The 57671-nt window shown below is 35.7% G+C and carries 57 protein-coding genes and 2 pseudogenes (1 of these 59 running past the window's edge); 36 read left to right on the top strand and 23 right to left on the bottom strand.

Annotated features, from left to right (window positions below):
* Positions 1–1634, bottom strand: the start of a protein-coding gene (locus tag ACP5P5_RS06740) for a PAS domain S-box protein (RefSeq protein WP_428285341.1). The gene continues 2539 nt to the left of window position 1, outside the view; the window shows 1634 of its 4173 coding nt (coding positions 1–1634); the start codon lies at positions 1632–1634; the stop codon falls past the left edge of the window.
* A gap of 325 nt (positions 1635–1959) precedes the next feature.
* Here ACP5P5_RS06740 and ACP5P5_RS06735 point away from each other — a divergent pair, with 325 nt between their 5' ends.
* The 3 genes from ACP5P5_RS06735 to ACP5P5_RS06725 are packed head-to-tail and all read left to right on the top strand — an operon-like array spanning position 1960 to position 3808.
* A complete protein-coding gene (locus tag ACP5P5_RS06735; RefSeq protein ID WP_428285340.1) occupies positions 1960–2436 on the top strand; it encodes a flavin reductase family protein in 477 nt (158 codons plus the stop codon).
* On the top strand, positions 2433–2702 hold the full coding sequence (locus tag ACP5P5_RS06730) for a TIGR03643 family protein (RefSeq protein ID WP_428285339.1): 270 nt from the start codon (positions 2433–2435) through the stop codon (positions 2700–2702). Before ACP5P5_RS06735 ends, ACP5P5_RS06730 begins: the two co-directional genes overlap by 4 nt.
* Positions 2702–3808 carry an FAD-binding domain-containing protein gene (locus ACP5P5_RS06725; RefSeq protein WP_428285338.1) on the top strand — a complete coding sequence of 369 codons (1107 nt, stop codon included), beginning with the start codon at positions 2702–2704 and terminating at the stop codon, positions 3806–3808. The genes ACP5P5_RS06730 and ACP5P5_RS06725 overlap by 1 nt, the downstream gene beginning before the upstream one ends.
* Positions 3809–3812: 4 nt before the next feature.
* Here the strand turns inward: ACP5P5_RS06725 and ACP5P5_RS06720 are convergent, their stop codons facing one another.
* From ACP5P5_RS06720 to ACP5P5_RS06685, 8 genes are all read right to left on the bottom strand, one after another.
* Positions 3813–4778 (bottom strand): L-threonylcarbamoyladenylate synthase, encoded by a 966-nt coding sequence (locus ACP5P5_RS06720; protein ID WP_428285337.1) that lies wholly within the window; start codon positions 4776–4778, stop codon positions 3813–3815.
* Positions 4779–4787: 9 nt separating this feature from the next.
* Positions 4788–5642, bottom strand: a complete 855-nt coding sequence (locus tag ACP5P5_RS06715) for a DUF6671 family protein (RefSeq protein ID WP_428285336.1) — start codon at positions 5640–5642, stop codon at positions 4788–4790.
* Positions 5626–5907, bottom strand: a complete 282-nt coding sequence (locus ACP5P5_RS06710) for a hypothetical protein (protein ID WP_428285335.1) — start codon at positions 5905–5907, stop codon at positions 5626–5628. The genes ACP5P5_RS06715 and ACP5P5_RS06710 overlap by 17 nt, the downstream gene beginning before the upstream one ends.
* Positions 5891–6076 carry a hypothetical protein gene (locus tag ACP5P5_RS06705; RefSeq protein WP_428285334.1) on the bottom strand — a complete coding sequence of 62 codons (186 nt, stop codon included), beginning with the start codon at positions 6074–6076 and terminating at the stop codon, positions 5891–5893. Before ACP5P5_RS06705 ends, ACP5P5_RS06710 begins: the two co-directional genes overlap by 17 nt.
* Positions 6076–6318: a hypothetical protein gene (locus tag ACP5P5_RS06700; RefSeq protein WP_428285333.1), complete on the bottom strand. Its 243-nt coding sequence runs from the start codon at positions 6316–6318 to the stop codon at positions 6076–6078. Before ACP5P5_RS06700 ends, ACP5P5_RS06705 begins: the two co-directional genes overlap by 1 nt.
* A gap of 26 nt (positions 6319–6344) precedes the next feature.
* Positions 6345–7781, bottom strand: a complete 1437-nt coding sequence (locus tag ACP5P5_RS06695; protein ID WP_428285332.1) for an NADP-dependent isocitrate dehydrogenase — start codon at positions 7779–7781, stop codon at positions 6345–6347.
* Between the two features lie 327 nt (positions 7782–8108).
* On the bottom strand, positions 8109–8525 hold the full coding sequence (locus tag ACP5P5_RS06690; RefSeq protein WP_428285331.1) for a hypothetical protein: 417 nt from the start codon (positions 8523–8525) through the stop codon (positions 8109–8111).
* 325 nt (positions 8526–8850) lie between these two features.
* Positions 8851–9279, bottom strand: coding sequence for a PepSY-like domain-containing protein (locus tag ACP5P5_RS06685; protein WP_428285330.1), 429 nt, complete (start codon positions 9277–9279; stop codon positions 8851–8853).
* 273 nt (positions 9280–9552) lie between these two features.
* On the opposite strand from ACP5P5_RS06685, the gene ACP5P5_RS06680 reads away from it, so the two are divergent.
* The 13 genes from ACP5P5_RS06680 (at position 9553) to ACP5P5_RS06620 (ending at position 26124) form a co-directional block, all read left to right on the top strand.
* Positions 9553–12372: an outer membrane beta-barrel protein gene (locus ACP5P5_RS06680; protein ID WP_428285329.1), complete on the top strand. Its 2820-nt coding sequence runs from the start codon at positions 9553–9555 to the stop codon at positions 12370–12372.
* A 424-nt stretch (positions 12373–12796) separates the two neighbouring features.
* Complete coding sequence (locus ACP5P5_RS06675; protein WP_428285328.1) at positions 12797–13507, top strand: GNAT family N-acetyltransferase; 711 nt, start codon at positions 12797–12799, stop codon at positions 13505–13507.
* Positions 13508–13527: 20 nt separating this feature from the next.
* On the top strand, positions 13528–14721 hold the full coding sequence (locus ACP5P5_RS06670) for an argininosuccinate synthase (RefSeq protein ID WP_428285327.1): 1194 nt from the start codon (positions 13528–13530) through the stop codon (positions 14719–14721).
* Between the two features lies 1 nt (position 14722).
* Complete coding sequence (gene argC / locus ACP5P5_RS06665) at positions 14723–15706, top strand: N-acetyl-gamma-glutamyl-phosphate reductase (protein ID WP_428285326.1); 984 nt, start codon at positions 14723–14725, stop codon at positions 15704–15706.
* Between the two features lie 31 nt (positions 15707–15737).
* Complete coding sequence (locus ACP5P5_RS06660) at positions 15738–16910, top strand: aspartate aminotransferase family protein (RefSeq protein ID WP_428285325.1); 1173 nt, start codon at positions 15738–15740, stop codon at positions 16908–16910.
* Between the two features lie 29 nt (positions 16911–16939).
* Positions 16940–17944, top strand: a complete 1005-nt coding sequence (locus tag ACP5P5_RS06655) for an acetylornithine carbamoyltransferase (protein ID WP_428285324.1) — start codon at positions 16940–16942, stop codon at positions 17942–17944.
* Positions 17944–18732, top strand: coding sequence for an acetylglutamate kinase (gene argB / locus ACP5P5_RS06650; RefSeq protein WP_428285323.1), 789 nt, complete (start codon positions 17944–17946; stop codon positions 18730–18732). The genes ACP5P5_RS06655 and argB overlap by 1 nt, the downstream gene beginning before the upstream one ends.
* 11 nt (positions 18733–18743) lie before the next feature.
* Positions 18744–19844: a M20 family metallo-hydrolase gene (locus ACP5P5_RS06645; RefSeq protein WP_428285322.1), complete on the top strand. Its 1101-nt coding sequence runs from the start codon at positions 18744–18746 to the stop codon at positions 19842–19844.
* Positions 19845–19876: 32 nt separating this feature from the next.
* Complete coding sequence (argH, locus tag ACP5P5_RS06640) at positions 19877–21223, top strand: argininosuccinate lyase (RefSeq protein WP_428285321.1); 1347 nt, start codon at positions 19877–19879, stop codon at positions 21221–21223.
* Between the two features lie 132 nt (positions 21224–21355).
* Positions 21356–22081, top strand: coding sequence for an FKBP-type peptidyl-prolyl cis-trans isomerase (locus ACP5P5_RS06635; protein ID WP_428285320.1), 726 nt, complete (start codon positions 21356–21358; stop codon positions 22079–22081).
* Between the two features lie 95 nt (positions 22082–22176).
* Positions 22177–23448 carry a hemolysin family protein gene (locus ACP5P5_RS06630; RefSeq protein ID WP_428285319.1) on the top strand — a complete coding sequence of 424 codons (1272 nt, stop codon included), beginning with the start codon at positions 22177–22179 and terminating at the stop codon, positions 23446–23448.
* A gap of 114 nt (positions 23449–23562) precedes the next feature.
* A complete protein-coding gene (gene tatC, locus ACP5P5_RS06625) occupies positions 23563–24420 on the top strand; it encodes a twin-arginine translocase subunit TatC (RefSeq protein WP_428285318.1) in 858 nt (285 codons plus the stop codon).
* A gap of 153 nt (positions 24421–24573) precedes the next feature.
* On the top strand, positions 24574–26124 hold the full coding sequence (locus ACP5P5_RS06620) for a M28 family peptidase (protein ID WP_428285317.1): 1551 nt from the start codon (positions 24574–24576) through the stop codon (positions 26122–26124).
* A 282-nt stretch (positions 26125–26406) separates the two neighbouring features.
* Here ACP5P5_RS06620 and ACP5P5_RS06615 read toward each other — a convergent pair whose 3' ends face one another.
* The gene (locus ACP5P5_RS06615) at positions 26407–27381 is read right to left on the bottom strand and encodes a deoxyhypusine synthase family protein (RefSeq protein ID WP_428285316.1); all 975 of its coding nucleotides are present in this window, start codon (positions 27379–27381) and stop codon (positions 26407–26409) included.
* A 100-nt stretch (positions 27382–27481) separates the two neighbouring features.
* Here ACP5P5_RS06615 and ACP5P5_RS06610 point away from each other — a divergent pair, with 100 nt between their 5' ends.
* From ACP5P5_RS06610 to ACP5P5_RS06600, 3 genes are read left to right on the top strand one after another with little or no spacing between them, the layout of a single operon-like run.
* The gene (locus ACP5P5_RS06610; protein WP_428285315.1) at positions 27482–28426 is read left to right on the top strand and encodes a glycosyltransferase family 2 protein; all 945 of its coding nucleotides are present in this window, start codon (positions 27482–27484) and stop codon (positions 28424–28426) included.
* A 2-nt stretch (positions 28427–28428) separates the two neighbouring features.
* The gene (locus ACP5P5_RS06605) at positions 28429–29658 is read left to right on the top strand and encodes a glycosyltransferase family 87 protein (RefSeq protein WP_428285314.1); all 1230 of its coding nucleotides are present in this window, start codon (positions 28429–28431) and stop codon (positions 29656–29658) included.
* Entirely contained in the window at positions 29655–30443 is a 789-nt protein-coding gene (locus tag ACP5P5_RS06600; RefSeq protein WP_428285313.1) for a polysaccharide deacetylase family protein, read from the top strand. The genes ACP5P5_RS06605 and ACP5P5_RS06600 overlap by 4 nt, the downstream gene beginning before the upstream one ends.
* A 33-nt stretch (positions 30444–30476) precedes the next feature.
* On the opposite strand, the gene ACP5P5_RS06595 is transcribed toward ACP5P5_RS06600, so the two are convergent.
* Positions 30477–30926, bottom strand: a complete 450-nt coding sequence (locus ACP5P5_RS06595) for a hypothetical protein (protein WP_428285312.1) — start codon at positions 30924–30926, stop codon at positions 30477–30479.
* A 368-nt stretch (positions 30927–31294) separates the two neighbouring features.
* Positions 31295–32878, bottom strand: a complete 1584-nt coding sequence (locus tag ACP5P5_RS06590; protein WP_428285311.1) for an NAD(P)/FAD-dependent oxidoreductase — start codon at positions 32876–32878, stop codon at positions 31295–31297.
* A gap of 162 nt (positions 32879–33040) precedes the next feature.
* Here ACP5P5_RS06590 and ACP5P5_RS06585 point away from each other — a divergent pair, with 162 nt between their 5' ends.
* From ACP5P5_RS06585 to ACP5P5_RS06565, 5 genes are all read left to right on the top strand, one after another.
* A complete protein-coding gene (locus ACP5P5_RS06585; RefSeq protein WP_428285310.1) occupies positions 33041–34408 on the top strand; it encodes a hypothetical protein in 1368 nt (455 codons plus the stop codon).
* Positions 34409–34465: 57 nt separating this feature from the next.
* Positions 34466–35068, top strand: a complete 603-nt coding sequence (locus ACP5P5_RS06580) for an ACP phosphodiesterase (protein ID WP_428285309.1) — start codon at positions 34466–34468, stop codon at positions 35066–35068.
* 124 nt (positions 35069–35192) lie between these two features.
* A complete protein-coding gene (locus tag ACP5P5_RS06575; RefSeq protein ID WP_428285308.1) occupies positions 35193–35762 on the top strand; it encodes a DUF2911 domain-containing protein in 570 nt (189 codons plus the stop codon).
* Between the two features lie 151 nt (positions 35763–35913).
* The gene (locus tag ACP5P5_RS06570; protein ID WP_428285307.1) at positions 35914–37053 is read left to right on the top strand and encodes a cystathionine gamma-synthase; all 1140 of its coding nucleotides are present in this window, start codon (positions 35914–35916) and stop codon (positions 37051–37053) included.
* A 24-nt stretch (positions 37054–37077) separates the two neighbouring features.
* Positions 37078–37338, top strand: a complete 261-nt coding sequence (locus ACP5P5_RS06565) for a CBU_0592 family membrane protein (protein ID WP_111297242.1) — start codon at positions 37078–37080, stop codon at positions 37336–37338.
* Positions 37339–37368: 30 nt separating this feature from the next.
* Here the strand turns inward: ACP5P5_RS06565 and bglX are convergent, their stop codons facing one another.
* Complete coding sequence (gene bglX, locus ACP5P5_RS06560) at positions 37369–39612, bottom strand: beta-glucosidase BglX (RefSeq protein ID WP_428285306.1); 2244 nt, start codon at positions 39610–39612, stop codon at positions 37369–37371.
* Positions 39613–39770: 158 nt separating this feature from the next.
* On the opposite strand from bglX, the gene ACP5P5_RS06555 reads away from it, so the two are divergent.
* From ACP5P5_RS06555 to ACP5P5_RS06540, 4 genes are read left to right on the top strand one after another with little or no spacing between them, the layout of a single operon-like run.
* Positions 39771–40541 carry a TIGR02757 family protein gene (locus ACP5P5_RS06555; protein ID WP_428285305.1) on the top strand — a complete coding sequence of 257 codons (771 nt, stop codon included), beginning with the start codon at positions 39771–39773 and terminating at the stop codon, positions 40539–40541.
* Positions 40542–40563: 22 nt separating this feature from the next.
* Complete coding sequence (locus tag ACP5P5_RS06550) at positions 40564–40881, top strand: hypothetical protein (RefSeq protein WP_428285304.1); 318 nt, start codon at positions 40564–40566, stop codon at positions 40879–40881.
* Positions 40882–40925: 44 nt separating this feature from the next.
* Positions 40926–41948, top strand: coding sequence for a fumarylacetoacetate hydrolase family protein (locus ACP5P5_RS06545; RefSeq protein WP_428285303.1), 1023 nt, complete (start codon positions 40926–40928; stop codon positions 41946–41948).
* A 21-nt stretch (positions 41949–41969) separates the two neighbouring features.
* The gene (locus ACP5P5_RS06540; RefSeq protein ID WP_428285302.1) at positions 41970–42863 is read left to right on the top strand and encodes a flavin reductase family protein; all 894 of its coding nucleotides are present in this window, start codon (positions 41970–41972) and stop codon (positions 42861–42863) included.
* Positions 42864–42898: 35 nt separating this feature from the next.
* On the opposite strand, the gene ACP5P5_RS06535 is transcribed toward ACP5P5_RS06540, so the two are convergent.
* Positions 42899–43954, bottom strand: a complete 1056-nt coding sequence (locus tag ACP5P5_RS06535) for a glycosyltransferase family protein (RefSeq protein WP_428285301.1) — start codon at positions 43952–43954, stop codon at positions 42899–42901.
* A gap of 11 nt (positions 43955–43965) precedes the next feature.
* A complete protein-coding gene (locus ACP5P5_RS06530; protein WP_428285300.1) occupies positions 43966–44856 on the bottom strand; it encodes a UDP-2,3-diacylglucosamine diphosphatase in 891 nt (296 codons plus the stop codon).
* A gap of 197 nt (positions 44857–45053) precedes the next feature.
* Between ACP5P5_RS06530 and ACP5P5_RS06525 the strand changes: the two genes are divergently transcribed.
* Positions 45054–45311, top strand: a complete 258-nt coding sequence (locus ACP5P5_RS06525; protein ID WP_111297249.1) for a hypothetical protein — start codon at positions 45054–45056, stop codon at positions 45309–45311.
* A gap of 8 nt (positions 45312–45319) precedes the next feature.
* On the opposite strand, the gene ACP5P5_RS06520 is transcribed toward ACP5P5_RS06525, so the two are convergent.
* On the bottom strand, positions 45320–45574 hold the full coding sequence (locus ACP5P5_RS06520) for a CDGSH iron-sulfur domain-containing protein (protein WP_428285299.1): 255 nt from the start codon (positions 45572–45574) through the stop codon (positions 45320–45322).
* A gap of 132 nt (positions 45575–45706) precedes the next feature.
* Between ACP5P5_RS06520 and ACP5P5_RS06515 the strand changes: the two genes are divergently transcribed.
* Positions 45707–46612 (top strand): glycosyltransferase family 2 protein, encoded by a 906-nt coding sequence (locus ACP5P5_RS06515; RefSeq protein ID WP_428285298.1) that lies wholly within the window; start codon positions 45707–45709, stop codon positions 46610–46612.
* On the opposite strand, the pseudogene ACP5P5_RS06510 reads toward ACP5P5_RS06515, so the two are convergent.
* Together ACP5P5_RS06510 and ACP5P5_RS06505 are read right to left on the bottom strand one after the other, a co-directional pair.
* A pseudogene (locus ACP5P5_RS06510) lies at positions 46609–47049 on the bottom strand (class I SAM-dependent methyltransferase); the annotation flags it as partial. The gene ACP5P5_RS06515 and the pseudogene ACP5P5_RS06510 overlap by 4 nt on opposite strands.
* Positions 47050–47461: 412 nt before the next feature.
* Positions 47462–48159: pseudogene (locus ACP5P5_RS06505) on the bottom strand (ArgK/MeaB family GTPase).
* Positions 48160–48312: 153 nt separating this feature from the next.
* On the opposite strand from ACP5P5_RS06505, the gene ACP5P5_RS06500 reads away from it, so the two are divergent.
* The gene (locus ACP5P5_RS06500; RefSeq protein ID WP_428285297.1) at positions 48313–49518 is read left to right on the top strand and encodes an O-antigen ligase family protein; all 1206 of its coding nucleotides are present in this window, start codon (positions 48313–48315) and stop codon (positions 49516–49518) included.
* Here ACP5P5_RS06500 and ACP5P5_RS06495 read toward each other — a convergent pair.
* Complete coding sequence (locus ACP5P5_RS06495) at positions 49500–50372, bottom strand: glycosyltransferase family 2 protein (protein ID WP_428285296.1); 873 nt, start codon at positions 50370–50372, stop codon at positions 49500–49502. The genes ACP5P5_RS06500 and ACP5P5_RS06495 overlap by 19 nt on opposite strands.
* Before the next feature lie 145 nt (positions 50373–50517).
* Here ACP5P5_RS06495 and ACP5P5_RS06490 point away from each other — a divergent pair, with 145 nt between their 5' ends.
* From ACP5P5_RS06490 to ACP5P5_RS06475, 4 genes are read left to right on the top strand one after another with little or no spacing between them, the layout of a single operon-like run.
* Positions 50518–51153, top strand: a complete 636-nt coding sequence (locus tag ACP5P5_RS06490) for an LON peptidase substrate-binding domain-containing protein (RefSeq protein WP_428285295.1) — start codon at positions 50518–50520, stop codon at positions 51151–51153.
* A 16-nt stretch (positions 51154–51169) separates the two neighbouring features.
* On the top strand, positions 51170–51898 hold the full coding sequence (locus ACP5P5_RS06485) for a type III pantothenate kinase (protein ID WP_428285294.1): 729 nt from the start codon (positions 51170–51172) through the stop codon (positions 51896–51898).
* A gap of 50 nt (positions 51899–51948) precedes the next feature.
* A complete protein-coding gene (lptC, locus tag ACP5P5_RS06480) occupies positions 51949–52527 on the top strand; it encodes an LPS export ABC transporter periplasmic protein LptC (protein WP_428285293.1) in 579 nt (192 codons plus the stop codon).
* Between the two features lie 30 nt (positions 52528–52557).
* Entirely contained in the window at positions 52558–53547 is a 990-nt protein-coding gene (locus ACP5P5_RS06475) for a potassium channel beta subunit family protein (protein WP_428285292.1), read from the top strand.
* Positions 53548–53644: 97 nt separating this feature from the next.
* Here the strand turns inward: ACP5P5_RS06475 and ACP5P5_RS06470 are convergent, their stop codons facing one another.
* On the bottom strand, positions 53645–53950 hold the full coding sequence (locus tag ACP5P5_RS06470) for a YtxH domain-containing protein (protein ID WP_428285291.1): 306 nt from the start codon (positions 53948–53950) through the stop codon (positions 53645–53647).
* Between the two features lie 227 nt (positions 53951–54177).
* On the opposite strand from ACP5P5_RS06470, the gene ACP5P5_RS06465 reads away from it, so the two are divergent.
* Positions 54178–54765 carry an archaeosortase/exosortase family protein gene (locus ACP5P5_RS06465; protein WP_428285290.1) on the top strand — a complete coding sequence of 196 codons (588 nt, stop codon included), beginning with the start codon at positions 54178–54180 and terminating at the stop codon, positions 54763–54765.
* Between the two features lie 69 nt (positions 54766–54834).
* On the opposite strand, the gene ACP5P5_RS06460 is transcribed toward ACP5P5_RS06465, so the two are convergent.
* The 3 genes from ACP5P5_RS06460 to ACP5P5_RS06450 form a co-directional block, all read right to left on the bottom strand.
* Positions 54835–55722 (bottom strand): sugar phosphate isomerase/epimerase family protein, encoded by an 888-nt coding sequence (locus ACP5P5_RS06460; RefSeq protein ID WP_428285289.1) that lies wholly within the window; start codon positions 55720–55722, stop codon positions 54835–54837.
* Positions 55723–55782: 60 nt separating this feature from the next.
* Positions 55783–56400 carry a gluconate 2-dehydrogenase subunit 3 family protein gene (locus tag ACP5P5_RS06455; protein ID WP_428285288.1) on the bottom strand — a complete coding sequence of 206 codons (618 nt, stop codon included), beginning with the start codon at positions 56398–56400 and terminating at the stop codon, positions 55783–55785.
* Between the two features lie 18 nt (positions 56401–56418).
* On the bottom strand, positions 56419–57671 hold a 1253-nt coding region (locus tag ACP5P5_RS06450; protein WP_428285287.1), incomplete at its 5' end, for a GMC oxidoreductase.

Raw genomic sequence — 57671 nt, 5'->3', positions numbered from 1 at the left:
TTATCTAATGCATATCCAAACAATTCATTGTAACCATTACCCCAGTACATATTACCTGAAAGAATATCCCAATCCCAAATAGCATTGAATGATACTTCAGATACATATTCAAACCGTTGGTTACTTTGCTCCAATAATTTTCTGGCTCTTATGCGTTCGGTTATATCATTAATTAATATTAATGAGGCTGGCTTTTGATTATAAGTAATTTTATGGGCAGTAATTTCAACATCAATTATATTCCCCGATTTTGTTACATGTTGCCATTGGCCAAAATAAACATCTAAGTTCCCTGTGTGTTGCCACTCTTGCTGTAATTTTTCAGCCTCAGCCTGAGTACCCAAATCGTACACCGTCATATTCATGAACTCATCTCTGCTATACCCATATTTTTGAATGGCGGTTTCATTCACTTCCAAAAAGCGCTTGGTTTCAAAATCAATAATCCACATGGGCTGTGGGTTATACTGAAACAGGTGTTTATATGTTTTTTCAGAATTTTCAACCGCTTGCCTGTTTTTTACATCTTGTGTAATGCTTCTGAAAAAAATGGTAATCTCACCCACGTTAGGATATATGCGGTAACGCATCCACTCATTCCAACTGGCATGGTACAATTCTAAAACATTCGATTGCTGTAGGTCAATAGCATTTTGTACCACTTGTGCAAACAAAGCCCGTTCCGTTTCCGGAATTGCAGCAATGACATTGGGATGTTGTGTATTTTCTGAAATATGCAGTAAGCGTTTGGCATTCGAATTAATAAAAGTGGCTTTTCCACTTGCGTTAATGGTAGCAAATCCATCTAATAACTGTTCTAAACTATTTACAAAGTAGTTTCTTTCTTTTTCAAATGTGTTTTTCAGTTGTTCTGCATTACTTAATAATTCCTGTAACTGATTTTCAATGTTTTTTTGCAAGGTTATGTCAACTATATTAATCATAATATGTTTAACCTCACCTGCATCGTTTTTAATGGGTTTATAAGTTATTTGATAATATACATTTTGACCATTATAGGGGATTGCTAAAATTGTTTTATGCGAATGCCCGGCCAAAACATCGGCATACAATTGCTTTAAGGCAGGCAATCTTTCCGGAGAAGCATAATTTAAAATGGAAGTACCTACTTCCAAGTTCCTTCCTAAGATTTCTTCACTACGAATAGAAGCAGAAGCATTAACAGCAACGATATGCAATTGATCATCAATGATTATAAAAGATTCATCTGTATTCGACAAAATCAATTGCATTTCTTCCATTAATTGCCGGTTCTTTTCAGCCTGATTTTCACTTGCAGAAATATCAGCAATGATAGCGGATGCTCTCCTTTCACCCGCGTTGGTAATAAACAGCTGCGAAGACATTTGTACGGGAAAACGTTCCCCATTTTTTTTTATGCCAATAAATTTTCCATGCACAGCTACAGTGCGGGCTCTTTCTACATACATTTCATCAAAGCCAGGCATAGTTTGGTCAATAAAACTACTCCGATGCATGCCTTTTAATTCCTCTAAATTGTAGCCAAATAATTTAGCAGCGGCATAGTTCGCTTCTATCACCGTACCTTCTTCTGTAGATAAAAAAACGGCTAATGGGGCATTTAATATGGTTTGATGATATAGTTCCTGCATATTCTTTTCTTATAGGATTGGATAGCACCCTATTGGTGCATGTTTCACCTAACAATAAACGTTACAGCCCCAATTTAGCAAAAAACAAATAAGCAGTAAAAAAAATATATGCACTTTAGGCCGTAGGTCTGTACTATTTAATTTAATCACGAAAAATTGCCCTCAATATATATTTTTCAACTTAAAAATAAAACATGCAACCATTGTATTAATAATTCAAAACAAGGCGTTTTTACAAATTAAATTTTCAAAATATGAACTTTTCAATGGATTTTGGGTTAATACAGCATATTTCTTTTCCTAAATACAACCAATTCATTAGCTAATGCAACGGCCTTGGAATTTACCCAATTTGCCGGTTTATAGTTTGGCAACCTATTGGGACGGTACTGTTAACCTAAATATTTGCACGTATGTTTCGGCTGTTAGCATGCAGCCAAAATTGTATATGATTGCTATATATAACCATACGGAAACCTTGCAAAGAATGCAGCAAACCAATGAAGCAGTTTTACAACTACTCAATGCCCAGCAACATTACTTAGTTCGGCCATTAGGGAAAAAAAGTGGTAGCACTTTTAGTAAGCAACAATGGTTAGAAAAAAAATACTTGCTAACAGCATGGAATAATTTAACCGTACTAAAAGAAGCTGCCGCTTATGTTCACTTACAAAAAATAAATACCATTACCACTTCGGGCGACCATGTTTTGTTTTTATTTAAAGTGTTACATGCCAAATCATGTTCGCGCAATATTTTAACTACTGAAATATTAGCACAAAAGAAAATTATTACAATATGAATGCAGCAAGCATTGATAGAATTATTGAAATGGCTTGGGAAGACCGCACACCCTTTGAAGCCATAAAATATCAATTTGGCTTAGATGAAAAAGCAGTAATACAATTAATGCGGAAGGAATTGAAAAGAAGCAGTTTTAACTTATGGCGTAAAAGAGTGAATAGCGGCATTAGTCACAAACACACCAAGAAAAGAACCGATGGCATGCTACGATTTAAAAGCAATTTACAACGCCAAATTACCTTGAATAAAATCAGTAAACGATAATGTTATTCAGTACTCAATTTGAAGCAATTGAAAAAAAAGTAACAGCCATCAACCCCATAGCCTATGCGTCTACGCGAAATTATCTAAATGGCAATGTAACCTATTTATCACCCTATATTTCCAGAGGAGTTATTAGCACACAATTTATTTTACAACAACTTATAAAAAGCAACTACAGCTTTCAACAATGTAAAGTATTGTTACAAGAACTGGCCTGGCGCGATTATTATCAGCAAGTTTGGTTAGCGAAAGGCGAAAGTATTAATGAAAATATATACACCCCCATACATGCATTTATTCATGTTGATATTCCTAAGGCCATTGTAAATGCCCAAACCGGCATAGCTGCCATTGATGATGGTATTCAACAATTATACAACACAGGCTACATGCATAACCATTGCCGCATGTACACGGCAGCATTAGCCTGTAATATTGCACAAACACATTGGTTAAAACCTGCACAATGGATGTATTATTATTTACTAGATGGCGATTGGGCAAGCAATGCCTTAAGCTGGCAATGGATAGCCGGTACATTTAGTAAAAAACAATATGTTGCCAATCAGGAAAACATCAATAAATATACGGGCACCCATCAAACCAATACATATTTAGATGTTACCTATGATGCGTTACCATTAAAAGTAATTCCCGATATTTTACGCCAACATGAAGCATTACAACTAAACACACCTTTACCCAATAACTTGCCTCCGCTGCAAATCAATACTGAAGTACCTACCCTTGTATATAACTACTACAACATTGATCCCTTGTGGCTGAAAGGAACAAAAGCCAATCGTGTTTTTATATTGGAACCTGAAATTTTTAAACAATATCCTGTTAGTGAACAATGTTTACGGTTTGCATTGCAGCTAACACAAAATATTCCGAACCTTCAAATTTTTGTAGGCAGTTTTAATGAACTATATGCGCAATGTAACAATCATCAAATTATTTATAAACAACACCCACTGAACAAGCATTATAAAGGTATAAGTGAAGCTGCCGATTTTATGATACCCGAAATCAATGGATTTTATCCATCATTTTTTAGTTATTGGAATAAAATAGCACCAAGATTAGAAAAGCTATTTCAATAATGCATTATTCAGCTTGCCGGGTAGCGCGTTGTAATCTATCATTAATCGTTCTGCCCAACCCTTCATTGGGTAAACGCTCGGCAATAATTACATCTAATTGCTGTTTATCTAAATCGTGTAATAAAGCATATAAATTACTGGCTGCTTCTCCCATATTTTGGTTAGCCGATAAATAATGAATACGGTAATGGCTATTGGGACTAATTTTTTCTTGCCATAGTAACAACCCAATTTTTTTACCCTGAAATTGTTGCAGTAGTTCTTCAACATGATCAGTTAAATAAGTAACAGTATGCGGCGCATAATGACGGCCTAGCATACCCGGCGCATCGGGGCGTTTATGTTGGGCATTGTTCCTAATTCGCAAAGGCATTTGCGTTACTGCCTCAATGTCTTCCACCGCTAAAGCACCCAAACGGTAAAGAATAGGTCCTTTTTCATCAAATCCTACAATAGTTGATTCTACCCCTTTACTGCAAGCACCACCATCTAATATAACGGGCACTTCTTCTTTAAAATATTGATAAACATGCAAGGCATTGGTAGGACTAATACTAGTGAACGGATTAGCACTGGGTGCCACTAAAGGAAAGGGTAATGCTTGCAATAGCTGCAATGTTAACGGGTGATTAGGCATGCGTACAGCCACCATAGTACTGCCGGCAGTAACCAAATCAGGAATGCTGCTCTGTTTTTTTAACAACAAGGTAAGCGGACCCGGCCAAAAAGCTTTAGCCAGTTGCATAGCCATTGTAGGTATTTCAAGCGCTATTTCCTGCAATTGCTCAGCCGAACCAATATGCACAATTAAGGGATTGTACAAGGGCCGCTTTTTTAAAGCAAATATTTTTTTTACCGCTGTTTCGCTAAAGGCATTTCCTGCTAATCCATATACCGTTTCAGTGGGTATAGCCACCACATCATTTTGCATTAATGTGGCTTTTGCCAGATCAATATTGGTTGTTATCATATAAACCGCTTATGGATTGCAAATATCGCAATACATTGGTTCGGCCAAAGGTTTTCCATGCGGATAAAGTTTTTCTTCCTGAAAATGACACTGATGGCAGGCATACACATAACTCATTGTTACATGTGTAGGTGTTGAACACCAGGCACAAGGCAATCCCTCCTTTGCCTCAACAATACCATACCCGGGTGCACCACACGCTGGGCAAGCCGATTGAATTTTCTTAACCAACTGCTGTGCTGCCTTTTCAATAACCTGCATACGGGTTGGATTTTGCACGGCACGCATATCCGTTTCAGCAGTAATAATGCCCCCCTTATTCATCATTTGATGGTATTGAACCAACAAATGATGTAAAGAGGAAAAGTTTTTTTGAACCGTAAAGGTATTATGCAGTGTATGCTTTAAAATAATGCCGTGACCCGGAAAACCAATATTCCCTGCAAATTCAATTAAATCATTTCTATCGGAAATGGTTTTGCTGGAGAAATTGGTTTGTGTAGAAAGTTCGCGAACGACAATTTCGAAATTATTTTTTTTATCAATGAGTAACAACCATTCTTCATTAGCAGGAACAAAATACAAAGAAGGATGAGGGCCAAATGAACCTTCACTTGCAATAGCCAAATCGCAATTGGCCTGTTCCATGGCATATAAACATTTTTTTCGGGCGGTGGTTAAGGGATCATCTTTCCGTTCTACTTCTCCGGTAAATGTACCAAACAAATCAGTATCAAGGTTAGGCAATGTAAAACAATTTACTTGTAATGCCGATGTAAAAACAGGTGCAATTACTTTTTCCTTTGCATGTTTTGTAGCAATTAATAAATCCCTTCCATTAAAATAATCATTTACTTTCTTCATGAGCTTTAATAACAATATTGGATTGAATATGTAAAGTAACCGTGCTATTCTGTAATTCATTCAACATAGTACATATATCATTCAATGTTTTTTTTAACTCAGGAATGCGTTTCAATGAAGCCTCGTCGGCGTGTCCAAATCGCTCCTGCATACTAAAGCTTTTTCTACTGTGAAATTGAATTTTATCAGAATACAAATTGGTTAACAACTCTTTGGCTTCCTCTGCCTTAAACGTACCATCAATCAACTTAAAAGTATTTTCCATTGCCGGTAATTTTATTCGTTAAGATTTTAATAGCCGAAATAAGTGCCAGTAAGGCTAATGCTTTATAACATGCGGTGTATAATACATCGTTAGTAACAAAAGCCAAATAAACACTTACTCCGGCAAGTAATAAGTATAGAACAGCCAATATATTATTCTGTAAAAACATTATGCAATTTGTAAATTGGCATTCAGCACTACATTTTTATTGGCATTAATGAGGGCATTACGCACCTGCATTAATTCATTTTGAAGAAACTTAATTTTTGTTTCGCGATATTTAATATCCTCTTCATTTAAATGATTGCTGATTTTATTTTCATGATAAGCAATTTTAGTTTGAATCATTTTGCTTATCAACTCAAGTGCTTCATGGCTATTAAATTCACCTTGTATTAATTGTATTTGCATAATTTGACATTTATTGAGTGATTGAATTATTGTCCTTGCCCTAATGAATAAGCATCTTTACCGTTAAATGCGTACAAGTTTTCTGTTTTAATAACATCAATTTTTTGCTGTACTGCATTTTGCAACAATTGAATAATATTTTCTTTACTGAAACTATTACCGGCAGTAGGTTTGAAGCGGCAACGCCAGTGGTCGGTACAAAATGTTTCTTTAAAACCATTGGGCCATACTTTAATACCCCTATTGGTAATCATGGTTAATTGCACCCCATTCATTTCAATTTTTTGAAGTAATTCGGCTAATGTATTGGGGTCTGTTCCCTGCCAGTCAACAAACACATCCACACCTACCAACATTTTTTCTGCAGGTGCTTTACGTTGATAAGGCGGAAGATGTAACGTAGCACTATTGGCGTAACTAACTGCTTTTAAAATTTTAGGTGTTTTACCCAGGTTATCAATTACGGCATCGGCAAACTGACTGGTACCTACTTTTTGTTTGCTGACCCCTTCTTTGTAAATATCGTAAGTGTGTATACCCTCTTCAATAGTAGTTAACCAGGCATTCTGTACTTTTTCAGCTACATCGGTTTGGCCAATATGATTCAACATCATAATAGCACCTTGCAGCAAGCCCGATGGGTTAGCTAAATTTTGACCGGCTCTTCTGGGTGCTGAGCCATGTATGGCTTCAAACATAGCACACTCTTCGCCAATATTTGCAGAGCCTGCTAAACCTACAGAACCCGCAATTTGTGCTGCCACATCGCTTAATACATCGCCATATAAGTTGGGCATTACAATTACATCAAAAGCTTCCGGTGTATCGGCCATTTTAGCGGCACCAATATCAATAATCCAATGTTCGTTTTCAATGGTAGGATATTCTTTCGCAATTTCATCAAATACCTGATGGAATAAACCATCGGTTTGTTTCATAATATTATCCTTGGTAAAACAAGTAACTTTCTTTCTGCCTTGTTGTTTGGCATATTCAAAAGCATAGCGAACAATTTTTTCGCAACCGGGCCTGCTGATTAGTTTTAAACACTGCACCACTTCATTGGTTTGCTGGTGCTCAATGCCGGCGTATAAATCTTCTTCATTTTCACGAACAATTACCACATCCATTTGCGGATGCTTTGTACTTACAAAAGGATGCAAGCTTACACATGGACGCACATTGGCATATAATCCTAAAAATTTCCGCGTAGTTACATTCAAACTTTTGTAACCACCACCTTGTGGCGTTGTAATAGGGGCTTTTAAAAAAACTTTGTTCCGGCGAATTATATCCCATGCTTCCGGAGCTATACCTGCGGTGTTACCTGCCAGATAAACTTTCTCACCAACCTCAATAAAATCCATTTCAATTTTTGCATCGGCTGCCAAAATAATTTTTAAAGTGGCATCCATAATTTCCGGGCCTATGCCATCGCCCTTTGCAACGGTAATTCTTGTCATAGTGGTTATGTTTTGTTATTTGCAGTGCAAAAATGAAGTACTTCAATCATAATATTTTATTTAAGTTTTTAATGAAAAACATAAAATATTATTATGACTTACTTAAAACCCCTTACTTATAACAGGAATTTAGATAACAAAAAATAACCAAATAAAAACAAAACGGAAGTAGTACAAAAATGTAATTATTTACACCTATTACCTGATTAATGAACAGTGCGGATATATTGATAATTGCAGATAATTTTTTGCGTAAATAGCAAACAATAGTTGACAATGTGCATGGATATAATTATCATGCGGTGCATGATAATTGAAAGCATTCAATTATAACTCAAAGTAGGTATACCGTTTAAAATAGTGCTTAAACCCATCTGCCACTAAATAATCTTCCGCTATCAATTGATTATTTTGTATTACAAACGAAAGCCCGTTGGGCATAGAAAAAATAGGCGTATTTACGATTCCTATTAGTTTTAAAATGGGTTGACCATTCGAATTATCATGTATTTGAAAACTCCCATTATCCACTAATGTATCATTCCGAAGTATGCGATAAGTTGAGTCACTTTTAAATTGAATAACTACCGTGGCAGTTCCCGGACTAATTGTTTGAACATTAATTCCCCCAACAGAATATTGCCATTGCCAGGCACCGATGAAAGCAGGGTTAGTGTCATTGCTTTTTTTACAAGCTACTGCAATCATGAAGAAGGCACCCATAAAAAGTATCCATTTTTTCATAATGTCAATTTCATCTTAAGAGTAGCGAAGTAAGTATTTTGCTGCCTATTTTTTTTGTAGTGAGAATAAATCATAATAAAGTATGAAATACCCTATTGCATTTTGTCCCTATTCGAAGCTTCTTCGAGACAGCTTCGGGTCAACAGCGTTACGCAACGCTGTTGATAGGTAGTTGTATGGGAGCATGTAGGTAGCCATTAGCAACAAAAATACCATGCAGTAACAACCACTCTACCTTAAAAATTGAGCCCGGTATCCATAAACAAAAGGATGCCTACATTATAAAAATGGGCATCCTTTGTATTGGATTGTTATAGGGGAATATTTACGCTTTTACAGCCTTTATAAAGTTGCCGTTGGCATCAAAAATTAAATCTTGTCCATTTACTTCTGCTTCATAATGTTTTGTACCATCGGCCAAAGTAATAATAGATGCCTCTTTAACTTTAGCACCCGGATAATTTTTTTGAATGTACTGGTGCACGGCAGCAGGTAATTCTGATACCTTAATGGCTACCTCCGTTTCTGTTAAATTTCCATTGGCATCAAATAATGCACTCATTTCTTTACCATTTTGATGGAAGCCTGCTTCATAGTGAGTGTCTTCTTTTTCCCATTTAGCAGTTACATTGGGAAAATGTTTAGCGAATGCTGCTTTAACTGCCGCAGGTACTTGATCTGCTTTTAACTTTTGTGCACTAACCACTCCGGTAAATAAAATGGTTGCAGCTAAAAATCCCATTAACTTTTTCATACTGTTTAATTTTTTTAGTAAATGAATTTAATAAAGCAAAACTGCACGCCAATTATGAAGCAAAACTGAAGTACATATCTCTAATTTGTTAAAAAAATAAAAAATTGTCCAACCCTAAAGTGCTATCAATGAGCAATAAATAATGGTGCAACCAATAAAGGAAACAAAGAGTAAATAGTGTTTGCCCTATTTTAATGAGCCTCTACCGATTACCTTTTTTAACTCACTGATGAACTATCTATCTTTCATTGAATAAACTGAGAACAAAAGAGTATGAATAAAGTATTACTTATTTTTTTTATTTTAATAATTAACCATATTGATGGCTTTTCACAAAATTCAGGCACGATACGTGGCATTATAAAAGATACAATCGGGCAACAAGTATTGCGTGATGCATCGGTAATGGCTTTGAATAGCAAGGACTCCTCCGTAGAAGTGTCTTCTCTTTCAGGTGCAGGCGGAAATTTTGTTTTAAGAAATGTACCCCTTACTACTGTTATATTACAAGTTAGCTTTCAGGGCTATGCTCCTTATTTTAAAACCATTACCCTAAGTACAACTAAAACAAGTGTGAATTTAGATACCATTTACATGATTGTACAGGCAAAAGATTTAGGAAATGTTACGGTTAAACAGCCCCCTATTGCCGTTAAAAAAGATACTGTAGAATTTAATGCCGGTAGCTATAGTGTTAAACCCAATGCTACCGCGGAAGATTTATTGAAAAAATTACCCGGCGTTGATGTAGATAATACCGGTGCTATTAAAGCACAAGGCGAAACCGTTCAACGAGTATTGGTTGACGGTAAACGTTTTTTTGGGGATGACCCTAAAATGGCTACCAAAAATTTACCCCCCGACATCATTGATAAAATACAAGTGTTTGATGATTTGAGCGACCAAAGCAAATTCACAGGGTTTGATGATGGTAACAGAGTGAAAACTATTAATATTACCACGAAAAAAAATACCCGCAAAGGTTACTTTGGCAGAGCAGTAGGTGGCATTGGCACGGATGAAAATTATGATGAGAGCTTTAATATGCATCGGTTTGATGGTGACCAACAAATTTCATTACTTGGCCAAGCCAATGATATTAATAAACAAAATTTTACACCGCAAGATATATTGGGTGGCAACACCGGTGGTAGAAGAGGCGGTGGTCCTCCACGTGGTGGAACGGCAGGTACGAATGCAACGGGTATTACAACTACATGGGCCGGTGGTGGTAATTATAAAGATACTTGGGGTAAAAACACGGACATTACTGCCAGCTATTTTTACAACCAGTTACACACTACCAACGACCAACAAAGTTTAACACAGAACTTGTTACCGGGCGATTCTTCTACTTTCAATAACCAAAATAATTACAGCATATCCCGCAATCGCGACCATCAAATTAATATGAATATTGAAAGTACTTTAGATACCAGTAATTCAATAGTATTTCGACCCAACATCGTTTTTCAAAATAGTTCACCCAATAGTTCATCCACTACCTTAACAACAGGCGGACTTGGCGGCAAACAAATTAACCAATCCGTAAGTACAGGCAATAGCACCAACACCGGTTTTAATATCAATAACGCCAATTTTATTTTCAGACACAAGTTTGCCAAAAAATCGCGCACCTTCTCTGCCAACATTAATGTAAGTGCAGGCGCTAATAACGGTATTGGCTATACGTACGCTGTTAACAACTTCTATGTGCCGTTTGTGAAAACAGATACTATTAATCAACGTTATATTGACTCAAGTAACAATTTTACCATTAGCCCAACTTTATCGTACACAGAACCTATTGGCAAAAATCAAATTATTGAAATTAATTACAACTATAGCTACAGCAGCAACAATAGTGTAAACAAAACTTATAATTACGATAATAATGCCCACGAATTTTTACAGTTTGATAGTTTATTTAGTAACTCGTACAAGTTCACCTCACACTCTAACCGTTTAACTTTAAACTATAGAATGCAAAAAGAAAAAATGCGTTTTAGCGTAGGTTCGGGTGTGCAATGGCTAGATCAAAATAGTTTAAACACCACAAAAAGCATTTTGGTGAATACGCATTTTATTAATGTAACACCCACAGCCAACTTCATGTACAGTTTTTCACGCACACAAAATCTGCGAATTTTTTATATGGGTAGAACAGGCCAACCTTCTGTTACCCAATTACAACCTTTAAAAACAACTTCTGATTCTATTAATTTTCAAATTGGAAACCCCGATTTAAAACCTCAGTTTACGCATAGTTTAAGGGCATTATACACTTCGTTCGACCCAACTACTCAACGTGTAATATTTGCTACCATTAATGCATCGGCAACGGTTAACGATATTCAAAGTTCCATCACCCAAAATCCGAATGGTGGCAAAACCACTACTTATGCTAACTTAAGTGGCACCTATAATCTTTCCGGTTACTTCAATTATGGTTTTGCTTTGAATAAACCCAAATCCAATTTAAATTTCACTACCAACATCAATTATAGTCAAAGCCAAACACTGGTTAATAACGTTAGCAATTTTACCTATAACACTACCTTAGGGCAAACTATTAAATGGACCACTAATTTGAAGAAGATATTTGATATGAACTTTAGTTCAACTACAACTTATAATATTGCACGTTATACATTGCAAGCCAATCAAAATGCCAATTTCTATACAGAAACACTTTCAGCAGAAATAACCTGGTACAGCAAATCAGGTTGGATTGTAGCTTCTAATTTCGATTATACCTATAATGGCAATCGTGCTGCCGGATACAATACCAGTGTACCATTATGGTCGCCCAGTGTTGCCAAGCAGGTATTCAAAAACAAATCGGGAGAATTTAGATTATCAATATTTGATTTATTGAATCAAAATACCAACGTAACACGTAACATTACTGCCAACACCATTCAAGATGTACGCAGTAATGTATTAACACGATATGTAATGTTAACATTTACTTACAACCTACGCAATTTTGCGGGGCAGCAACAAAGAATGCCGGGAATGTTTCAAGGCATGTTCCGTGGAATGGGCCCCGGTGGTTTTGGCGGCGGAATGCGGAACTTTAGAAACGAATAGTTGTTAGTTTTAACATTACGCAAAACCCTTGTTATTACTACATTTTAAACAATAAGATTGCTGATGCCGCTTACTTTTATAAGCGGCATTTTTAATACAAAAAATTTTTTTGGGGAATTAACGATAAATTTTTATCGAAAAATGTTTTTTATTTAGAAACTATATTACTTTTACGTCCTGAAATTAGAGTTGACCAAATTTATACCCTTTAACATTGAAACAGCAGGCAACATTTACACACAGCAACATTATCCGCTCTTTACAAATGAGCCGGGCCGCTGCATTGGTTAACAACAACTTCCGTTTTTTATTACGACGACCTCGTATCTAATATTTCCTCAAATACCTAACCCTTTTGGGTATAATGGCCTACTACAGGCCTGATTGCTATTTTCAAAACTTGCATTAAAATTTTGAACCTGAAGTGGAAAATCAACAAGAAATTATTGTACGCATTGCCAATCATTTAGACACACACTATGCATTGCGCATTACAACCGAAATGGAGGCTTCGGCTAAAGCTCGTGGAACCGGTATTGCCAAACGTTCTCCGGAATACGTGGCTAACAAAATGTTGGAAGGCAAAGCTGTTATTGCCGTTACAAAAACCGGGCAATGGGTGGGCTTTTGTTATATTGAAGAATGGAGCCATGGAAAGTTTGTAGCCAATAGCGGTTTAATTGTTTCACCCGAATTTAGAAAAACAGGGGTGGCAAGAAATATTAAACAACAAATTTTTCAGCTGTCAAGAGAGAAGTATCCTGATGCCAAAATTTTTGGTTTAACTACCGGCCTTGCTGTAATGAAAATTAATAGTGAACTAGGTTATGAGCCTGTTACTTATAGCGAATTAACCGATGATGAAGAGTTTTGGGCAGGCTGTAAAAGCTGCGTAAACTATGATATTTTAATGAGTAAGGAAAGAAAAAATTGTATGTGTACAGCCATGCTATTCGATCCTAAAGACAAACATTCACCCAAAGAAACAACAGCCAACTTTGAAAAGAAACGTAAAGTTTATGAACGCTTGTTGCGTTTAAAACAAATTAGTTTCAGCAAAATATTTAAAAGAAAAGAAACCAACGGGCAACCTACTAAAAGCAAAAGCCTGTTTCATGATTTTTTCCCCTTTTAACCTTTTCAACACTGTAAAACATGAAGACCAAAAAAGTTGTTTTAGGATTTAGTGGTGGTTTAGACACCTCGTTTTGTGTGAAGTATCTTAGCGAAGACAAAGGCTATGAAGTACACAGCATTATTGTAGATACCGGCGGATTTACAGAAGATGAATTAAAACGAATTGAAGCCCATGCTTATAACCTGGGTGTAAAAACACATACTACCGTAAACGCGGTACACAGTTATTACGATACCATTATTAAATACCTGATTTTTGGAAATGTTTTAAAAAACAATACTTATCCGTTAAGCGTTAGCGCTGAGCGATTAAGCCAGGCTTTACACATTGCACAACATGCACAACAACTACAAGCCGATGCCGTTGCCCATGGAAGTACAGGTGCCGGAAACGACCAGGTACGTTTTGATATGATATTTCATATTATGATTCCGGGCATAGAAATTATTACCCCTATCCGTGATTTACAATTAAGCCGCGAAGCCGAAATAGATTACCTGAAGCAAAAGCATGTACAAATGAATTTTGAAAAAAGCATGTATTCTATTAATAAAGGGCTTTGGGGAACCAGTGTAGGTGGTAAAGAAACCTTAAACAGTAAGGGTATTTTACCGGAAGAAGCCTGGCCTACACAAGTTACTAAAACACAAGCCGAAGAAGTAGAACTTGGATTTGTAAAAGGCGAATTATACACTGTTAACGGAACCACCTTTACGCATCCTACTGATGCCATTAAGTATTTACAACATATTGCTTCACCATTCGGCATTGGTCGCGATATACATGTTGGCGATACCATTATTGGTATTAAAGGCAGAGTGGGCTTTGAAGCTGCAGCACCTATGGTAATTTTAAAAGCGCACCATGCTTTAGAAAAACATGTGTTAACCAAATGGCAACTGAGTTGGAAAGATCAACTGGCTGCATTTTATGGCAACTGGCTACATGAAGGTCAAATTTTAGATCCAGTAATGCGGAATATAGAAGCATTTTTAACCGATAGCCAACAACAGGTAACGGGTAAAGTATTTGTGCAATTGCTCCCCTATCGCTTCCAAATAATTGGCATTGAATCGCCTTATGATTTAATGAACAGCAAGTTTGGTAAATACGGCGAAATGAATACAGGTTTTACCGGAGAAGATGTAAGAGGCTTTAGTAAAATATTTGGGAACCAGGTAGCTATTTTTCATAAAGTAAAAGAGCAATAACATGCACAGTAAAATAAAAGTAGGTATTATTGGTGGTGCCGGCTATACAGGTGGCGAATTAATACGACTACTGTTGCAACATCCTTATGCACACATTCATTTTGTGCATAGTAACAGCCATGCACAACAAAAGGTAAGTACCGTACATACCGATTTAATTGGAGATACGGACCTGATATTTACCAACACTTTGCTTACGGATGCGGATGTTTATTTTTTATGTGTAGGGCATGGCGGGGCTAAAAAATTTTTAGAAGAAAATACTATTGAAAGCCACATTAAAATTATTGACCTTTCACAAGATTTTCGTTTAAAACAAACATCGTCAATAGGTAACCGTTCATTTATTTACGGTTTACCGGAGTTAAATAAAACGGCCATTCAAACCGCAAACAATATTGCTAACCCCGGCTGTTTTGCTACTACCATTGAATTAGGTTTATTGCCCTTAGCCAATGCAGGTATTTTAGGCGATATTTTCACTACCGGCATCACAGGTTCTACCGGCGCAGGGCAAGCTCCTTCAGCCACTACGCATTTTAGCTGGCGGGCTAATAATATTTCTGCTTACAAAACCTTACAGCACCAACACCTGTACGAAATTGGTCAAACCCTTGAACAGTTACAGGAAAATGATGGCATAGCCATTCACTTTATACCCTGGCGAGGTGATTTTACCCGAGGCATTTTTGTAAGTTCTATGATTGATTGCGCTTTCCCTTTAAATGAGCTGAAAGAAATGTACCAACAGTATTACAAGGATGCTGCATTTACACATGTTAGCAATAGCATGATTGATTTAAAACAGGTAGTAAACACCAATAAATGTTTACTGCATTTAGAAAAACAAGGAAATAAGCTGGTAATACATAGCGCATTAGATAATTTGCTGAAAGGCGCATCGGGACAAGCAGTGCAAAACATGAATTTAATGTTTGGACTACCCGAAGCAGCCGGTCTGCAATTAAAAGCAAGCGCTTTTTAAACATGAATTTTCACCACTAAAGCAACTAACCATGAAACTTTTTGATGTTTATCCCTTATACGATATTGCTATTACCCGAGCTTCGGGTGCTTATGTGTGGGATGGTAATGGGGTACAATATTTAGACATGTATGGCGGACATGCAGTAATTAGCATTGGCCATACGCACCCACATTGGGTAAAACGAATTGAAGACCAGTTAGAGAAAATTGCATTCTATTCCAACTCTGTTCACTTACCCATACAACAGCAATTAGCCGACAAATTAGGCGCTGTTAGCGGAAAGAACGACTATCAGTTATTTCTATGCAACAGTGGCGCCGAAGCCAATGAGAATGCGTTGAAGCTGGCCTCCTTTCATACCGGAAGAAAAAAAATTGTAGCTTTCTCTAAATCCTTTCACGGGCGTACCTCCCTTGCTGTAGCGGCAACCGATAATCCTGCCATTGTTGCACCCGTCAATGAAACAAACAATGTAGCTTTTCTTCCTTTCAATGATGTTGCGGCACTGGAACAATATTTTGCAGCGAATGGACATTCAATAGCTGCTGTAATAGTAGAAGGTATTCAAGGCGTGGGTGGTATTCAGATAGCTTCAGAAGCATTTTTACAATGTATCCGCCAACAATGCGACCAATACAATGCCTTGTTTATTGCAGATAGTGTGCAATGCGGATATGGCCGCAGTGGCAAATTCTTTTCACATGATTATGCCAATGTTCAGGCAGATATCTATACTATGGCGAAAGGCATGGGTAACGGTTTTCCCGTTGCCGGCATGTTGATCGCCCCACATATCCCTGCTAAGCATGGTATGTTAGGAACCACATTCGGGGGAAACCCTTTAGCCTGTGCCGCAGCATTAGCCGTTTTGGAAGTGATAGAACAAGATAATTTAATTGAAATGGCTAAGCAACGGGGTATGTATATCATGAATAAGTTGAAAGAATTTCCGGAGCTAAGTAATGTAAGAGGTCGTGGATTAATGATTGGCTTTGATGTTCCTGAAAACTTAAAATCATTGCGCAAAACGCTCATTTTTGATTATAAAATATTTACGGGAGAAGCAAAGCCTAACACCATTCGTTTACTACCGTCATTAGCATTAACACGCAAACAAGCCGATGAGTTTTTAGAAACCTTACGTGAGGCAATTGATGCAGTTAAAGCAGAAGCGAGCAATCAAGTATCTGTAAAACCATAAAGTGTTCATCACTTCCTTAATACTACAACATGAAACAGTTTATTAGTGTTTATGATGTTTTAACCCCCAATAACGGGAACATAAACAACGCTATTAACCAATTGGTGAATGAAGCATTGTCCTATAAAGCCAATCCTTTAAAAGATAAAACATTAGGCAATCATTTACGCTTGGGTATGCTATTCTTGAACCCCAGCTTACGTACACGACTCAGTACCCAGGTGGCTGCAGCCAACTTAGGTATGGAAACTATTGTGTTTAATGTTGACAAAGAAGGTTGGGCATTAGAGTTTGAAGAAGGCGCTATTATGAGTGGGAGTACGGTAGAACACATAAAAGATGCTGCCCCTATTTTAGGAAGCTATTTTGATATTTTGGCAATACGTACATTCCCCTCATTAAAAAACAGAGCGGATGATTACAGTGAATTGTATATACAGCAATTCATAAAATATGCCGGTGTACCGGTAATTAGTTTAGAAAGTGCTACGTTGCATCCATTACAATCGCTTACCGATATTATAACTATTCAGGAAAATCGGTTACACAAAGCAGCTACCGTACATAAAAAGCCTAAAGTGGTATTAACATGGGCGCCGCATGTAAAAGCTTTACCGCAATGTGTAGCCAATAGTTTTGCGCAATGGGTAAATGCCTGGGGTGAAGCCGATTTTGTAATTACACATCCGGAAGATTATGCATTAGATGAACAATTTACAAAGGGTGCTACCATTACACATAATCAGGCAGAAGCACTAAAAGATGCCGATTATGTGTATGTAAAAAACTGGAGTACGTACAACGATTATGGAAAGGTATATGAAAATGATCCGGCCTGGATGTTGACCAACGAAACGCTGGCATTAACCAACAATGCAAAAGTATTGCACTGCTTACCTGTTAGAAGAAATGTAGAATTGAGTGATGAAATTTTAGATGGCCCTAATAGCCTTATTACTACCGAAGCCGGTAACCGCGTTTGGGCTGCACAGGCTGTACTGGCCAATATTATTAAAACCATGAAGAAAAGCTAATGGAAAATTTAACCATAGTAAAAGTGGGTGGCAATATTATTGATAATGATAGCCAATTGCAGCAGTTCTTGCAGCTGTTTGCAACAATTCCGGGTAAAAAAATATTGGTACATGGAGGTGGAAAACTGGCCACTAAAATGGCAACACAACTACAAATACCACAACAACTAGTAGATGGCCGCAGAATTACCGATGCGGAAACTTTAAAAATTGTAACCATGGTATATGCCGGTTACATTAATAAAAATATTGTTGCACAATTACAACAACAGCAATGCAATGCCGTTGGACTATCAGGCGCAGACGGCAATTTAATACAAGCGCACCAACGCGTACACCCTACCATTAACTATGGTTATGTAGGCGATGTGGATGGTGTAAATATTTCATTGATTCAGCAGTTATTGAATAATAGCTACACACTCGTTATTGCCCCTATAACGCATAACTTACAAGGACAATTATTAAATACCAATGCCGATACGATTGCTTCGGTTTTAGCAACTTCATTAGCTGCACATTATGCAGTAACTTTGCTGTATTCATTTGAAAAAGCCGGAGTATTAATGGATGTAAATAATGAAGCATCGGTAATTAATACTATTACATTACAACAATTTGCACAATTAAAAGCACAGAGAATTATTGCAGATGGCATGCTGCCTAAACTAGAAAATGCATTTGCTGCATTACAAAAAGGAGTACAGCGTGTAATTATTGGCCAAGCAAACGTTTTACCCGATTTGTTACAAGGGAAGGCAGGTACAACCCTGGTTTCGGGCAACTAAAAAAATTCTTTATGCACACCAACCAAAAGGAAACAACGGTAACAAATTTATCAAACGATGCCATTAACTTATTAAAAAAGCTAATTGCTACACCTTCTTTTAGTAAAGAGGAAGAAGAGACGGCAGAAATTATTCAAACATTTCTGGACAGTAAAGGTGTTAGCACGCATCAATACTTAAATAATGTGTGGGCAAAAAATAAGTATTTCAATCCGGAAAAGCCCACCATTCTACTCAACTCGCACCACGATACTGTAAAGCCCAATAAAGCTTATACATTACCACCATTTGAACCTATTGTTAAAGATGGAAAATTATACGGATTAGGAAGCAATGATGCCGGTGGATGCTTGGTTTCATTAATAGCTACCTTCTTACATTTTTACGAACAACCCAACTTGGCTTACAATTTAATTATTGCCGCCACTGCCGAAGAGGAAATATCAGGTAGTAATGGTGTTGAAATTTTATTACCCCGGCTACCTAAAATAGATTGCGCAATAGTGGGAGAACCTACATTAATGGATATGGCTATTGCAGAAAAAGGCTTGTTGGTAATTGATTGCACGGCTCAAGGAAAACCAGGCCACGCAGCCAGGGAAGAAGGCGACAATGCCATTTTAAAGGCAATGAAAGATATTGCCTGGTTTTCGCAATACCAATTCCCTAAAGTAAGCAACTTACTAGGGCCGGTTAAAATGAGTGTTACCGTTATACATACCGATAATAAACAACACAATGTTGTTCCGGCACAATGCCATTTTGTGGTTGACATTCGAGTAAATGAATTGTACACATTCGAAGAAATTTTATCGACTATTCAGCAAAACATTCAAAGCCAATTTCAACCACGCAGTTGTCGTTTACGATCTACCGGTATTGCCACCAACCATCCATTAATACAAGCCGGAACTAGTTTGGGAAGAAAAAGCTACGGCTCACCTACTACCAGCGATAAAGCATTAATGCCCTTCCCTGCTTTAAAAATGGGCCCGGGTGATAGTGCCAGAAGCCATAGTGCTGATGAATTTGTATATATAGATGAAATTACTAACGGCATAGCATTATACATTGAATTACTCAATAAAATTTTATTACCCAACCCTTCCTAAAAATCATTCATCACCTTCCGAATATTTAAACTATGAAACTTTGGCAAAAAAATAGCGATGCATTAAAGGAAGTTGAACAGTTTACTGTTGGCAACGACCGCCAAATGGACCTTTACTTAGCCCCATTTGATGTGTTAGGCTCATTGGCACATATTACCATGTTGGCTTCAGTAAACCTTTTGGAACAAAATGAAGCTGTGTTATTGAAAAAAGAATTATACCACATTTATCATAAAATTAGTAACGGAGAATTTCATTTAGCCGATGACGTAGAAGACATTCATTCACAAATAGAATTATTATTAACGGAGAAGTTAGGTGATATAGGTAAAAAAATTCATAGTGCCAGAAGTAGAAACGATCAGGTATTGGTTGATATTAAACTTTTTTTGCGTCACGAAATAACACAAACCACCTATGCCATTGAAAAGTTTTTCAACCTGTTACAGCAACTAAGTGAACAATACAAAAATTATTTATTACCCGGCTATACCCATTTGCAATTAGCCATGCCTTCTTCTTTTGGGCTTTGGTTTGGTGCTTATGCCGAAAGTTTGGTTGACGATTGTATTACCTTACAAGCTGCTTATAAAGTTGTCAATAAAAACCCATTAGGCAGTGCTGCCGGTTATGGCTCATCTTTCCCTATTAATAGAACACTTACCACACAGTTATTGGGTTTTGATGATTTAAATTATAATGTAGTATATGCACAAATGGGGCGGGGTAAGGCAGAACGTATTACTGCACAAGCATTGGCCAATGTTGCCGATACTTTAGCAAAGTTGAGTATGGATATGTGCTTATACCTAAATCAAAATTTTAGCTTTGTTTCTTTTCCTGCGCAATTAACAACCGGCAGCAGTATTATGCCGCACAAAAAAAACCCTGATGTATTTGAATTAATTCGTTCACATTGCAATCGCATAAAAGCATTGCCCAATGAAATAATGTTACAAACCACCAATTTACCATCTGGCTATCACCGCGATTTACAGTTATTAAAAGAACATTTATTTCCTGCTTTTACCACACTTCGCCAGTGTTTAGAAATGGCAGGTTTAATGTTAGAAAACATTGAAATAAAAGAAAATATTATTCAAGATGAAAAATATCGTTATCTGTTTAGCGTAGAAGAAGTGAATAAACTGGTATTGCAAGGTATCCCCTTTCGCGATGCATACAAACAAATTGGTTTACAAATAGAATCAGGTAATTTCACCTATAGTACCAACTTGCATCACACACACGAAGGCAGTATTGGAAATTTATGCAATCAACAAATACAACAACAAATGCAATCAACTTTAAAAGGGTTTGAGTTTAATAAAGCCGCCACTGCCATTGAACAATTATTGGCATCGGCTAAAAATGAATAATTACAGAGAATTTTTAACAATACAGACACCTATTTTAAAGCCTAATTCAAATTTCTTACTTATCATTGTGCATCAAATAAAAACATTAAACAATTAAATAATCATTTTCTACTATTAACCATTTTGCTGTATATGAATAAATTATTTCTTTCTTTAACTCTACTGTTAGCAGTTATTAGCTTACAAGCACAAACTAAAAAAACTACTACTACACACACTACTGCTAAACCAACACCAACACATGCACCACAATTATTGAAAACCGAAAAAGATTCTGCAAGCTATGCGTTGGGTATTAGTGTTGGCCAATCATTAGTAGCGCAAAATCTTTCAAACATCAACACGGAATTGTTTGTAAAAGGATTAAAAGAAATTACCCAAAAGCAAAAAGTAGCATTAACGGATGCACAAGTAATGAATATCATTACCGCTTATGCAGCCAAAATGCAGGAATTGAAAACACAGGAAAATATTGCTGCAGGAAAAAAATTTTTAGAAGCCAATGGCAAACGCCCAGGTGTAGTTACCTTGCCTGATGGCTTACAATATGAAGTTTTAAAAGCAGGTACCGATACTACTAAACCCACTTTGAACGATAAAGTTACCTGCCATTATCATGGAACCCTTATTGATGGAACTGTATTTGATAGTTCAGTTGATAGAGGTGAGCCTGCAACATTTCCTTTAAATGGTGTGATAAAAGGTTGGCAGGAAGCTTTACAATTAATGACGGTAGGCAGTAAATGGAAAATTTATTTACCTTCTGACTTAGCCTATGGTAACCGCGGAGCAGGCGATAAAATTGGGCCCGGTGCTACACTTGTCTTTACAGTTGAACTATTGGGTATTCAACATTAAAATAAAAAATTTACTCTAAACTTACCATTAAAAAGGAAACTGTATTGCAGTTTTAACTGAACAAATATGCCCAATATTTATTATTTTCGTTGGGTATGAATGAATTGTACACGTTTATTTGGTTAATTGTTACGCTTTTATTCATTGGCTATTTTGCAGGTTATGAAATTGCCTTTTTAAGTGCCAATCGCTTAAGCATTGAATTAAAAAAGAAGCAAGGAAGGAACGGGGGAATTATAGTAGCTAAGTTTTTAGAAAAGCCCACACAATTTATTGGCACCTGCTTAATTGGCACCAATTTATTTTTAGTTGCCTATGGTTTGTTATTCGATGAATTGCTAAACTCTAGTATCTGGAATTTTTTTAAACGCTTCTTCGATATTGAGAACAGTTATCTAAAACTAGTTTTCAACACTTTGCTTTCCACATTAATTGTTTTAATATTTGGCGAGTTTATTCCCAAAGCCATTTTCAGAGCCCGAAATGATAGTTTATTAATAGTATTTGCCCCACTGGCCAAATTCTTTCATAACATTTTTCAGCCATTAGCATTATTTTTTGTAGGTATTTCACAATGGATTTTAAAATACATTTTTAATGTTCCTATAAAAGACAAAAGTGAAGTTTTTAGTAAAGTAGATTTAGAACATCTTTATCAACAAAATAAAGACAATGATGAAGAAAATGCAGAAGTAAATAATGAATTATTTGAAAATGCATTGAGCTTACCCATGGTAAAAATTCGCCAGTGTTTAGTGCCCAGAACTGAAATTGAAGCAGTAGAAATAAATACCCCTATGGAAGAAGTGAGAGAAAAATATATTCAAACCAAATTGAGTAAACTAATTGTGTATGAAGATTCCATTGATAATATTTTAGGTTATATACACCAGTTAGATTTATTTAAAAAACCCACTTCCATCAAAGATATTTTATTGCCTATACCCACCGTACCGGAAACCATGAGTGCTACTGACCTCATTAGTAAATTTTCGAAAGAACGCAAAACAATTGCATGGGTGGTGGATGAATTTGGCGGTACAGCAGGAATAGTAACATTAGAAGATGTGTTAGAAGAAATTTTTGGTGAAATAAAAGATGAATACGACACAGAAGAATTGGTTGAAAAACAAATAGCGGAAAAAGAATATTTATTAAGCGGGCGTTTGGAATTAGATTATTTAAATGAAAAATATCATTTAGAATTTAATGATGAAGAATCAGAAACATTAAGTGGTTTTATTATTAATAAGCATAGCACCATTCCTAAACCCAAGGAAAGAATTATTATAGGCCCCTACCAATTTGATGTGCTGAATGTGAGTGAAACCCGCATTGATATGGTAAAATTAAAAATACTAGAATAAATTAGGTCGCAAATGAACGCCTTTACCGGCCTTAATTTGTTAAATAGAGATTTTTGCGTTTTTGCTGCCTTCATCCCTTTAACTTTGCGCAAATTGAATGTATAAACACCAGCAATGGCAAAATTTCGCAGAAAAAAAGAAAATACGGAAACTGCAGAAATGACCTTTATAGATCATTTGGATGCTTTAAGAATGCATATTATCCGTAGCGTATTGGTTATATTCATTAGTAGTATTGTAATTTTTATTTACCGCAACTGGGTATTCGACAATATTATAACCGGTCCAATTAACCCTAACTTCATTACCTACCGGGTTTTGTATAAAGTTAGCCACTGGTTAGGCATGGGCGATGGTTTAACACTTCCACCGGTTCAGGTAAACATGCAAACCACTAGTTTTGGCGGTCAGTTTTTAGGAAGTATTACGCTTGCTTTTACAATGGGTGCTATAGTATCGGCCCCCTACGTATTTTGGGAACTATGGCGTTTCATTAAACCCGCATTAACCCCCAAAGAACTCAAAAATACCCGATTTGCCATTTTCTGGGTGTCCTTTTTCTTCTTTTTAGGTGCTGCTTTTGGATTCTTTTTACTAGGTCCCTATACATTTAATTTTTTAGCAAATTTCAAATTAGGTACCCTATCAATGTTAGAAACCCGGCCTACATTAACTGATTATTTAGAAAATTTAACCAATATCATATTAGGCTGTGGGCTGGCATTTGAATTACCGGTAATTACTTTTGTACTTACCCGTATTGGCTTATTAACCCCCATGTTTATGCGCCGCAGCAGGCGATATGCCATTGTAATTTTGCTAACCATTGCCGCATTCATTACACCAAGTCCTGACTGGATGAGTATGATGATTGTATTTGTACCCCTTATGTCGCTTTATGAATTAAGTATTTTGGTAGCCGCCAAAGTATATAAACAAGAACAAAAACGCGAAAAAGAAGAATGGGGATAAAAAATAACAGTTCTACCATTAGTGTAATTCTTTCCTAATTTCAGTTAATCGCTTCGTAATTTCGAAACCTTTATAGGTAAGTTGGCCGTACATTAGTCTGCCAACTTTCACGTACATGAATGTTTTAATTTGTATTACTAAAACCAATTACACATGAGGAAGAAAATGTTACTCGTGGCTGTGTTGTTTGCCACATGGCAATTACAGGCGCAGACCGGCGAAGATGCTGCCCAAAAATTTGCACAGCTTATTACGCCCACAGCTTTAAAAGAGAAATTAACCATTTTAGCCAGTGATGAAATGGAAGGCCGCGAAACCGCTACTCCCGGTCAAAAAAAAGCCGCCGCTTATATTGAAAGCGAATTTAAAAAATTCGGTTTAAAGCCCGGCAATGGCAACAGCTATCAGCAATACTACCCCGTTTATCAGGACGAATTAACCGGTGAACAATTCCGCATTAATGGTGTAAGCTATAGCTGGGATAAAGATTATAATTTTTCTATCAATGCACTACAAGATGGCCAATTTAATTACCAACAAGTAGTATTTGCCGGCTATGGTATTGTTGATGAAAAAGCTGGCATTAATCAATATAAAGGTTTAGATGTTGCCGGTAAATTGGTAGTAGTATTGGAAGGAGCACCCAAAGATTTAATGGAAAAAATTAATGCACCCAACAACCGCTTTAATCCTTTTGGTATGTATGCAAAAGTAATGGCTGCTCGCCGCTTAGGGGCAGCAGGTATTTTGTTGGTATCAAAAGAATACCCAAAAGAAAAGCCTGTTTCAAAAATGGGTAATATGTACTTAAAAGCCAATGAAGGAAAACCCTTTATCAATGCTACTATTTCTACAGCAATGGCCTCTGCATTATTAGGAAGAACAGCCCCTTTAAATTGGAATGATTTATCGGCAATTAATCCGGGTACCTATACAGCCGATGTACAAATAGCCATGCACAAAAAAACCAATGAACTACAAAGCAGCAATGTAATTGCTATTTTACCGGGTACTGATAAAAAAGATGAATATGTATTTTTAACTGCACACTACGACCACTTAGGTAAGCACGACGGTAAAATATATTATGGTGCCGATGATGATGGCTCAGGCACAACAGCAGTATTACAAATGGCTGAAGCCTTTAGTGCTGCTGCCAAAAAAGGGTATAAACCCCACCGTACCATTGTTTTCATGACAGTGAGTGGGGAAGAGAAAGGCTTATGGGGCAGTGAATATTATTCTGAACATCCCATCTTTCCTTTGGACAAAACTTCCGTTGACTTAAACACCGATATGATTGGCCGTATAGATACCGAACGCAAAAGTGATGACACCTTAAATTATGTTTATGTAATAGGTCACGACAAATTAAGCAGCGAATTACCCATTATTAATGAAGCTGCCAATAAAAAATATGTCGGCCTGAATTTAGATTATAAGTATGATGATCCACAAGATCCTAATCGTATTTACTACCGTAGCGACCACTATAATTTTGCGAAAAAAGGGGTACCTATTTTATTCTTTTACGATGGTATGTTGTTGGCCGATTATCATAAGCCAACCGATACTGTTGATAAAATTAATTTTGATTTGATGAGCAAAAGAGCACAAATGATATTTTATACCGCATGGGAAATGGCCAATCGTAGCAATATGTTGTTACGCGACAAACCCTTGAATATGCCCAATGCCCGTTAATTAGTTTTGTTTTGCTATATACAACAACCCCATACCGTTTGGTATGGGGTTTGTTAATTAGGGAATATGGATTATAAAACTGAATCGTAGTAATAGAAATATTTAATACCCAAAAATAGCATGTAGCTGCTGTTTTAATGAAACAACTTAAGCTATGGAGGAATTCTAGTAATTGTAAGCCCCCATTTTAGTATACTGCCTTAGTTGAATAGTATGGTTGCAGTACAAGTGTGCGACGCAACGAAAGTACAATAGTAGCAATACTGCCGACTACCTAAAAAATTACCAGCCCAATATCCATGCAAACATTAATGGCGCTACAATGGTTGCATCACTTTCAACAATAAACTTGGGCGTATGTATATCTAATTTTCCCCATGTAATTTTTTCGTTGGGAACAGCACCGGAATAAGATCCGTATGAAGTTGTTGAATCGCTGATTTGGCAGAAGTAACTCCAGAATGGAACATCGTGCCACTCTAAATCTTGGTACATCATGGGTACTACACAAATAGGAAAATCGCCGGCAATGCCACCGCCTATTTGAAAGAACCCTACCCCTTTACCGCTGCTATTCTCTCTATACCATTTACTTAATTCTACCATGTATTCAATACCTGTTTTCATGGTAGCAGCTTGTAGCTCGCCTTTAATCACATAACTGGCAAAAATGTTGCCCATGGTGCTATCTTCCCAGCCTGGTACTACAATGGGAATATTTTTTTGTGCTGCAGCTAACATCCAACTGTTTTTAGAATCAATTTCATAATACTGCTCTAACACACCACTGAGTAACATTTTATACATATACTCGTGTGGGAAATAGCGTTCTCCTTTATTTTCGGCATCCTTCCATATTTTGAAAATGTGTTGTTGTAAACGACGAAATGCTTCTTCTTCAGGAATACAGGTATCTGTAACGCGGTTGTAATGGTTTTCAAGTAAATCCCATTCTTCTTGAGGGCTTAAATCTCGGTAATTGGGTACCCGTTTGTAATGACTGTGTGCCACTAGATTCATGATATCTTCCTCTAAATTAGCGCCGGTGCAGCTAATAATTTGCACTTTATCCTGCCGAATCATTTCGGCCAATGAAATACCTAATTCAGCTGTACTCATGGCTCCGGCCAGTGTAATCATCATTTTGCCCCCTTCCAGCATGTGGGCTTCATAAGCTTTTGCAGCATCCATTAAAGCGGCAGCATTAAAGTGACGGTAATGATGCTGTATAAATTGAGAAACAGGACCTTTTTGCATACTTTGCTATTTTAAGGGGGCAAAAATAAATTTTTTGAACGGTTTTAACGGTTAATATTTAGCTTGTTTTGTAAGGTGTTATAAAAACTTATACATTTGAATGCCTTTACCCTACATGAATATGCTGATAAGCGTTGTAATCCCTGTTTTTAATGAGGAATGGAATATTCCCATTATTAGCAATAGCATTGCTAGCATTTTTAATGCCATACCCTATGACTATGAAATACTATTTGTGAATGATGGCAGTTCTGATAATAGTTTACAAGCTTTAAAAACAGTAACTTCCGAAAACAACCACATTAAATACATTTCATTTTCAAGAAACTTTGGAAAAGACAATGCCTTGTTGGCGGGATTTGATTTTGCAAAAGGTGATGCCGTAATAACAATGGATGCAGATATGCAACATCCACCTGAGTTAATTCCAAAGCTAATTGATTTATGGCAGCAAGGCAATGCCGTTGTGTACACATACAGAGAAGATAAGAATGAGCATACTGCGAAAATAAATCAACTTTCTTCTACATTTTTTTATAGACTTATCAATCATTTATCGGATGTTGAATTAGAAGATGGCATTGCAGATTACCGATTGCTTGATAAAAAAGTAGTGGCCATTTTAAATAATTTGCATGAAGACAGACCTTTTTTCAGAGGTTTAGTAAAATGGGTAGGCTTTCAACAAATTGGCATACCTTACAAACCAAATGCTCGTGCTACCGGTGAGACTAAATATAATCATAAGTCCTTGGTACGTTTAGCTTTACAAGGACTTACTTCATTTAGTGTAAAGCCTTTAAATATTGCCATTTATTTAGGTTTCAGTTTTTCAGCTCTTTCCGTTTGTTACTTACCTTATGTACTATACAGTTTATTATATGGTAAAGCCATATCAGGTTGGGCATCTACCATTGTTACCATTGTTTTTTTTGGAGGATTGCAATTAATGATTTTAGGTATAATGGGTATTTATTTGGGCAAATTATTTATGCAAAATAAACAAAGACCTAAATATATTATTGATGAAACAAATATTCAGTAGCAATGGAAAGTAGCTCGCAAAAACAACAGCAATCATTCCTATTTCAATTATATAACCAACTTAAAAGCAACAGAGTAGCGATTATTATTTGGTTTGGATTGTCATTAGCTACTACAATTATACAAGTTATTGGCCACGACAGGTTTAATAACTTCCAAATTTTTCGATATGTGTTTTTCCATACACATCAACAAGCCAATTTATACTTAGAATATCCTCAAACTTATGATGATGTAAATTTATATGGGCCATTTTTTAGTATTATAATTGCTCCATTTGCAGTATTACCTAAAAACATGGGTGCAATTGCATGGGTATTATTTAATACAGCAATGTTATTTTGGGCTATAAGAAAATTACCTATTCAAAAAGAGGGTCAAAATTTTATTTTGGTATTTGCATCCGTTGAAATGATGAATGCTTCCTCATGGGTACAAAGCAATGCGTTTATTGCAGCTTGTATTATTTTAGGGTTTTGTTACATTTGGGAAGGAAAAGATAAATGGGGCCTTTTTTTCATATTAATTGCCACTTTTATTAAATTATATGGCGTTGTAGGGTTTGCTTTTTTCTTTCTTAGCAGGCGAAAAATTCATTTTATAAAATGGACTATTATTTGGTCAATTTTATTTTTTATTGCACCTGTTTTAATTGCTCCCTTTAAGTTTATTGCTCAAAGCTATATGGATTGGTTTTACGCATTATCAGCTAAATCGGCTAAAAATATTCGTTTAGATATTCAAAATGATTATCAGGATATTTCTGCGATGGGAATATTGAGAAGGATTTTTAAAATTAATTACTTAAAAGACATATGGGTATTAGGTCCGGCTGTATTGTTATTCTTATCGCAATATTTGCAATTTAAAAATTTTAACAACTTACGATTTGCATTGTATCTTTTATGTTCAGTACTATTATTTACGGTTATATTTAGTACCGGTTCCGAATCGCCCACTTACATTATTGCATTTCCGGCGGTTTGCTTATGGTATTGGCTACAACCTAAACAATTAAGTACTACTATTTTTTTTGTTTTTACTTTTATAATTACCAGTTTTTCTTATTCGGATTTATTAACACCTTGGTTTCGTGAAAGTATTGCAAGACCTTATGCCATAAAAGCTTTACCGAATGTTATTGTTTGGATAATACTAATTGTGCAAATTTCGCAACAACAATTTTTGAAGATTTCAGAACAAAAACTAAATACCCACTTATCTAAACAATGAGAAAAGGGAATTACATATTACTAAGCTTTGATGTAGAAGAGTTTGATTTGCCATTGGAATATGGACATAACATGAGTATGGAAGAACAAATGCAGGTGGGTTACAGTGGCACCACTATTATGCAAAATACTTTACAACAACACAATATAGCTTGCACGTTATTTACTACTGCTAACTATGCCATTCACCATAAAGAACAAATTAGCCTATTGGCACAAAAGCACGAAATAGCATCGCACACCTATTATCATAGCCAATTTGAGGAAGCCGATTTGCTCAATTCAAAAAACACCCTTGAAGCCATTAGCAAGCAACGAGTAACCGGGTTACGCATGCCCAGAATGCAACAAGTAAATATAAAAGCAGTAAAAGCAGCAGGATACGAATATGATGCATCCATCAACCCTACTTGGATACCCGGCAGATACAATAACCGACATTTACCTCGTACGCTATATCAGGAAGAAAGTATTGTACGTATACCTGCATCGGTAACACCACACTTTCGTATTCCTTTGTTTTGGTTGGCATTTAAAAATATGCCACTATGGTTATTTACCCAATTTACTTTGCAAACACTACAGAAAGATGGATACGTAAGTTTATACTTACATCCCTGGGAGTTTACGGATATTTCAAGCTATCCCATTCCTGCTTATACCAAAAGGCACGCAGGTAAGAAATTAGAAGATAAATTGCATACATTTATCAGAACACTTCAAAAACATGGGGAGTTTATAACTATGCAACAATTTAAAAATATTCAGCCAAGCAATATTTTATAAGTACTGTTGACTGAATATTTTTTTGTTACTGTATTAATTACGTATACGTTTAAATTCACTTACATTCCCTGCAGGTGAAATTTGTAGCACAATAGTTTCTTGCTCAGTTAATAATGATACATAATAAGAAACTTCATTTTCTGCATTTCTATACTCTATACAATCGGTTAGTTGATAAGGAGGAAAAGGATACTTTAAACTAATAGCCTTAATAGCACGTTCTGGCAATTTGCTATAATCCATTTTAGTAGTTACTGCAGTTAAATCACCATAACTGTCGTAGAAGGCATTCATTTCTTTACCATTTAAAGTAAACTTGGCTTTAATGAATTGAGAAGTAACTTTCCAATCAACATTTTCAGCTTTTAAAAATTTTGCTGTAAACTTATTTAGTACAGTAAAGCTTACATCAGAAGAAGGATCGGTGGCGGCAGTAGCTGCAACAGATACTGTAATGAATGCCAGAAATAAAATTTTTTTCATTGTAAATAAATTGAAGGTTTTAAAATGTTTTTTTCACAAGGCAAAACTACCTAGTGTTTAAAATGGAACGTAGTTGTTTGTGATTGGTTACAGGAATGTTTATTCGTTTTGTATGAACGGTAGAAAAAACCTTTCTGATATTTTTAAAAAGATTGAATGAAATGCAATACAGACAAGTATTACAGAAAATATTTTTTTTGAATAACTAGCATCACGAATGTGTGATGAAAGTGTAAATAAAATGATAACAAGTTGGATGAATGGAAAATAAAATTCTAAAAACCAGCAGTTATCATCCTTTATGAGTATACACTTATGAAAAAAGTTAACATTTAAAAGAAATGTCATTTAAAAAAAGTAACTCACTTTTATTTTTCATGATAATCTTCTTCCGTATTAATAGCCCAAATATTGTCTTTAGAAGTAATGCCGTGTATAATATTATTAACAGCTGCGATAGCTGTTAACATAGAATGATCTTGATTATTGTATTTATGCATACCATTGCGGCCAATTAAAAATAAATTGGTAAAGCTATCGGTAAACTGACGAATGACGTTAAATTGATGATAAGTGCCGAAATAAGCAGGATAAGTTTTGAGCATTCGAATAAGTGTACTATCAATCACATCCTGCTTATCAATAATGCCAATACTATTTAGTTCATTAATAGCAAATTGAATAAAAGTTTTATCATCCATCTGCCATAATGCATCACCTTCATTACAAAAATACTCTAAGCCTATCCAAACCTTATTTGGGTCAGCAACAAGATAAGGCGACCAGTTATTGAATATTTGCAACCTGCCAATTTTTACATCTCGTTCTTGAATATAAATCCAATTATCCGGGACAAGATTATTGTGTAATGTGCTATTTGAAGTATTCGTAATTGCTAATTTATTTAAAAGTAAACCCACTGTTATAAAATCACGATACTGTAAGCCGTTACTAATATTTTGAATGTTTATAGGAACTATATTACCCATAGCAGCAATAAGTTCCTTTACCGGCATAGTAGAAAAAAAATAATTACCGGATACTGAATGGATATCACCATTCAAGGTATCTATGTATGAAACAGATTGAATAGCATTATTTTGAACATTTACAGAATTTACTTTGGCATTTGTAATAATGATTCCACCTTTTTCGCGAATAATAGATGCAACAGTTTCCCACATTTGTCCCGGCCCCAACTTAGGGTACATAAATTGTTCAATTAAGGAAGTAACTACTTCTTTTTGTTGAATAGAATTTGACTTTTTAAATACTGATTTAATAGCATGCATTATTGCTTTAGAAACGGATAATTCTTTTATGCGTTGCGCTCCCCAATCAGCAGCAATGGCATTGCAAGGCATACCCCAAACTTTTTCAGTATAATCTTTAAAAAAAGTTTTATACAATTCACGCCCAAAACGATTGATAAAAAATTCTTCTAACGTTGTTACTTTTTTTAAAGGAAACAATCGAATAGCAACATAACTAATACCAATTTTAATTACCCGAACAACACCTAAATTTTGAAGCGTATGAAAGCTAAGAGAAATGGGATAATCGAAAAATTTTCTTAGATAAAAAATTCTAGAAACCCGTTTTCTAATTAACATTACCCTGTCTGTTTGATCAGGATTGGGACCGTTGGCCGAAAAAGCAACCGTTGTTTTCTTTCGGTGATAAGTAATTTCATTTGGAATAACTTCATTTGATCCTACCCCTTGAATAGGCAAAATTTGCTGCCACCATTGCATTACCACATCTGACTTGGAAAAAAAACGATGGCCGCCAATATCCATTCTATTGCCTTTATAAACAACTGTTTTTGAGATACCACCCATGTCACCCGATTGTTCTAATATAATAGGTTGAATGTTGGTTTTGGTAACCAATTCATAAGCCGCAGTTAAACCTGCGGGGCCGGCACCAATAATAATAGCAGTTTCAGGCATATAAAATTGAAGATATTATATAGATCAATGCGAATATCCGATTTTGAAAGCTCCAGCATATTAATTCAACATTAATTTATTATTGCGACTTTAAACGAAATTCAAACAGATATTTTTTTGAATATCAAAATAAATATTATATTGAAAAAAAATCCTGCTGCTATGCGTATTCAAACAATAGTTTTATTTACCCTTTTCAGTTTTTGCTCATCATTAGCTTTTAACCAAGAAAGCAATACATTTAAAACTATTTTAACAAAAGCGGGCAATGAAAATAAAAATATTTGGATGTATGTTCAATCCAACAACTGCCAATTATGTAATGCATTAGCAAAAACCGCTTTAAATAGTGACGAGAGTATTCAATATATTTTGAAACACGAATATATTTTTTACACAACCACTACAATACCTTTCGAAATTCAGCCGGACACAAGTGTTTATTACTTTCCTGAAACATTTTTTGGAATGATTATAACAGATACGAAAGGGAATATTTTAGCAGTTGATGCCGATGCAAGAAACCACCCTAACTATTACACCAACTTTAGTTATAGCATTAAGAATAAAGAGATGCATGGTGGCTCATTATTGCATCAACAACTACAAGCTTACAACTTAAACAATAAAAATTTTTATAACGCATATAACTTATTAAAAACCCTATTAGATTTTAATATAGAGCCGGGTAATTCCTTATTGAATAGGATTGTTGAAACTATTCCTGCTGATTTTGTTCATTCTACCACATTCATACAAACCTTAGCCAAAGCGGCACCTACTGTATCATCAACATTATTTAAATACTTAAGAAAAGATACTCGATTGTTTAGCGAAAGCTGGTATCAACTGCCATTGTCATTAAGAATGTCCATTAATAGCAGAATTTTAACAAAGTCGCTGAACAGGGCAATTGCCGATACCAATTTTGTTTATGCAGTAGAAGCAGCACAGTTTATTGCGAATACTTATAACAACAAGGATGAGGGGAATCAGCAATTTGATGCCGCTTTGCTTCAATATTACTATGGCATTGGCGATACTACACAATTCATGCAAAAAGCATTGCGCTATTATGACAGGTATTTCCCTGCAACACTAATTGATTCCGTTCATACAGCGGATTCAATTTATGCAGCACATAACAATGATGCATTCATGAAACAATTAAAAAAAATGAATATCCAAAATCCAACAGGAAATGGAAATTATTTCATAAAACGAACTACCATTATTTCACCCAACGGAATACGCATTGCCGGTGAATTACATAAAGGTGCTAAACAGTTGTATGAAATGACAAATGATGTTACCTACCTCAACAAGGCATTAGAATGGAATTCAAAATCTATACGAGCCAATTTAAATGCCGACAATGCCCATACACAAGCCAAAATTTTATATAAGTTAGGAAAGCATGAAGAAGCCATTCAGTGGCAAAAAACAGCCATAAATGAAGTGAAAAAGAAAAATTTGGATACCGAGTGGTTTGAACAAAACCCGGAAAAATTACAATCATCCAAATCATAACATATAATATTTTCATTATATATATTTCGCAAAGCCAAATACTGTATCTTTATTAGAATGAATTTTTTGGCACATGCATATTTATCATTTGGCCATAATGACATATTGGCCGGCAATATGATGAGCGATTTTGTGAAGGGTAACAACAATAAAAATAAATTTCCACCCCTTATACAAAAAGGGATTGTATTGCATAGACTTATTGATCAATATACAGATGAACATCCGGCCACTATTGCTGCCAAACAATTACTAAAGCCTCAAGTGGGATTATATGCCGGCGCATTTTTAGATGTGGTATATGATTACTTTTTAGCCAACGATAAACAAATCTTTCCTGCCGAAGAAGCATTACAGCAATTTAGTTTTTCGGTATATGATACCTTACAATTATATCAACCTTATTTTCCGGAAAAATTTAACATAGCCTTTCAGCATATGCAAACCCAAAACTGGCTATTGCAATACCGCTATTCGCAGGGTATTGCCAGAACTTTTGAAGGAATGATTCATAGGGCTCAATATTTATCAGCAGATATTACACTATTACCGGTGGTTGAAGAAAATTATTATTTTTTCGAAGATGCTTATCGGCTCTTCTTTCCGGATGTTATTCAATTTGCTTCCAAACAAATGGCTATTCTTTTACAGGAAACTTAATTCAATTTATATTTGTAACGCTTTATTAGCAATATGCCATAATTACTTCAAAATTAATTTGAACCAACCCTGCATATCTGCGTTAATAAGGCATTATTCAACCACACATCAAAAACAAATAAGTATGAACAAGCTACTTGTTGTATGCACCTGTTTATTATTATCGCTGCCAATTATGGCACAACAAAAACCTACAGAATTAGATAAAAGTCCAATGGACATGAGCTATTGGCCCGACAATTACCCGCTGCTTAAAATGAATGGTAAGGTAAAAGTTTTACCGATTGCAAGAATTATCTATAGTCGTCCACAAAAAAATAATCGTACTATTTTTAATGGCATTGTAAAATATGGCGAAATGTGGCGCTTAGGTGCTAATGAGGCTACTGAGGTGGAGTTTTTTAAAAATGTAAAAATAGGCGGAAAAGTGGTACCAAAAGGAAGATATACCCTGTATTGCATACCTGAAGCGGATAAATGGACCTTAATTTTAAATAAAGACAATTATACTTGGGGCAATTATACATATGATATCAAAAAGGATGTTTTGCGCACCACTATACCGGTTGAAAAACTAACCAGTCCCATTGAAAACTTTACTATTTATTTTGAAGATGCCAAAGGAGGCAATGCTAATTTAATTATAGAATGGGACGATGTAAAAGCCACTATGCCCATTAGCATTGTACCTTAAGCAATAATTTTAAAAAAATTTTGCTACTGCCTTAGCGACCTATCGTTAAGGCTTTTTTATTGATTTTTGGCAAGGCATTCCTTAAACTTTTGCATCTTTGTTGAATAGCTAATTATTTAGCATCTATTTTTTCAACAACAAATGCATTTTTATGGAATTAGCAACTTTAATGATACATGCGGGAGCAGAACCCGATCCTTCAACCGGTGCAATAATGACACCGATTTATCAAACCTCTACCTTCGTTCAACAAGCACCCGGTGTACATAAAGGTTATGAATATGCACGTAGCCAAAACCCTACCCGTTTTGCATTAGAAAGTGCGTTAGCCGCCATTGAGCAAGGTAAATATGCATTGGCTTTCAGCAGTGGTGTAGCTGCTACGGATGCTGTATTAAAATTATTGCAACCCGGTGATGAAGTAATTGCAGCAAATGATATGTATGGAGGCACTTATCGTTTATTTACAAAAGTGTATGAAAAATTTGGCATACACTTTAAATTCACGGACACAACACTTCCACAAAATGTGCAAAACGCCATTTCACCAAAAACGAAACTTATTTGGATCGAAACACCTACCAATCCATTAATGAACATTACAGATATTGCAGCAATTGCAGCAATTGCCAAAAAAGCAAATGTGTTGTTGTGTGTAGATAACACCTTCGCTTCGCCTTTTTTACAAAATCCATTGTTGTTAGGTGCAGATATTGTTATGCATTCTGCCACTAAATATTTAAGCGGACATAGCGATGTTATACAAGGTTGTTTGGTAATGAATGATGATGCATTACGTGATCAATTATATTTTATACAAAAGTCTTGTGGAGCAGTTCCCGGCCCCATGGATTGCTTTTTGGTATTACGTGGCATTAAAACGTTACATGTGCGCATGGAACGCCATTGTGAAAACGGCGCTACCATTGCACATTTTTTACGTAATCACCCCAAAGTTGCCCATGTATATTGGTGCGGATTTGAAGACCATCCCGGTTATGCTGTTGCTCAAAAGCAAATGCGCGGCTATGGCGGCATGATGAGTTTTACATTGAAAGATGATAGCGTAGAAAACGCTAAGAGGGTACTTTCTTCAACCCACTTATTTTCATTAGCCGAAAGTTTAGGTGGTGTTGAAAGTTTAATCAATCATCCTGCTTCTATGACTCATGCTTCCATTCCAAGAGAAGAACGTTTGAAAAACGGATTAACCGATTCTTTAATTCGTTTAAGCGTGGGTATAGAAGATGAAAAAGATTTAATTGATGACCTTAACAAAGCAATAGGATAACCTTATTAAATCAAGAAAAATAATATGCAAATTTTAGTAGAAATAATTGGTTGGATAGGTGCTTTACTATTACTGGGTTCCTATTATTTAAATATGAGTGGAAAGCTTTCGGCCAAAGCACCACTTTATATTTGGAGTAATTTAATTGGCGGCCTTTGCTTTATTATTAATTCATCTTACCACCATGCCTTCCCATCCGTAATGGTTAATATTATATGGATAGGTATTGCCATTGGTGCATTAATAAAATCACAGCAACAAAAAAGGGGCACCGTTAGTAAATAGTGCCCCTTCTCAAAATATTATTGATTGTAACTATTGAAGTGTAAAATCTTTTTCTAACACATCACGTGAGTTGCCCCCGACAAACACTTTAAAAGCACCGGGTTCAATATGCACATTACCTTCTCCGTCATAAAAAGCTAAATCATTATCGGTAATGGTAAAGCTCAATACTTTTTTCTCGCCAGGTTGTAAGTATACTCGCTGAAAAGCTTTTAAGGCTTTTACCGGCTGAACGATAGATGCAGTCATTTGACGAATATACAATTGTGCTACTTCATAACCTGGTTTACTACCGGTATTGGTTAATTCAACTTTTACTTGTAAAGGTGAGCCTTTTTTCATACTGGCTGAACTAAGCTGTAAGTTGCCATAATGAAAAGTGGTATAACTTAAACCAAAACCAAAGGGATATAATGGTTCATTGGGAATATCTCTGTAGCGGCTTTTCCAGTTTAAGTCGCCTGAATCGGGTAAAGGTCTGCCGGTATTAAAATGATCATAGTAAACAGGAATTTGGCCAACCGCATAAGGAAAACTCATAACTGTTTTTCCGGAAGGATTGTAATCACCACTCACAACATCGGCAACTGCATGGCCGGTTTCTGTACCTAAAATCCAAGTATAAACAATGGCATTAACATATGGCTGAATAGCAGTTAATACCAAAGGCCTACCGGCTGAAACTAATGCAACAATAGACTTTCCGGTTGCATGCAAAGCTTTTAATAAAGCTACTTGACCCTCACTAATAGCAGGATTAGCCAATGAACGATCTTCACCCGCTAACTTGCCGGTAAGGCCAATATTAACAATTACCACATTGGCATTTTTTGCAGTAGCCACAGCATTGTCAATTAATGCATCATTCGAACTGCCATCCGGTAAATATCCATCGCTGTATGTTATGTTACTATTGGCAAATTTTTCTTTCATACCCTCCAAAACACTTACAGCATCTTCAGCTTTCCCATTCGCAATCCAAAAGTCAAACATATCAGCTTTGCTTTTGGCATAATAACCTATTAAAGCAATAGCGGTATTACTTTTTGCGTCAATGGGTAATACGTTATTTTCATTTTTTAACAATACTATGGACGCGTCTGCAGCTTTTCGTGCTTCCATTCTATGTGCTGCAGTGAATTCTGTAGCTTTTTCACGAGCTACATCTGAAAATTTGTAGGGATTATCAAACAAACCCAGTTTAAATTTATAATAGAGTACCCTGCGCACATCATCATCAACCTGTTGCATGGTAATCTTCCCTTCTTTCAATAATTGCGGTAAATAATCCACAACCACTTTCGATTCCATGTCCATCATACTGCCTGCTGCTAATGCTTTGTAAGCAGCATCTTTCCTATTGGCAGCATAACCATGTGTAATCATTTCATCAAACGAATTCCAGTCGCTCACTACAAAACCTTTAAAGCCCCATTTTTTTTCTAAAATATCATGCACCAAATATTTATTACCACTTGCGGGAACGCCATCTACAATATTAAACGCATTCATAACAGTTGCGGCACCGGCCTTTACACCGGCATAATAAGGCGGAAGGTATTTATTCCATAAAGCCACTCTTGAAACATCTACTGTATTATATTCTCTTCCACCTTGCACTGCACCATAAGCTGCAAAATGTTTTACACAAGCCATTACATGCGCTGCATCGTTTAAATTACCTTGCAAACCTTTTACTCTGGCTGCTGCAACCACACTACCATAATAAGGATCCTCGCCTGCACCTTCCATTACACGGCCCCAACGGGGGTCATTACTAATATCACACATGGGTGAAAATACCCAATGTAAACCCGCTGCGGCAGCTTCTTTTGCTGCAATGGAAGCATCTTTTTCAATTTGAGTAACATCCCAACTACAGGCTTCTGCTAAAGGAATAGGAAAAATTGTTTTATAACCATGAATTACATCAAAAGCAAATAAAAGCGGAATACCTAAACGACTTTCTTCAACCGCAACTTTTTGCATTGCCCTGGTTTCTTCAGCACCGGTTACATTTAAAAATGAACCCACTTTCCCTTGGCGAGTCATGTAAATTTTGGCTTGTTGGCCAGGATCATTGGCTGCGGGACCGGTAAAAATACCACCATTCAATTGGTTTAACTGACCGGCTTTTTCTTCAGGGGTCATTCGCTTCAACAAATCGTTAATACGCGCCTCAATAGGGGCTTTCGCATTTTTATACAATGGCTGTTGTGCCCGAATAAATCCTGCAGTTGCAAGCAGGCCGAACAAAATAACTGTTTTTTTCATGTATCTATATTTTAGAATAAAAGCATATATGTACAATATTCGCGCAATAAACACTTGGTGAACTTTGGCGTTTAACATAGGTTTGTGCCATAAAGTTAAGCTGCATTGTAAGCATCTGTATTAAGAAGTTTGGAAATAGATAAAATAATACCAGAATTATGTTGAAAAAGTCAAATTTAGCTTTAAAAGATTTTTTAGACAGCAAGGTATTATTATACAACACACCACATTTTATTTCGGGCGATCCTATTTCCGTGCCACATCGCTTCTCATTGCAACAAGACATAGAAATTGCAGGACTGTTTGCGGCATTGTTTTCATGGGGCAATCGAACTGCCATCATCCAAAAATCAAACACCTTAATGCATTTGATGGATAATGCCCCTTATGATTTTATTAAGCATCACCAACTTTCCGACTTAAAACAATTAATGCAGTTTCAGTATCGTACATTTAATACAACCGACTTATTATACACTATTCATTTTTTGCAGCACCATTATTTACAACACAAGAGTTTAGAAACTGCCTTCTGCCAATGGGGTAACACCATAGAAGCTATGCTAAATGGCTTTCATCATTACTTTTTTTCATTGGAAGATGCACCATTACGAACCCGAAAACACATTGCAGCACCGGAAAATAAATCGGCCTGTAAACGTTTAAATATGTATTTAAGATGGATGGTACGAAATGATAAAACCGGCGTTGATTTTGGCATTTGGAAAAATATTAGCCCGGCACAACTTATTTGCCCATTAGACCTTCATGTTGCACGTGTTTCCAAACGTTTAGGTATGATAAAACGAAAACCTGCCGATTGGTTAGCAGCCATTGAATTAACGAATTTTTTACGCCTATTAGACAAGAATGATCCCGTAAAATACGATTTTGCTCTTTTTGGTTTAGGCATCATTGAAAAATATTAATGTACTTTGCCTATATAATATTATGCAGGAATTGTCTTTAGATATTATTCAAAATTTTTTACAAAAAACGGATGCAGCAATTGTGCCCCAAAGCCCGCAATACACACAACTTCGAAATGCCATTGAATATTTGATTGAAACCGATTTTCACGCACTGATTCAATTGTTGTATAGAATAGATGTAAACGAAGCACAATTAAAAAAAGCACTCAACGAGAATTTACCTGAGCATGCTGCTGATGTTATTACCCAATTTATTATTCGCCGGCAGGCAGAAAAAATAGCTTTCCGAAAAAACATGCAAAAGAATAATAACATTAATGAAGAAGATAAATGGTAGATGCCTGTAATTTTACACTATTAACGAATTTAAATTAGTAGCACATGAAACTTGTATCATATTTAAGAGAGGGTCAAGATCAATTAGCTTTTTTAGTCAATAATTTCTTGTACGATTGTGATGCTGTACATCCCGAATTAGCAGGAAATATGAATATGTTTTTAAACTATTGGGATGACATGTTTCCGATTGCCCAAAAAGTAAACGCGGCACTAGTAAACGGAACGATGGGCGTTAACAAGGGTCTTTCACTAGATGGTATACAATTATTAGCACCTGTTCCTTTTCCAACCAGCTGCCGCGATGGCTATGCATTTAGGCAACATGTTGCAGCAGCAAGGCGTAACCGTGGTGTACCTATGATACCCGAATTTGATGAATATCCCATTTTTTATTTCACCAATCACCATAGCATACAGGGTCCGGGACCTGTTTACTGCATGCCCGACCACTTTGAACAATTAGATTTTGAGTTAGAAGCTGCAATAGTTATTTGCAGAAACGGAAGAAACATTGCCGCTGAAACTGCCGATGAATACATTGGTGGTTTAATGATTATGAATGATATGAGTGCCCGAAAATTGCAAATGGAAGAAATGTTATTGAATTTAGGTCCTGCCAAGGGAAAAGATTTTTCAACCGTTATTGGACCCTGTTTGGTAACATTAGATGAATTGGCCCCTTATGAAATTCCAGCAAAACCTGGCCATACCGGTAAAAGTTGGAATTTAACCATGAAATGCCGCGTAAATGGCATTGAAGTCAGCCACGGCAACTTAGGCGATATGGATTGGACTTTTGCTGAAATTATTGAAAGAGCCAGTTATGGTGCTACATTATATCCCGGCGATGTAATTGGTTCAGGCACTGTTGGTACCGGTTGTTTTTTAGAATTGAATGGAACCGGCAAAATGAATAACCCAAACTATGTACCGCAATGGTTAAAAGAAGGTGATATTATTGAAATGGAAATTGAACGCATTGGCAGTATTAGCAATACAATTGTAAAAGAAGACAGTAGCTTTAGTATTTTGGCTCAAAAGAAAAAAGGCACAACCATTGCTTAATACAAAAATTGCTTTAGTATCATGCTTATTCATATTCAAGAATTAAAAGGAACAGAACGACAAGGTTGGTTACAACATGCCATAGCCCCCAGACCCATTGCTTTTGCAAGTACTATTGATAAGCAAGGCAATATAAACCTGAGCCCTTTTAGTTTTTTCAATTTATTTTCAACTAATCCGGCCATTGTTATTTTTTCACCCACACGCAGTGTACGCGAAAATGCAGTAAAACATACTTTGCTTAATGTAATGGAGGTACCCGAAGTGGGTATTCATATTTGCACTACTGAAATGGTGCAACAAGTAAGCTTAAGTAGTTGCAATTATCCCAAAGGGGTTGATGAATTTGTGAAAGCAGGATTTACAAAACAGAAAGCAACCTACATTCAACCGCCTTTGGTAAAAGAATCGCCGGTTCAAATGGAATGTAAAGTATTAGAAATAAAAAGTTTGGGCGACGGCCCGGGAGCCGGACAATTAGTAATTGCCGAAGTTATTTGTATGCATGTTGCAGAAAGTATTTTAAACGAAGCCGGCACAATGATTGACCAACGTAAATTACACCACGTTAGTCGTTTAGGCGGCGATTGGTATGCATCCATCAATGAACAAAATTTATTTACTGTTGCTAAACCAAATGCACATTTAGGAATTGGCATTGATGCTTTACCTAAAAGTATTCGCAATAGTAAAATATTAACCGGCAATCATTTAGCACAGTTGGCCAACGTTAGTGCCTTGCCCGAAATTGACGCGAATTTTAATGACGACAAGGTAAAAAATATTATACAATATTATGCCGGTAGCCCTACCGAAATGGAAGAAGAATTGCACCAGTATGCAAAACAATTTATTGACAAAAATGAAATTGACAAAGCCTGGCAAATATTGCTAACCGGCACAGATGTTCTTTAGTAATTTGCCAAAACCGATCAAATTAAAATAAGACTTTAGCTCAATGCCAACATATCTTCCTCGGTAAGTAAATTATTAAAATTATTGGCCGGTTGCTGCTTTACTGTTTGTGCAGTTAATATGGCCTGCTGAACAATTGCATGCGTATCATGCGATAAATGCAAAGGTTTTTGAGGGGAAGCATTTAACCAATTAGCAATATGATTATGCAAATGCTCATCAATTTTATCAATAATAGGCACATTAAAATCAGCCAAAGCAGCGGCATTGCACAATTGTTCATATTGTCCGCGAATGGGTAAACACAATAGTCTTTTTTGCAAAAACAAAGCTTCAGCAGGTGTTTCAAAACCGGCACCGGTAATAATACCATGAGCATGAATCATGCTATGATTAAATGCTTTATTGCTAATAGGTATAAACGTGATATTGCCTTGTTTTACCCTTTGTTTTACTTTTTTTGAAAACACTTCAAATGGAACATCCGGCAATTTATTTAATGCTGCAGCCACTACTTCATCACTGTAATGCGATAAATAAACAGTAATATATCCTTTATCGCTTGGGTTTGCCTGCTTTATTTGTTGTTTAATAACAGGAGGAAAAATAAATGAATCGTATTGATTAAAATGCAAACCTACATAGGCAGTGGCAGGAGCATATTTTTTTAATACCAGTTCACCTACTATATTTTTTTTATCGGGACGAGGAGTTTTTGGAGAAATAAATGCTGCCTGATGACCGAAATTAACACTAGGTACATTCTGCAGAAAGCAAGCTAATGCGGTAATACTTTCAAAATCATTCAATATAATGTCATAGTTATGTAGCGGTAAGTACTTTGCTTCTTTTAAAGCCCTTACAGGCGAACAATAACGCAGCATTTTAACGTAATCTAAACCACCTTTATTTCCGTAAAATAAGCTTAACCCTTTACTGGTGAATTTTACCGGCAAATTAGGATTAAGATTACTGTTGCTTCCGCTTAAAAATACATCAACGGTTCCGTATTGCTGCAAGTAAGGCAACAATTCCATTGCTCTGCTAATGTGTCCATTTCCTGTTGCTTGTACTGCATAAAATATTTTCATAATTGCTTCTTTTAAAAGGGTGGGGTAAAAGCAGCTTGCCCGGGAACTGCATGAAAAGAGGGAGCAAAAGCATGAACAAATAAGGCAATTTCATCTGTAACTACATCCGGACTTTGTACTTTCTTATTCATATCAACCACCTTCGCACTTTCAAATGCTTTATCATCGTATTGATACATATGCCAGGCGTTACCATAAAATTCCAATGCAGTTAAATGTTCCACCCAATCGCCACTGTTTAAATAGGTAACTTTTCCATTTTCATTTTCAACAACCCGCATTTGTGGTTCGTGAATATGCCCGCAAATAACATATTCATATTTTTTTTCAATAGCTATTTCGGCAGCCGTTTGTTCAAAATTGTTAATTTTAATAACCGCTTTATTCACCCTATTCATTACTGATTTTGATAAACTCATTTTTTCGCGCCCCAGCAATTGCAAAAAATAATTCAACAACCTATTAAAGCGAATTAATAAGTTATAACCATGACTTCCCCATTTGGCTAAAAGCTTGGCACTTCCTTTTGTTGTATTATCAAATACATCACCATGAAAAATCCAACATAAATGCCCGTTTATTTCCATTACCATTTTGTCAACCAATTGAATATTGCCAACATCAAAATGCGTATAACGGCGCAAAGCTTCATCATGATTTCCGGTAATATAAATAACCCGGGTACCTTTGGTAGCCAGGCTCAAAATTTCTTTAATTACCTGCATGTGTGTTAAGGGAAAGAAATGTTTTCGGAATTGCCACACATCAATAATGTCGCCATTCAGAATTAGGATTTTGGGCGATATACTTTTTAAATAATTTACCAGCTCACGGGCATGGCAGCCGGTAGTTCCTAAATGCAAATCACTCATCACAACAACGTCAACTGGCCTTCTGTTCATATCTAATGGTTTACCAAAATTCAAACCATAGTATTACCTGAATGTGAATTGAATATGAATTAATTGTTACATCTGCTTAAAACAGAAGAATCAACCCTTTAGAATTGTTAAAAAAATAGCCTTTTAAAGGCACTATTTGGGTAACAGGCCATCCGTAAGTTAAATTTTAAACTATCTTTGCAGAACAATATACAGGTATGAAAAAGTGGGTAAGTAAGTTAGCAATCACTGTATTTTTCGCTTTAGTTACAGTTGGCAGCCATGCACAATGCTCTATATGCACTAAAACAGCCTCACAACTGGGTGAAGGACCTGCAAAAGGCTTAAATGCCGGCATATTATATTTAGCCGCAACTCCTTTTTTAATTATCGGATATTTGGGTTATCGCTGGTTTCAGGCTGAAAAAGAAAAACAGCGTTTAGATGCACAGCCCAACGATCAGGATACTATTTAAGTAAGCAATTACTTTCTGAATTGTTCATGCGTACCATCGCAAAATGGCGGTGTTTTGGTGTGTTTACAGTTACACAGCCAAACTTCTTCACTTTTTTCTGCAGTAAATCTTAGGGGTTTAAATGGCATCCCTTCAATGGTTTTATGATGGCCATCGCAAAATGGATTTTTTTGACTTAACCCACAAGTACACCAGGCATAGGTTTTTCCTTCTTCTAACATTACAGCTGTAGGTTCAGCTTTAAAAACATGAGGTTCTTGCATAATCAAAAATTGAGGATGCAATTTAATCAAAAATAAATGCTAACTGTTCCTGAAATGTGCATTTATTGAAAAAAACCTTATTTACCAATCATTTGGCTTTGTGCATTAGATTTGTGCAGTTTAACTTACAGTATGAATCATTCAGCAGAAATACTTTTCTTACCCAAAAATACCAATCAAAAAAACAACACTTTTTCAATTGTTATACCCAGCTGGAATAATTTACCCTATTTAAAACTTTGTATTGAAAGCATTAGAAAAAACTCAACATTATCACATCAGATTATTGTATTTGTAAATGATGGTAAAGATGGCACTTTTGAATGGGCACAAAGCCAAACAGATATTGATGTTGTTTATAGTTCAGTAAACGTTGGCGTTTGTTATGCACTTAACGCATGCAGAAAATTACTGCAAACTGATTATTTGTTGTACATGAATGATGACATGTATGTTTGTCCGAAATGGGATACTTATTTATGGGAAGAAATTCAATTAATTGGTAATAAATATTTTTTTATATCTGCAACAGCTATTGAGCCTGTTGCTTCCAGCAACTGTGCTATTGAATATAATTTTGGTACCGACATAACAAATTTTAATGAGGCTGCCTTACTTGAACAATTTGCACAGCTTCCTATGAATGATTGGCAAGGTGCTACCTGGCCACCCAATATTGTACATATAGATGTTTGGGATTTGGTAGGCGGATATAGTATAGAATTTTCTCCTGGTATGTATTCAGATCCGGACTTTTCTATGAAACTATGGCAAATGGGTATCCGCTATTTTAAGGGAATTAGCAAAAGTAGAGTTTATCATTTTGGTTCAAGGTCAGTAAAGCGAGTTGAAAAGAATCCAGGATATTATACCTTTATAAATAAGTGGGGAATGACTTCCAGCACTTTATCTAAGTTCTACTTAAAAAGAGGTGAACCTTTCAAAGGCAACTTAACAGAACCCAATATTACATTTTCTTTAAAAATAAAAAATAGTTTAAAACGTTTATTGGCGAGTTTCAAAAGAAATAACTTTTAGTTACCCAAATCAAAGTATTCGTAAAAGTAACTAGATGTCTTCAAATTAAGATAATCAACTCTATTGGCATTAAAATCATTATAGGTTAAACCCTCTATCTCTTCTTTAGTATATTGAAATGGAAAGGTTTGATGTTGCTCATTAGATTTTGTAATAATACCAAGACCATGATCACAATCTAAAACAAATACATTCAAATCTTTTCTACAGCATTGAATATATAAAATTGTTTTCCATACATCTCCATTCCAAGTACCCGAAAAACTTCTTTCTTCCCATTCCTTAAATGTGCAAGCAGCTTCTGATGTTAAAGGATTGCAATCATGCATAATAATAACACCATTGGGATTCATGTTTTCTACTATATTATTTACATCCCGAAGGGCATATTCAAACTCATGCATACCATCAACCAAGGCTATATCTATTTTTTTGTTTGAGAAACTTTCTGCGCATACTTTTCAAAAAAAACATCACTAGCCATTTTAAAATACTGATTGAAAATATTATACGGGTTTAAAATCATTTTCCCCAACACCCGAAACTTTGTAAATCTAAAAGATGGATCAATGGCTATCTTGAAAAAAGATTTAATCCTAAAAAAAATATGACCATTAAAAACACCGATTTCAACTTAATTTTTAAGCTTTTTGTGTTACATTAAAAGGGTAATAGCCAATAATCTATTCATATAAGACAATATTGATTTGCTGAAAGTACTCGTTTTTAAGATAGAAATGACATTAAATTACTTATAAATAAATTCCACTTATCCAAGCATATAAATTAAACCCTTCATTCGATACTTCAGCTATTAATTGTTCTTTTATTTTTTACCACATATTCATTTCATGCATTTTCTTGCAATAAACTGTAAGCTTTATTTGCAAGCATTACAACATTATACTCGGACTTAAGTGTTATAGTCGTATGCGTTTCAATTGCCTGCATTATTGCCTCAATACCCTGCTTTTGAGTGGCTACTGTTGCAACAATAAGCACTTCCCAAACATTATTATGCGTTAGCTGACTTAGTATTTGTTTTAAACTATTGAAGCATTGTTCTGCCCCCGGCATATCAGTTTTATTTACCACAAAAACATCTGCTATTTCTATTAACCCTGCTTTCATATATTGAATTGCATCGCCCATTTCAGAGGCCAATACAACAATGGTTGTAGCTGCTATTGTTGCTAAGTCAATTTCATTTTGACCAACACCAACAGTTTCTATAATAATATCTGTAAAGCCGGCAGCCTTTAAAACATCGGTAATTTCATAAGTTTTAGGATGCAAACCACCCATATTACCCCTTGTGGCTAATGAACGAATAAAACATTTTTATGTGTGTACCATTGGCTCATCCGTATTCTATCGCCCAGCAATGCTCCATTATGAAATGGCGATGAAGGATCAACACATAAAACAGCTACTTTTCTTTCTTGAGCTAATAATGCTCCAATCAATGCATCTGTTAATGTGCTTTTGCCTACGCCGGGTGGACCAGTAATACCTATTACACGAGTAATTGTATTATATGCCAACATTTGCATGAACAACTCATAGCCTGAAATTTCATTTTCTATCAGTGTAATTTCACGGGCAAGTGACTTTATATTTCCGCTTTGTATATCTTTCAGCAAATTTTGCCACATAACCATTCATTATTCTACCTAAAATTAAACCATAAGGGTAATGACATGACCAAGAACACAGAAAAATATCATTTACTACAAGTGTTACGTTCTTCAGACTACAAACTGATTGCTTTGTTGATGGTGATGCTTTTAGGCTTACTATTCAGCAGGGCATTACTATCTATTAGTATGCTTGTATGGCTTATAGTGATATTGATTTCATGGGGTAAATGCAATTTTTTTAGAAGTGACAACCATTTATTGTATTGGTCAATTGTACCGCTAATACTATTTCTAACAGGTGCTTGGCAATTACCCTTTCAAAAAGACACGTATGATTTTTTGTTAACCTTATGTACCTATCCTATTGCTTTTTTTTCAGTAACAATGCTCAAAAATCTAAAAAATATTTCTATAACAAATAAAATATGGGTTATTGTTGCAATAGCCAGCTGCATATATCCCATTAGTTGGTTTATCACACATATACAAGCAAGCATTACCAGATATGGCAGCGGACAAACATTGCCTGTGTGGATGGATAATGACCATATTCGTTACAGCATATTTTTATGCAGCGCTTTTGTAATACTATTATTCCATAACCCATTTTCTTTTAGGCTTCGATGGATTTTGGTTAGCTTATTGCTTATACTCATTCTATTTTTATCGGTTCGTACCGCCTGGATTATACTTATTATTTGTTTGCTGTTTATTCCTTTTACAAAATCTATACCTCAGCGCAAATGGATAACCGTGAGCATAATACTTTTAGGTTTTTGTAGTTATATTCTTTTCCCTACCGTGCAAAAAAAAATTGCTTATAGTTTTTATGAATGGCAGCAATTTAATCCATCCGTTTTTAACAGCAACTATTCAGATGGTGCAAGGCGCAATATGAATACCATTGCTTTAGAAGCTATTCAAAATAATCAATACAATGTAGGTTGGGCCGGTGTTGCACCAACCATGCAACAAATTGGTCAAACTTATTTTTCACAACAAAATTTAAAGTTCGGGTGGCCATTTAACCAATGGTTGTTTTGGTTAATAGGCAGTGGATGGATTGGCGTAATTGCTTGGAGTATTTGGTTATTGTATCCCATTTTTTGGGCTTGGCAACAAAAACAAACAGGTGTTGCAGTTTGGAGTATTGCCATTACTGCATCATGCCTGGTTGAATGTAATTTAAATTACCAATTTGGCGTTTTTTTACATGCTTGGCCATTGGCATTAATGGCACTTTCACCTCAGCGCAGCAGTTTATAATTTCTAAAATCAAATGGACGAATGCTTGTTAATTTTTCAAAATAATACAGCAATCGGTCTTTAAATGAAAATCTTTTTTTGTGTACATCTAATTCTATCTGCCAATTTTTTGCAGCAATGCGTTGTTGCATAACAGCAGGGTGTGTTCCTGTAAATTTTTGAACAGAATCGTATTCATCAAAATTATACACCTGCTCCGGCGAATTGGCTATGGCTTGAATAGAGGCATGGTTCCAATAAGCGGCCATATTTTTATTTTTACGCATCATTTGTTCCGGACTTTTCACCCATCCATAATGATATATAAATGCATTTGCAGGCTTTACCCATAATTTTCTATTGCCTACTCTAAATCCTTGTGCATCTTTATATGCAGCAATTTTTTTATCATTTCGAATAATGCGCACTTCATGATCGTACCAAGTTCTACTATCACCCACATAATCATAAGTGGCATAAAAATGTAGGTATTGAAACAATAAACCTTCCACTTTAATATTGTATTGATGTTCTTTACAAGCTGCTAGTATAGCTGCATGGTATTTTTCATGAACGCATTCATCGGCTTGTATATAAAAAGCCCAAGTACTTTCCGGATCAATCAACTGAAATGCTTTATTGGTTTCGTCGGCTAAAACTACCCCACCCGATTGCAAAGTTTTATCCCAAACGGAACGATGAATTTTTATTTTAGCATCACCAATTGATTCAACCAGTTCTAAGGTTCCATCATCACAATCTCCCACCAACACAATCATTTCATCTACCACAGGTAATATAGAAGTAATTGCCTCTACAATGGGATAATCGTTAATCACTGCATTTTTGATAATTGTAAATCCGGAAATTTTCATGTATATAAGAATATAAATTTGTTTTATTCAAACAGGCGGCTGTTGATTGCTATTAAAATTACTAGCACAAAGAAACTGAAAAAAAACCGTAAGCCTTACTTTTACATAGAATTGATAAAATACTGTACATTAGAATTACCTACAAATGACCAATTTTATACCTATATTTCCATTAAGTTTAATTGTTTACCCCGATGAAGTGGTAAACCTGCATATTTTTGAGCCTCGCTATAAACAACTTATCACTACTTGTTATGCAGACAGTAAGCCATTTGGTATTCCTGCTGTTTTACAAAACAAACTAACAGACTTTGGCACATTGGTAGAAATTAAGGAAATAGTGCAGATACACGACAATGGCAATATGGATATAGTTGTGAAAGGAACTTCGGTGTTTAAAATATTGGAAGTAATTAATGAACTACCTGATAAATTATATAGTGGCGCCATTGTGAATTACCCTGCCAATGAAATGCAACCAATGTATGCATACTTAAAGCCAATATTACAACAAATTAGAGATTTGTTTCATCTTCTAAAAGTAGAAAAACAATTCAAGAAGCCCGACGAAACACTGTTAAGTTATGATGTTGCCCACCATGTAGGGCTAAATCAGGAACAAGAATTAAGCTTACTGGGTTTTTATAAAGAATTAGAACGAATTGAATTTTTACGGAGGCATTTAGCCCAAGTACTACCTTTATTACAAAGCATGGATGAATTAAAAGAAAAAATAAAATTAAACGGTCATTTTAAAACTTTGAAAGGATTTAATTTGTAACTACAAAAAAATACAAATGCCCACAACACTTTGTTTAGACTTTGGTAATACTCGTTTAAAAGGAGTCATCTTTCATAATACAGACATTGTTGAGGTATTTACCTTAACAAATGACAGCCCATCAACTATTGAACCCATACTTAATCAATTTAAGCCCACACATTGCATATTATCATCAGTTATACACCACAACGAACAGTTACCACAATTTTTAAGCAAGCATACACGCTTTCATTTACTTAGTCATGAAAGCAAGCTACCCATTTCTACTCCTATCGGAAAGCCTTCAACAATAGGTGCAGATAGATTAGCTATTTGCAGTGCTGCAGTAAGTTTATTCCCTACACAACACAATTTAGCCATAGGCTTGGGTTCCTGCATTACTTATAATTATGTTAATCCTTTTCATGAATTTTTAGGTGGGGCTATTTCTCCCGGCATGAATATGCGTTTTAAAGCCATGCATGAACAAACTGCTAAATTGCCTTTAGTAAAAGCTGATAAAAATTTTCCGCTAATTGGCTATGATACTAAAACAAATTTACAAAGTGGTGTATTAGTAGGGATGGCTAAGGAAATTGATGGCATTATAGAGGCATACAAAGAAAAATTTTCAAATTTAAAGGTGAGTATAACAGGCGGCGATATGCACTTTTTTAAAACTTACCTAAAAAATGAAATTTACACTGACGAACATTTATTATTTAAAGGTTTGTTATACATTAATCAATTAAACAATCCATAGTTCTCATTGGCAAATTGTAATTTTGCAACAGCAATACGCAGAAAAAAAACATGCTATCAATAAAAAAACTTTTATTCATTTTGTTAATGGGGTTAACTGCAGTTGGCTGTGAAAATGATATTCATGAAGTACAAAATTTAGGAAAGCGAAAGATGGGGGTTGAAGAAGGCACGGGTATCGTTAGCCAATTTAGTCAAGGGGGCCATATCAAAGCTATATTAAGGGCACCCTACATGTTACGATATCAATTGGACACTGTTAAAATTGAATTTCCCAAAACGCTGCATGTTGAGTTTTATGATAGCACTCCTAAAATTGACAGCCGCTTATTTGCTCGTTATGGCTCTTATTTAGAAAATGAAAATAAAGTATTATTACGCGATAGTGTAATTGTTTTCAACATAAAGGGTGATACGTTATTTACGAACGAATTGTATTGGGACCAAGCAAAAGGCACTTATTATACCGATAAACCGGTTGTTATTAGCCAAACAAATCCTATTCGTCAAAAATTATATGGAACGGGTTTTTCCTCCAATCAGGATCTTACCAACATTAAAGTATTTAAGGTAGGTTTCGGCAATGGAGGGCAGACAAGTTTTTTAAATGTTCCTGATAGTTCATTGTAACACATTTATTTAACTATAAAAAATTTTCGTATGGAATACAGGAAAATGGGCCGTACTGGCTTACAACTCAGTGCACTCAGCTTTGGAAGTTGGGTAACCTTCCATAAACAAATTAATGATGGCATTGCTGATGAATTAATGGGTATTGCCTATGATAATGGCATTAATTTTTTTGACAATGCCGAAGCATATGCTTTAGGCGAAAGTGAAAAAATGATGGGGCGTGTTTTAAAATCCAAAGGTTGGGATCGTACCTCTTATGTCTTATCATCTAAAGCATTCTTTGGATGGCGGGGGAAAAACAACAAACCCAATCAAACCGGTTTAAGCAGAAAACATTTAACGGAAGCATGCCATGAAGCATTGCACAGATTACAAACAGATTATTTAGATCTTTATTTTTGTCATCGCCCCGACAAATCTACTCCCATTGAAGAAGTTGTACTTACCATGAACACTTTAATCAATCAGGGCAAAATTTTATATTGGGGTACCAGTGAATGGAGTGGCGTTGAAATAATGGAAGCTCATCGAATTGCACGTGATTACAGAATAATTGGCCCTTCTGTTGAACAGCCACAATACAATCTTTTTGAAAGAACCAAATTAGAAAACGAATACTTAGAAATATTTAAAAATGTTGGCATGGGCACCACTATATGGAGCCCCCTAGCTTCCGGTTTATTAACCGGAAAATACAATAATGGCATACCCGAAGATAGTCGTTTAAGCATAGAAGGCTTTGAATGGCTGAAAGACAGAATACTGGTATCAGAAAAAATTGAAAAAGCAAAACAGCTTACCGCATTAGCACAATCTTTAGGTGTTTCAGTTGCAGCTTTAAGCATTGCATGGGTATTAAAAAATCCGAATGTAACTACCGCCATATTAGGAGCTACTAAAACACAACAATTAAATGATAATTTAAAAGCACTTGAGGTATTACCAATGCTGAATCAGGAAATGATGGATAAAATTGAAGCTATTGTAAACAATAAGCCACATTTAGCTGACTTTTAGAACTACCCCAATATATAAATAGACAGAGGCTGCGTCATATATCGATGCAGCCTCTTTTTATTAACAGATTGTTCCTTCCATAAACAATCCAATACACTTAACTCATATGCATATCTTCCGTCATTTTATGATATGACTTTTTGCTGGCTTCTACCAACTTTAAAATCCTTTCCCTAACATCATCGCGCATGCCACCGGTTTCATTTTCAATAATGGTTTTCAACTCATCTAATTCACTGTTAGCCTGGCCGCGCATTGCTCGTATTTTTCGCTTAATATCTTCTGCGGTATCGGCAATTTTTTTTCTTGTTTCACTACCTTTTGCCGGAGCTGTTAATAAACCTATTGCTACTCCTGCAGCTACTCCTGACAAAATACCGATTAATAATTTTTGTGTACTCATAGCTTTGTATTTTTAGTGTGAATAATCATTTTTTTAAAGCAAGTACAAGGTAAATACATATTGTTTTAAAGCAATGTTAAGGCAATTAGAAACAATATTTTTTAACAATACAAACGGATAGTATTTAACACAATTTCATACCCGGGAATGATTTACCATAATATTAAAAATTCAACATAAATCATATTTTGAAGAAAGAGTAAGCAATTGATTGTATTTTTGAATATATGTTACCCATAACGCAAAAAAATAGCACTCCTATTTCGCTTTCATCTTTTTCGGTTTGGAAGTATGCTCTCATTTTTTTGGGATGGTTTGTAGTTTTTTATTGGGGTACAAAAATTATATGGGGCTTAACTACACCTTATCATTTATATGTACCATTTATTGATCATTACTTCAATTACATAGCTTTAAATAGAGATATTGTACTTAGCGGTAGCAGAAAAATTTTAGAATCATACGGATATTATATTTATAGCCCACAGCCGGATATACTAACTATTAGCGGAGAATATGGCATTATTTTAAATTACTCATGTTTAGGATTTGCTGTTATGAGTTTTTGGTTAGCTTTTGTTATTACACACCATGGTAAGTGGTGGTTTAAAGCAGTATGGGCTGTGATTGGCATTGCCATTATTATAGCATGCAATATAGCACGTGTTTGCCTTGTACTTATTTCAGGATTAGAAAAATGGCAACTACCCTTTGGCCTTGATCACCATACCTGGTTTAACATTGTAACCTATTTAGCAATTTTACTATTGGCGTTATTGTATAATAACATTGTTAATAGAAAATTTCAATCATAACGAATTTACAGCATAAAAAAGCGGAGATGTATGTAACACCTCCGCTAAAAAATTATTCAATAGCAAAAATTAAGCAAATTTAAACGCCTTCATATAAGCAGCATCTGCTTTAGCACTTTCTAAAGGAGTGGTTCCTGTAAATGCTTCCTGCTCTACAATATAATACTTCATGCCGTTATCCTTTGCAGTTTTTAAAATGGTTGGGTAATCAATCGTACCTTTTCCTAATATGCAGGATTCATGTCCACCATTCGCAGTTCTAGTCAAATCTTTTACATGGCAAAGCTTAAATCTGTGGCTATATTTTCGTAACCATTCTTGTGGATTTTCACCGGCAGCCACTACCCAGTAAATATCCATTTCAAAATCAACCAAATTAGGATCGGTATCATTCATCATTACAACTTGCGGAACTTGGCCATCAATAGGTTTAAATGAATAATCGTGATTGTGATACGCAAAGCGTATACCGTTCTTTTTACAAATTTCGCCGCATTTATTAAATTGTTCTGCAAATTTCTTAAATGCATCAATATCTTTTTGCGGGCCTTTGTAAGGACATATTAAATAATCCATACCAATTTCCGCAGCCTGTGCAGCCTTTTGTTCAAAATTGGTATTGATGTCGCAATGTGATGAAATAATTTTAGTACCAATACTATCACAATATTTTTTAAATTCTTTATTGGTCATTCCCCAAAACATACCCATCTTTCCTTCAAAACTTTCCAACTGCTTGTATCCAAAAGAAGCAACTGCCTTCAGGGTTTGCTTAGGGTCTTTGGCCATATCTTCCTTTACTGTCCATAATTGCAACCCAAATTTTTGCAAATCGCCTGCAGCATTATTTTCAGCCATTTCATTTAAAATATTAGTGGCCATTTTTTTCACGGGTGCAGCCATTGCCAAGGCAGATAAGCCACCCATTTTTAAAAAAGTTCTACGATTAGTTGACATGAGGTTGTATTTAAAAATGAATGTAGGTTTTTACACATTTAAAAAAATGAAAAGCAGCGATTAAGTAGCCCAAGCTTTATCACCTTTTTTATAAGGCATGCAACCATCGTAATGGCCCGGCACTGCTACATAACGCAATGCTTGTGTAGCACCGGGTTTAGACGTAAAATAACCCAGTAAGGTTAGTTGCTTCATCATAGTAAAATAATGATTGGGAGAAAATGCAATGGTTTTATTGCGCTCTTTTGCTGCTTCTGCTTGCAATTTAGCTTCCTTTTCATTTTTTTCCTTTTGATAGGCCTTGGCTTCAGTATCAATTTTTTCTAACAGTTCAGTACGCTGTTGTGGAGTTGCTTGCATAAAGCCTATACCGTAAGCTTTCTTACTTGCCTCATTCAACTCCTTAATACCTTTTATAAAAGCCTGTTGATCCGGCTCGGTATAACAATCAGTAACCATTACTTTCATAAAGTTACCAATGCCTGCATCTTTTGCTCCCGGCGATGAAGTAGTAGGAATAATGGTTTCACCTACTTCGTCTAAAAATGCAATATCATCAGGCGCAAAAGCAACTGTACCCGATTTTTCATTTTTACAACCAGTTAGTAAAAACTCGCCTCCAACAAGCACACCGCCGGTAGCCAGTGCAACCATTTTTAAAAGCTCTCTTCTATCCATAGTTTGTATTTTAAGTATTTAAATGTTATTTTTTTTCAATTGTTCAACTGCATAGTTAGCTGCTCGGGCTGTAATAGCCATATAAGTTAACGATGGATTTTGTGTACTTGTACTAACCATACAAGCACCATCGGTAACAAACACGTTTTTGCAGTGATGCATTTGGTTCCACTCGTTCAACAATGCTTTCTTAGCATCTTTCCCCATTCTTACACCACCCATTTCATGAATATCTAAACCGGGTGCTTGATGAGAATCATGTGTTTGAATGTTTGTACAACCGGCAGCTGCCAACATTTCACTTCCTTGGTTTAAAAAGTCTTTTAATAATTTTTCATCATTTTCATCGTAATCAACGGCGGTAATTAATTGCGGTATACCCCACTCATCTTTTTCTGTAGTACTTAAACGTACATGATTGTTTTCTTTTGGAATGGTTTCACCTTGCATCATCATACTTACATACCAATTTCCGGGTTCAGTCATGGCATCTTTAAATTCAGCACCAATCCCATTAGCGGCAGCTCTCCCTCTTCCGGCACTATAGTGTACCATATATCCTCGTAAAAAATCTGTTTCTTGTTTGTAAACATTTCTAAAATTCGGCATCATAGCTTGTGTTGGTCTGCGGCCATAATAATATTTATCAAGTGGGCCATCAAAAGCCGCCGAAACATGCCCGCGATAATTATGAAAAGCAATATATTTCCCCAGCAAGCCACTATCGTTACCCAAACCATTGGGAAAACGATTAGAAACAGAATTCAATAAAATTAAATTGGTATTTATAGTTGATGCATTAACAAAAATTATTTTAGCATAGTACTCAACAGTTTCTTTTGTTATAGCGTTAATAACCCTAACGCCGGTAGCTTTCTGTAGCTTATCATCATAAATAATTGAATGTACTACACTGTTGGGCATTAAGGTAAGGTTACCGGTTTTCTCTGCCCACGGTAAGGTACTTGCGTTTGAACTAAAGTAACCTCCAAAAGGGCACCCACGTTCGCATAAGCTACGTGCTTGGCACTGATTTCTGCCTTGTTCAATATGTATAGGATTAGGTTTGGTAAGATGCGCACATCGCCCTTGCACCACAAATCGGTTTTTATATTGTTGCATTATGCGTTGCTGAATGGTTTTTTCAGCACAATTCAATTCCCAAGGTGGCAAAAACTCACCATCGGGTAAAGTTTCCAAGCCATCTTTATTTCCACTAATACCCACAAATTTTTCAACATGCGAATACCATGGCGCCAACTCATTGTAGG

Source organism: Hydrotalea sp., assembly GCF_049968455.1.
Classification (GTDB): Bacteria; Bacteroidota; Bacteroidia; order Chitinophagales; family Chitinophagaceae; genus Hydrotalea.
This window is presented reverse-complemented; position numbering and strand designations above follow the sequence as displayed.

Excerpts from the sequence above, each read along its gene's own strand:
- ACP5P5_RS06735 (WP_428285340.1), top strand. The coding sequence starts at position 1,960 with ATGCAACGGCCTTGGAATTTACCCAATTTGCCGGTTTATAGTTTGGCA.
- ACP5P5_RS06730 (WP_428285339.1), top strand. The coding sequence starts at position 2,433 with ATGAATGCAGCAAGCATTGATAGAATTATTGAAATGGCTTGGGAAGAC.
- ACP5P5_RS06725 (WP_428285338.1), top strand. The coding sequence starts at position 2,702 with ATGTTATTCAGTACTCAATTTGAAGCAATTGAAAAAAAAGTAACAGCC.
- ACP5P5_RS06720 (WP_428285337.1), bottom strand. The coding sequence starts at position 4,778 with ATGATAACAACCAATATTGATCTGGCAAAAGCCACATTAATGCAAAAT.
- ACP5P5_RS06715 (WP_428285336.1), bottom strand. The coding sequence starts at position 5,642 with ATGAAGAAAGTAAATGATTATTTTAATGGAAGGGATTTATTAATTGCT.
- ACP5P5_RS06710 (WP_428285335.1), bottom strand. The coding sequence starts at position 5,907 with ATGGAAAATACTTTTAAGTTGATTGATGGTACGTTTAAGGCAGAGGAA.
- ACP5P5_RS06705 (WP_428285334.1), bottom strand. The coding sequence starts at position 6,076 with ATGTTTTTACAGAATAATATATTGGCTGTTCTATACTTATTACTTGCC.
- ACP5P5_RS06700 (WP_428285333.1), bottom strand. The coding sequence starts at position 6,318 with ATGCAAATACAATTAATACAAGGTGAATTTAATAGCCATGAAGCACTT.
- ACP5P5_RS06695 (WP_428285332.1), bottom strand. The coding sequence starts at position 7,781 with ATGACAAGAATTACCGTTGCAAAGGGCGATGGCATAGGCCCGGAAATT.
- ACP5P5_RS06690 (WP_428285331.1), bottom strand. The coding sequence starts at position 8,525 with ATGAAAAAATGGATACTTTTTATGGGTGCCTTCTTCATGATTGCAGTA.
- ACP5P5_RS06685 (WP_428285330.1), bottom strand. The coding sequence starts at position 9,279 with ATGAAAAAGTTAATGGGATTTTTAGCTGCAACCATTTTATTTACCGGA.
- ACP5P5_RS06680 (WP_428285329.1), top strand. The coding sequence starts at position 9,553 with ATGAATAAAGTATTACTTATTTTTTTTATTTTAATAATTAACCATATT.
- ACP5P5_RS06670 (WP_428285327.1), top strand. The coding sequence starts at position 13,528 with ATGAAGACCAAAAAAGTTGTTTTAGGATTTAGTGGTGGTTTAGACACC.
- argC (WP_428285326.1), top strand. The coding sequence starts at position 14,723 with ATGCACAGTAAAATAAAAGTAGGTATTATTGGTGGTGCCGGCTATACA.
- ACP5P5_RS06660 (WP_428285325.1), top strand. The coding sequence starts at position 15,738 with ATGAAACTTTTTGATGTTTATCCCTTATACGATATTGCTATTACCCGA.
- ACP5P5_RS06655 (WP_428285324.1), top strand. The coding sequence starts at position 16,940 with ATGAAACAGTTTATTAGTGTTTATGATGTTTTAACCCCCAATAACGGG.
- argB (WP_428285323.1), top strand. The coding sequence starts at position 17,944 with ATGGAAAATTTAACCATAGTAAAAGTGGGTGGCAATATTATTGATAAT.
- ACP5P5_RS06645 (WP_428285322.1), top strand. The coding sequence starts at position 18,744 with ATGCACACCAACCAAAAGGAAACAACGGTAACAAATTTATCAAACGAT.
- argH (WP_428285321.1), top strand. The coding sequence starts at position 19,877 with ATGAAACTTTGGCAAAAAAATAGCGATGCATTAAAGGAAGTTGAACAG.
- ACP5P5_RS06635 (WP_428285320.1), top strand. The coding sequence starts at position 21,356 with ATGAATAAATTATTTCTTTCTTTAACTCTACTGTTAGCAGTTATTAGC.
- ACP5P5_RS06630 (WP_428285319.1), top strand. The coding sequence starts at position 22,177 with ATGAATGAATTGTACACGTTTATTTGGTTAATTGTTACGCTTTTATTC.
- tatC (WP_428285318.1), top strand. The coding sequence starts at position 23,563 with ATGGCAAAATTTCGCAGAAAAAAAGAAAATACGGAAACTGCAGAAATG.
- ACP5P5_RS06620 (WP_428285317.1), top strand. The coding sequence starts at position 24,574 with ATGAGGAAGAAAATGTTACTCGTGGCTGTGTTGTTTGCCACATGGCAA.
- ACP5P5_RS06615 (WP_428285316.1), bottom strand. The coding sequence starts at position 27,381 with ATGCAAAAAGGTCCTGTTTCTCAATTTATACAGCATCATTACCGTCAC.
- ACP5P5_RS06610 (WP_428285315.1), top strand. The coding sequence starts at position 27,482 with ATGCCTTTACCCTACATGAATATGCTGATAAGCGTTGTAATCCCTGTT.
- ACP5P5_RS06605 (WP_428285314.1), top strand. The coding sequence starts at position 28,429 with ATGGAAAGTAGCTCGCAAAAACAACAGCAATCATTCCTATTTCAATTA.
- ACP5P5_RS06600 (WP_428285313.1), top strand. The coding sequence starts at position 29,655 with ATGAGAAAAGGGAATTACATATTACTAAGCTTTGATGTAGAAGAGTTT.
- ACP5P5_RS06595 (WP_428285312.1), bottom strand. The coding sequence starts at position 30,926 with ATGAAAAAAATTTTATTTCTGGCATTCATTACAGTATCTGTTGCAGCT.
- ACP5P5_RS06590 (WP_428285311.1), bottom strand. The coding sequence starts at position 32,878 with ATGCCTGAAACTGCTATTATTATTGGTGCCGGCCCCGCAGGTTTAACT.
- ACP5P5_RS06585 (WP_428285310.1), top strand. The coding sequence starts at position 33,041 with ATGCGTATTCAAACAATAGTTTTATTTACCCTTTTCAGTTTTTGCTCA.
- ACP5P5_RS06580 (WP_428285309.1), top strand. The coding sequence starts at position 34,466 with ATGAATTTTTTGGCACATGCATATTTATCATTTGGCCATAATGACATA.
- ACP5P5_RS06575 (WP_428285308.1), top strand. The coding sequence starts at position 35,193 with ATGAACAAGCTACTTGTTGTATGCACCTGTTTATTATTATCGCTGCCA.
- ACP5P5_RS06570 (WP_428285307.1), top strand. The coding sequence starts at position 35,914 with ATGGAATTAGCAACTTTAATGATACATGCGGGAGCAGAACCCGATCCT.
- ACP5P5_RS06565 (WP_111297242.1), top strand. The coding sequence starts at position 37,078 with ATGCAAATTTTAGTAGAAATAATTGGTTGGATAGGTGCTTTACTATTA.
- bglX (WP_428285306.1), bottom strand. The coding sequence starts at position 39,612 with ATGAAAAAAACAGTTATTTTGTTCGGCCTGCTTGCAACTGCAGGATTT.
- ACP5P5_RS06555 (WP_428285305.1), top strand. The coding sequence starts at position 39,771 with ATGTTGAAAAAGTCAAATTTAGCTTTAAAAGATTTTTTAGACAGCAAG.
- ACP5P5_RS06550 (WP_428285304.1), top strand. The coding sequence starts at position 40,564 with ATGCAGGAATTGTCTTTAGATATTATTCAAAATTTTTTACAAAAAACG.
- ACP5P5_RS06545 (WP_428285303.1), top strand. The coding sequence starts at position 40,926 with ATGAAACTTGTATCATATTTAAGAGAGGGTCAAGATCAATTAGCTTTT.
- ACP5P5_RS06540 (WP_428285302.1), top strand. The coding sequence starts at position 41,970 with ATGCTTATTCATATTCAAGAATTAAAAGGAACAGAACGACAAGGTTGG.
- ACP5P5_RS06535 (WP_428285301.1), bottom strand. The coding sequence starts at position 43,954 with ATGAAAATATTTTATGCAGTACAAGCAACAGGAAATGGACACATTAGC.
- ACP5P5_RS06530 (WP_428285300.1), bottom strand. The coding sequence starts at position 44,856 with ATGAACAGAAGGCCAGTTGACGTTGTTGTGATGAGTGATTTGCATTTA.
- ACP5P5_RS06525 (WP_111297249.1), top strand. The coding sequence starts at position 45,054 with ATGAAAAAGTGGGTAAGTAAGTTAGCAATCACTGTATTTTTCGCTTTA.
- ACP5P5_RS06520 (WP_428285299.1), bottom strand. The coding sequence starts at position 45,574 with ATGCAAGAACCTCATGTTTTTAAAGCTGAACCTACAGCTGTAATGTTA.
- ACP5P5_RS06515 (WP_428285298.1), top strand. The coding sequence starts at position 45,707 with ATGAATCATTCAGCAGAAATACTTTTCTTACCCAAAAATACCAATCAA.
- ACP5P5_RS06500 (WP_428285297.1), top strand. The coding sequence starts at position 48,313 with ATGACCAAGAACACAGAAAAATATCATTTACTACAAGTGTTACGTTCT.
- ACP5P5_RS06495 (WP_428285296.1), bottom strand. The coding sequence starts at position 50,372 with ATGAAAATTTCCGGATTTACAATTATCAAAAATGCAGTGATTAACGAT.
- ACP5P5_RS06490 (WP_428285295.1), top strand. The coding sequence starts at position 50,518 with ATGACCAATTTTATACCTATATTTCCATTAAGTTTAATTGTTTACCCC.
- ACP5P5_RS06485 (WP_428285294.1), top strand. The coding sequence starts at position 51,170 with ATGCCCACAACACTTTGTTTAGACTTTGGTAATACTCGTTTAAAAGGA.
- lptC (WP_428285293.1), top strand. The coding sequence starts at position 51,949 with ATGCTATCAATAAAAAAACTTTTATTCATTTTGTTAATGGGGTTAACT.
- ACP5P5_RS06475 (WP_428285292.1), top strand. The coding sequence starts at position 52,558 with ATGGAATACAGGAAAATGGGCCGTACTGGCTTACAACTCAGTGCACTC.
- ACP5P5_RS06470 (WP_428285291.1), bottom strand. The coding sequence starts at position 53,950 with ATGAGTACACAAAAATTATTAATCGGTATTTTGTCAGGAGTAGCTGCA.
- ACP5P5_RS06465 (WP_428285290.1), top strand. The coding sequence starts at position 54,178 with ATGTTACCCATAACGCAAAAAAATAGCACTCCTATTTCGCTTTCATCT.
- ACP5P5_RS06460 (WP_428285289.1), bottom strand. The coding sequence starts at position 55,722 with ATGTCAACTAATCGTAGAACTTTTTTAAAAATGGGTGGCTTATCTGCC.
- ACP5P5_RS06455 (WP_428285288.1), bottom strand. The coding sequence starts at position 56,400 with ATGGATAGAAGAGAGCTTTTAAAAATGGTTGCACTGGCTACCGGCGGT.